The sequence below is a fragment of the Tsukamurella sp. 8F genome, assembly GCF_029167375.1.
Taxonomy (GTDB): domain Bacteria; phylum Actinomycetota; class Actinomycetes; order Mycobacteriales; family Mycobacteriaceae; genus Tsukamurella.
Genome location: NZ_JARFTP010000010.1, coordinates 1 through 57671 on the forward strand (window position 1 = coordinate 1; position 57671 = coordinate 57671).

A 57671-nucleotide genomic window follows, 5' to 3' on the forward strand; every position below is an offset into this window, starting at 1 on the left:
CCCCCCCCCCCCCACGACACGGCGCGATCACGGAACGATATTCACCATCCTGCCGGGCACGACGATGACCTTCTTCGGGGCCCCGTCCAGTAGGACGGCGATCTTCGGGTCCGCGAGGGCGGCGGCCTCGATCGCGGCGCTGGATGCATCCGCCCCAACCGTGATCCGACTACGCACCTTGCCTTTCACCTGCACGGGGATCTCGACCGTGTCTTCGACCAGCCAGGTCTCATCGGCGGTCGGGAAGGGTCCGTGTGCCAGGGAGTCTTTGTGCCCCAAACGTTCCCACAGTTCCTCCGCGATATGCGGCGCCACAGGCGCGAGCATCAGCACCAGCGGCTGAGCCACGGAACGAGGTGCGCCCGAAGGATACTCCTTGGTCAGATGGTTGGTCAGCTCGATCAGCTTCGCGATCGCAGTATTGTCACGCAGGTTCGAATAGTCCTCGCGCACACCGGCGATCGTCTTGTTGAGTAGCCGCAGGGTGTCGTCGGTCGGTGCGGCGTCGGTCACGCGCACGGCGCCCGTCTCCTCGTCGATCACCACGCGCCAAGCACGTTGCAGGAAGCGTTGGGCGCCGACGACATCCTTCGTCGCCCACGCGCGGTCCTGGTCCAACGGGCCCATCGCCATCTCGTAGACGCGCAGGGTATCCGCGCCGTAGTCGCGGCAGATGTCGTCCGGCGCAACGGAGTTCTTCAGCGACTTACCCATCTTGCCGTACTCGCGCTGCACCTCCTCGTCACCCAGGAAGTACTTGCCATCGCGCTCGACGACCTCCTCGGCCGGCACGTACACGCCCCGGGAGTCGGTGAACGCGTAGGCCTGGATCATGCCCTGGTTGTACAGCCGGCGGTACGGCTCGCGGGACGTCACGTAGCCGAGGTCGAACAGCACCTTGTGCCAGAAGCGCGAGTACAGCAGGTGCAGCACCGCGTGCTCCACGCCGCCGACGTACAGGTCCAGGCCACCCGGGTCCTGCGGCCCGTGCAGATCCGGGCGTGGCCCCATCCAGTAGGCCTCGTTCCGCTTGTCGCAGAACGCCTCCGAGTTCTTCGGATCGATGTACCGCAGCTGGTACCACGAGCTTCCCGCCCACTGCGGCATGACATTCGCGTCGCGCGTATAGTCCTTGAGCCCGTCGCCCAGATCGAGGTCGACGTGCATCCAGTCGCTCGCCTTCGCCAGGGGAGGGGAGGGCTCGCTCCCGGCGTCGTCGGGGTCGAATGCGACGGGCGCGTAGTCGTCGACCTCCGGAAGCAGCACGGGCAGCATCGATTCCGGCAGAGCCTTCGGGGCGCCGTCGGCGTCGTACGCGATGGGGAACGGCTCGCCCCAATAACGCTGACGCGCGAACAACCAGTCGCGCAGCTTGAACTGAACCGTACCGTGTCCGGCGCCTTTCTCTTCGAGATAGGCGATAACGGCCTTCTTGGCATCGTCGACGCTCAGCCCGGCGAGGTCGATCTCGTCGTTCTTGGAGCCCACCAGCGGTCCGTCGCCGGTATACGCCGCCTCGGCGACACCGGCCTCGCTGCCGATCACCTCGACGATCGGCAGGCCGAACGCGGTCGCGAACTCGTAGTCGCGTGCGTCGTGCGCAGGCACAGCCATGATCGCGCCTGTGCCATAGCCCATCAGGACGTAGTCGCCGATGAAGACCGGGACGGCCTTCCCGTTCACCGGGTTGATCGCGGTGGTGCCCAAGAAGACTCCGGTCTTCTCCCGGCTCTCCTGGCGCTCGAGGTCACTCTTGGCGGCGATGGAGGCTCGATAGGACGCGACGGCCTCGGCGGGCGTCGCAGCCCCGCCGGTCCAACGCTCGTCGACCCCGGCAGGCCACCCATCCGCGACCAGGTCGTCGACCAGGGGATGCTCGGGCGACAGCACCATATAGGTGGCACCGAACAGGGTGTCGGGGCGCGTCGTGAACACCTCGATGCCGCGCCCGGTGCCGGCCGCCGGCGAGTCGAAGCGCACCCGGGCACCGCTCGAGCGCCCGATCCAGTTGCGCTGCATGGCCTTGACCTTCTCCGGCCAGTCCAGATGATCGAGGTCGTCGATCAGACGGTCCGAATACGCGGTGATACGCATCATCCACTGCCGCAGGTTCTTCCGGAAGACAGGGAAGTTGCCGCGTTCGCTGCGTCCGTCGGCGGTGACCTCCTCGTTGGCCAGCACCGTCCCGAGGCCGGGGCACCAGTTCACCAGCGAGTCGCTTTGGTACACAAGGCGGTACGAATCCAGAACAGCACCACGCTCGGCTTCGGAGAGCTCGTGCCAGACGCGCCCGTCTTCGAGTTCTCTTGTACCCGAGGCGAACTCGTCCACCAAGTCGGAGATCCGGCGCGCGCGATCCTGCGCGGTATCGTACCAGGCGTTGTAGATCTGCAGGAAGATCCACTGGGTCCAGTGGTAGAACTCGGGGTCGGTGGTCGACACGCGACGCCGCTCGTCATGGGCCAGTCCCAGCGAACTGATCTGGTCCAGATAGCGCTGAATATTGGCCTCGGTGGTGACGCGCGGATGCGTACCGGTCTGCACCGCATACTGCTCGGCCGGCAGCCCGAAGGCGTCGAAACCCATCGTGTGCAGCACCCCCACGCCGATCATGCGGTGGTACCGGCCGTAGACATCGGTCGCGATGAAACCCAGCGGATGCCCGACGTGCAGGCCCGCCCCCGAGGGGTACGGGAACATGTCCTGGATGAACAGCTTGTCGGCGGGCGTCTCGCCGGCCAGCTCACCCACCGGGTTGTTGGCGTTGAACACACCGCGCGCGAGCCACTCGTCGCGCCAACGCCGTTCGAGGGCGCCCGCGAGCTCCGCCGTGTAGCGGTGCTTCGGCGTCGTGGAGGTGGTGTTCTGCGCCTGCTCAGTCACGCCTACCAGGTTAAGGCGTGCCCCGCGGCGGCACGAAACCGGCCGAATCTATAGTGGACTGGTGTTTGTGCTGGTAGTGATCCTCGCCGTGGTCGCGGTCTCAGCCGTCGTTCTCGGCATCGTCGGCCTTGCGGGCCGGCTTCCGCGCAACCGCTGGGTGGGCGTCCGCAGTGAACAGACACTCAGCGACGACCTCTTGTGGCGTACGGCCAATCGCGTGGCCGGGCCGGGCCTCCTCGCGTCGGGTGTCATCTTCGGCGTCGGCGCCGCGGCCACCGCTGTCTTCGACGCGCCGTGGGCCTTCGTCTACGCCGGGATCTCGCTGGTAGGCGGTGTGTTCCTGGCCGGATTCGGCGCGCTGCAGGGCGCGCGGGCCGCGTCGATCCAGGCACGTATCCAGACCGGCCAGGTCACCGTCGCACCCGCCCGGGACGGTGGCGTCGAGGGCGACCCCGCCGGGTCGTGCGGGGTGACCGGCGGGTGCGGCTCATGCGCGCTCAACGGACTCTGCGACAGCTCCGCGCACCCCGCCTGACCCGCGTGCGGGGCATTCTCGACAAGCTCAGGATCGACGGGTTCATCCTGGCGATCCTGGCTGCCGTGCTCGTCGCCGCGGTGCTTCCTGCCACCGGGCGGGCCGTGCCGTGGGCCGACGGTCTGGTCACCGTCGCCATCGGCATCCTGTTCTTCCTGTACGGCGCGCGCATCCACCCGCGCGAGGCGCTCGCCGGGCTCGCGCACTGGCGCCTGCACGTGACGATCCTCGCATTCACCTTCGTGCTGTTCCCGATCCTGGGGGAGGCGCTGCGGTTCCTGCCCGACTCACTCCTGGACACGAGCCTGTACGCCGGCGTGCTGTACCTGTGCCTGGTTCCGTCGACGGTGCAGTCGTCGATCGGCTTCACCTCCATCGCGGGCGGCAACGTGCCAGGAGCGATCGTGAGCGCGTCCGCCTCCAACCTGCTCGGCGTATTCGTCACCCCGCTGCTGGTATTCGCGCTCATGGGCACGACCGGCGAGATCGCGTTCCACGGCTCGGCCGTCGTCGACCTGTGCCTGCAGCTGCTGCTGCCCTTCGTCCTAGGGCAGCTGCTTCGACCGCTGGTCGGCGGGTTCGTCGAGAAGTACGCGTCGTCGCTCAAGTACGTGGATCGGACCTCGATCGTGCTGGTCGTGTACTCGGCGTTCTCGGAGGGCATGCGCGAGGGCATCTGGCACATGGTGTCGTGGGTCGCGGTGATCGAGCTGGTGGTGCTCTCGGTGCTGATGGTCGCGGTGATGCTCTGGCTGACCCGGGTCGTCGCCCGCCGCATGGGCTTCGGCCGCGGCGATTCCATCGCGATCCAGTTCTGCGGCACCAAGAAGTCCCTTGCCACCGGTCTGCCGATGGCTGCAGTCCTGTTCGCCGGCCAGCCCGTCGGGCTGATCGTGCTGCCGCTCATGGTGTTCCACCAGGTGCAGCTGATGATGTGCGCCTGGCTCGCAGCCAGATACGCCAAGGAGCTACCGCCCCACATCGAGCCCCAGCCCGGTTAGGTCAGACGCGCGCGTCCGAGCCGATGCCGGCGGCGCGAAGCAGTTCCTGCACGTCGGCGAGCTTCACGCGTGGGCGCTTGGCCGCGCGGCCCGCGGCCTTCTCCGCGCTGTCGATCGACCGCCACCCGGCGTCGTCGACGCGAGCGACGCCGCGCTCGGCGAGCAGGCCAGGCACCTCGTCGCGGGAGCGCACAGGCGGGGGGAGGAGGCCGGCCGCGAAATCCGTGAGCAGTGAATGCGCGGTCTCGTGGCCACACCAGCGGTTCATCCCGATGCCACCGGTCGCGCCGCGCTTCAACCAGCCCGCGACGTACACGCCGGGCACCGCGGCGCCTTCGTCGGTCACCCGCCCGGCGACGTTCGGGACGACCGATCGCACCTCGTCGAACGGGAGCCCGGGGACAGGGGTGCCGCGGTACCCGATGGCCCGGACGACCGCACCCGCCTCCAGGTCGAAGGTCTCGTCGGTGGCGCGCACGTGCCCGTCACCGGTGAACGCGTTGCGTACGCACCGCACGCCGTACACGCGGTCGTCCCCGAGGATCCGCACGGGTGCCGTGAGATAGCGGAAGACGATGCGCCGTGGTGCGGAACCCGCAGGCCGCGCCGCGAGCTCGCGTGCAAGCCGGATCTTCGTTGCGACGGTACTGTCCAGCGTGCCGTCGGTTTCGGCGGCAGCGGTGGCCGGGTCGAGCACCAGATCGGCCTCGTCGATCACGACGTCGACGCCGTCGATCGAGCCCATGGCGAGGAACTCGGCGTTCGTGTACGCGCCCTCGGCGATACCGCGCCGCCCGAGGACCACGACCTCCTCGACGCCGGACTCGCGCAGGGCTCCCAGCGCGTGGTCGGCGATGTCCGACCCCGCCAGCTGGTCCGGATGGGTCAGCAGAATGCGCGCCACGTCGAGCGCCACGTTGCCGTTTCCGACCACGACGGCACGTCTCGCGGAGAGGTCGTAGCGGTCGGACACGTGCTCGGGATGGCAGTTGTACCAGGCGACGAAGTCTGTCGCCGAGACCGAGCCGGGCAGCTCCTCGCCTTCGATGCCCAGGCGCCTGTCCGTCGGGGCGCCACTCGCGTAGAGCACCGCGTGGTACCGCTCGCGCAGCTCTTCGAGAGTGACATCGCGGCCGACCTCGACGTCCAGGAAGTACTCGAAGTTCTTCCGCCCGGCAGTAGCGACGAAGGTCCGCTCGACCCCTTTGGTCGACGGGTGGTCGGGCGCGACGCCAGCCCGCACCAGCCCGTACGGCGTCGGCAGCCGGTCGAAGGCGTCGACCTTCACGGCCGGATACCGCACCAACTCCTCCGCGGCATACAGGGCCGCGGGTCCGGCCCCGACGATCGCGACATGCAGGTCAGCGGCAGGAGGAGGTGCATCCGACCCCATGTCCTCGAGCCCCGCGGCTACATCGTGGTCGAGATAGAAGTCCGCGTTGATCTGCAGGTAAGGCTCCTGGCGTGTGCTCGCGTCGTAGTCGGGCACGATGGCCTCGACGGGACACTCCTCTATGCACGCGCCGCAGTCGATGCACGTCTCCGGGTCGATGTAGAGCATCTCCGCGGTGGCGAACCCGGGCTCGTCGGGCGTCGGATGAATACAGTTCACCGGGCACACGACGACGCAGCTGGCGTCGTTGCAACACGGCTGCGTGATGATGTGAGTCATGTCACTACCTCCGCTGCCATTGTGGCGCGCGGATCGACATGACGGGGTTCACGACGCGAAGCCGATGGGTGCGCCGGGACCGGGCCTACCGCGGCCCGGGCCCGGCGCAAACGGCGACTACGGGACCGCCGGCTGCTCCGCAGCCGTCTCGAGCTGCGGCTCGATCTTCTCGAGGACCCACGCCCGGCTCAGCGAGCTCGGCTGGTTCATGGCCACGATGGTCGCGCGGTCGGCGACCAGCGTCGCGCCGGACTTCACCTGCGGCAGGGTCGCATACCCGGGCAGCTTGTCGAGATCGGCCGCGGTCGCTCCGCTGGGGAAGATGGCCATGAAGTTGGCCGAGATCGTGGGGATCAGCTCGAGCGACACGAACCCACGCCCGCCACCCTCGGTACCGGTCTTGAACGACGGGTTGTCTCGCACCGCCTTCGGAACGGTCATGCCGAGAGATGCGAAGAGCGCGTTCGCGGAGTCCTTGGGGTCGGAGACGAGGTTGAACTGCGAGGTGTTCGCCACGTACTGAGTCACGAGGGCGGTCTTGCCCTTCAGGCCCGGGTACTTCTTGGCGAGGCGCTCGACGTTCGCGGTGTCCGCCGCCTCGATCTCCTTGACCTTCGACTCGAGGCCCAGGATCTTGCCGAGGGCTTCGAGCTGCGCCTTCCACCCGGCGGCCTCACCGTCGGCCGCGATACCGCCGAGCACCTTGGTGACACCGCTCAGCGCGTCGAAGTTCGACTTGTTCATGATGTAGTAATCGCCGGCGAACAGATCCGGCTTGTACTTGGCGATCTCCTCGACCGGCAAGGACTTACCGTCCGCCGACTTGATGATGGGGATGCCGTCGAGCTTGCCCTTCTGCCACGGCGTCGGGATCTCCTGGCCGTACTGCACGAGGGCCACCGGCTTGATGCCCAGCGCCAGCAGGTTGTCGATCGAGTAGCCGGTGGCGACGATGCGCTTCTCCGTGCCCACGGGGAACTCGGTCGTGCCGTTGGCCTGGCTGATCGTCACCGATGCCGAGCTGGTGGATCCCGCCTGCTCGCCGCTCGACCCGCAGGCCGATGAGACGAGCGCTACCGCCAAGGCGGTGGCGGCGAACGTGGTCGGTCTGAATCTCACTTCACGTGCTCCTTGTAAAGCCCGAGCGGGTCCGCCCGGCGAACCTCGCAAAGCGGCCGTGCCGCTTTAGGAGAGGCTAACCTAGAAGTGGTGGATTGACCCAGGGGCGTCGGGTCGAGAGATGCGTCCCGCGCACCGCCGACGTCCGCGCGGCCCCTATTCGGTTCGGTGTGACTACTAATTCAGCGTGACATCGATCGGATGCGTCGCGAGCAGCGCTAGCGGGAGCGCCTGCCGCCGCAACACGCGGGCCCACAGATCGACCCGTTGGGGCACCAGGATGTCGGTGTGGTGCGACTCGCAGACGATCCAGTCGTCACGCGCGAGCTCGTCGTCGAGCTGACCCATGCCCCAGCCGCTGTAACCAGCGAAGACCCGCACCCCGTCGAGCAGCTCGTCCATCATGTCGACGTCGGCGTCCAGGTCGACGAGCACTACCCGGCCCGACACCTGCTGCAGTCCGCGGATGCCCTGCACGTCCTGACCGGCCTTGACGACGCCCAGGCAGAGCGCCGACGTCTGGTTGACGGGCCCACCCACGAACACGGCCTTCGGCTTCGCGGCGAGGTCGTGCCACTGGGGGAGGACGCCGTGCACCGCGGATTCACTGGGCCGGTTGAGGACGACACCGAGGCTGCCCGAATCGTTGTGCTCGATCATGTAGACGACCGTGCGCCGGAAGGTGGAATCCCGGAGGACGGGCGCAGAGACCAGGACCGACCCGATCTTCACATCGGTGCCGGCCGAGGAGCGGAACTCGTCAGACTGATCGCGACCCACCCGTCCATTCTGACACGCCGCGTAGGCTCTGGAGACGTGACCGAGCAGCCTGTACACCCCGCGCCGCGGGCCGTGCTCAGGCATTTCCGGGACGTACCCAACCTTCTGCGCCTGCTCGGCGTCCGATTGCTGAGCCAGTTCACCGACGGTCTCTTCCAGGCGGCACTGGGCAGCGCGATCATCTTCAATCCCGAACGTGCGGCGACCCCCGCGGCGATCGCGGCGGGGCTCGCGGTGCTGCTACTGCCGTACTCACTGATCGGTCCGTTCGCGGGCGCGCTGCTCGACCGGTGGGACCGACGCCTGGTGTTCATCGGCGCCAATCTGGTGCGCGCCGTGCTGATCGCGGTGACCGCGGTCGTAGTCGCGACCGGGGCGTCGGAGACCGGGATCCTGGTGGCCGCACTCGCCGTCGGAGGCGCGTCGCGGTTCGTCGCATCAGGCCTCAGTGCGGCCCTGCCGCACGTTGTCGACCGCCCGCAGATCGTCGCCATGAACTCGGTGACCACGACGGCCGGGTCCGCGGCCACCGCATGCGGCGCGGGCGCCGCGGTACTGCTCCGGCTGTTGTTCGGCGCGGGCGACGCCGGCAGCGGGGCTACGTTACTCGCCGCGGTCGTGTCGGCCGTCGCGGGCGCGCTGCTAGCCGCACGTTTCAAACCGCGCGTACTCGGGCCCGATCACTTCGAGCGCGACGGCACCGTCGAGCTCCCGCTCGAGGACCCGAACCATCCCGGGCCCGCGCAGGCGATCGCCACCGGGCTCGCGCATGGCGCCGTCGCCGTGTGGCGAGCGCCGCCGGCGGCCGCAGCACTGAGCGGCGTGGGCGCACACCGTCTGGTGTTCGGCCTCAACACCCTGATGCTTCTGCTGCTCACGCGCTACCACTTCGCGGACGGTTCGGTGGGGCTCGCGGGTTTCAGCGCGGTCGCCGGGGCGACCGGTGTCGGCATGGTGCTCGCCGCCGTGGTGACACCGCTCTCGGTCGCGGCGATCGGGCGGCGATCGACTCTGGTGGTGTGGCTGACCGTCGACATCGTCGCGCAGCTGGCACTGCTCACGGTGTCGTTCCCGGTCATCGTCGTAGCCGCCGGGGTCCTCGGGCTGGGCGGTCAGGTGATCAAGCTCAGCGGCGACGCCGCGATGCAGATGGACGTGCCCGACGAGCGCCGCGGCCAGGTCTTCTCGTTCCAGGACGCCCTGTTCAACGCCAGTTTCGTCGCTGCGGTGTGGGTCGCGGCGGCGACCGTCCCGTTCGACGGCGCCTCGAAGCCGCTGGTCTGGCTCGGTGCCGCACTGTACGCGGCCGCGATCGCCGCAGTGGTACTGATGTACCGAAGGGGAACCGGACCGGACGCCGATGCGTCCAATGGGTATGGGGAGTGAACTACTCGAGTACTGGTTCGGATCGGGGGACGGCGCCGTCCACACCTGGCGTTCCGCCGCGGACGGTGGCCACGTGCGGCTCGACTTCGATGGGGACGGGCGCGTCGACGACGCCATGATCGACGTCGACGGGGACGGCCGCGCGGACCTCTCGGCGCTCGACCTCGACGACGACGGCGTGCTGGACGCATTCTTCGCCGACGACGGCACGGGCGTCTGGGGCCTGAGCCGCGAGGGGCCCCATCCCGGTCGGGCGCCGACCGCACCGGGTTCGACGCCCCCCGGCCCGGTCGCGTCGCCGGGCGGCTCCGGCGAAGCCGCGCGCACGAGGGCCACCGTCGACGCGGACGGTGACGGCTACGCGAACGACGTGGAAGCCGGGCCGATCGTGTGGTCGGGCGTCAGCACCAACCCCGACGAGTCCGGCGCCCGGCAGGTCTACGCCGACATCGACGGCGACGGGCAGCCCGATGTGGTGGTCTTCGACGCGGACGGGGACGGCGTCGCCGACGGCGCGGTCGCCCTCCACCGCACAGTCGAGCGGTGACGGGAGCGCCGGAGGTACGGGACCCCCGACCATCGGCACCTCGCGCGCCGCCGTCGAACCGGATCAGGCGCCGGTGAACGGCACGACGGGATAGCAGGGGATGGGGCGGTCGCCGTCGTCGAGGGCGTTGAGCACCATGTACGCCACGCGACGGGAGCCGCATATCGCGAGATGGTCGGACAGGTCCACCGAGCACGTGTCCTGTACGACGATGTTGTGCACGGTGATTCCGGGCGGCCCCGGGACCTGGCCACTGCGGTAGGGGAGCACCAGCTCGTCGTAGCGGGTGGAGATGTTCCAGTACTCGATGCCCTCGAGATAGGGGGTTCCGCCGTCCCAGATCCGCTGCAACAGACTCGAACCCGGGAGCATTTCGCCGAGCGCGGCGAAGCCCGGTATCGATCGCTCGCCGAGGCCGAGCCTGCCGGCGACGGTCAGGGCCATACGCGCCAGGTCGCCTCCGGTGCCACGCCAGAGCGGTGCGAGCGAGACATACCGGCGGATGCGTGCCCCTCCGCCGAGTGCCTTCGCGTAGAAGGCGGGCACGAGCGTGCCCTGCGAGTGCCCGACGATGTCCACCTGTGGCGCACCTGTCGCATCCAGAACCCGCTCGATGAACTCGCCGAGCTCTGCGGCACTGGCCTCGATCGACCGCATCCCGCCGATCTGGTTCAGCGGCCACCGCGCGCCCCGCACAGCGCCGTAGGTCAGCGCGAACACGCTGAAGCCCTCGTTCGCCAGAAGCGGCACATACGCTCCCCAGTTGGTCTGGCGCCCGCCGCCCGTCCCGTGCACGAGCACCACGGGCACGGGATGCTCCGGCGTCGGCTTCCGGTCGAAATCGTTCGAGCCGGGCAGAGATCCGCCCCGGCCCCGCAGCTCGTACGGGATACCCGCGAAGAAGTCGAAGTCCTCGCGCAAGCGGCCGGCGCCGGCGGGGTCGGCACCCACGCCGGCCGCAGGGCTCACACCTGCTGCTCCGCCCACCATCTGATGAGCTCGGCCTCGGCATCGTCGCGCTCCATCGGGCCGCGGTCCAGCCGCACCTCCTTCAGGTGGGACCACGCACGGCCGACGTCGGGACCGGGCTCCAGGCCGAGCAGCTCCATGATCGCGTTGCCATCGAGGTCGGGCCGCACGCGGTCGAGATCCTCCTGCTGCCGCAGACGCTCGATCCGGGCCTCGAGCTCGTCGTAGGTGGCCTGCAGTCTCGCCGCGCGGCGCTTGTTCCGGGTGGTGCAGTCGGCGCGCACCAGCTTGTGCAGGCGGGGCAGAAGGGGGCCGGCGTCGGCGACGTAGCGGCGGACCGCGGAGTCGGTCCACTGCCCGTCTCCGTAGCCGTGGAAGCGCAGGTGCAGGAACACCAGCCGCGACACGTCCTCTGTGACGGCCTTCGAGTAGGTGAGGGCGCGCATGCGCTTACGTGCCATCTTCGCGCCCACCACCTCGTGGTGGTGGAAGGAGACGCCGCCGTTCGGTTCGTGCCGACGGGTGGCGGGTTTGCCTATGTCGTGCAGCAGAGCGGCCCAGCGCAGGATCAGGTCCGGGTCGGAGTCCTCGAGGTCGATCGCCTGGCGCAGCACCGTCATGGAGTGCCAGAACACGTCTTTGTGTTGGTGGTGCTCGTCGATCGCGAGCTTCATCCCCGGAACCTCGGGCAGCACCCGGTCGGCGAGCCCGGAGTCGACGAGGAGGACGAGACCGTCGACGGGGTGATCGCCCAGAAGCAGCTTGTCGAGTTCGACTCGCACACGCTCGGGGGTGATGCGATCGATCTCGGCGCACATGTCGGTCATGGCCTGCCGGACTCGCGGCGCGACCGAGAAGCCCAGCTGCGAGACGAATCGCGCCGCGCGCAGCATGCGCAGGGGGTCGTCCGAGAAGGACTCCTCGGGGGTCGCGGGCGTGTCGATCAGCCCACCGAGCAGCGCGTCCATCCCGCCGAGCGGATCGTGGAACTCCTCGGCGCCGCCGCGCCCGACCCGGACGGCCATCGCGTTCACGGTGAAGTCACGACGGACCAGGTCGCCCACGAGCGTGTCGCCGTACCGGACCACCGGATTGCGCGACACGCGGTCGTACTGGTCCGCCCGGAACGTCGTGATCTCGAGCGTCTGCCCGCCGAACTCGGCAGACACGGTGCCGAACGCGATGCCGGTGTCCCACAGCGCGGCGGCCCAGCCGCGCAGTAGGTCCTGGACCTGCTCGGGCCGCGCGTCGGTCGTGAAGTCCAGATCGCTGGTCAGACGGCCCAGGACGGCGTCCCGGACCGACCCGCCCACCAGGTACAACTCGTGACCCGCGTCGGCGAACCGCGTGCCCAGCGGCACCAGCACATCGTCGAGTCCGCGCAGCGAGATCTGCGCCGCAGCGAGCAGCCGCGTACGCCGCTCGGCACGCGCCTGGTCGCGCTCAGCGCGCGCCTGGTCCCCGGTCTCGGTCACGACCGGCGAGTCTACCGGCGGCGTCGAATCGTCTCGGGTGGCGTTCTCGGCACCCGACCACCAGTAGCATCGGCAAGGTGTCATCAGCAGAATCCGCCGATCCCGCCCGGCGTCAGCCGCGCCGGGAGTCGGGACAGGGTCCTGCCGCCGGGCAGCCTGCCGACGCGTCCGCATCCGACGCGCCCCGGCCGCGCCGACGCCGCAGACGCGGCGGCAGGCGACGCTCCCGGGCCCAGCTCACCGCCGTGGTCGAGGACGGCCGCAGCACCCCCGCCGACGGTGCGGTCGACCGGGCCGCACCCGCCCGGCCGCAGCCCGACGATGCGCCGGCCGCCGAGCGCGCCGCGGGGGCGGACCGGACCCAGGGCCCGAAGCCGGGCGGCCAGCCCGACCGCCGGGCCCCGAAGCCCAAGGCCCGAGCACGGCAGCAGACCCCCCAGCCCGAGTCCGGCCGCTCACGCCGGTCGTCCACCCAACGCACCGCCCGGAGACAGCGTCCGGACAACCGCGTCCGCACCGTCCGCGAGACGTCGGCCGGCGGCCTCGTCGTCTCCGGCCTCGAGTCGGGCGGCGCACTGGAGGCGGCCCTCATCGGCCGCACCGACCGCCGCGGACGCACCCTGTGGTCCCTGCCGAAGGGCCATATCGAGGTGGGTGAGACCGCCGAGCAGACCGCGATCCGAGAGATCGAGGAGGAGACCGGCCTCACCGGCTCGGTGCTCGCGCCGATCGGGAAGATCGACTACTGGTTCGCCGCCGAGGGTCGCCGCGTGCACAAGACGGTCCACCACTTCCTCCTGTCATGGACGTCGGGCGAGCTGTCGGCCGACGACTACGAGGTCTCCGAGGTCGCCTGGGTGCCGCTCGCCGAACTCCCGACGCGGCTGACGTACTCGGACGAGCGCAAGCTCATCGCCGCTGCGCAGACCGTCATCGAAGACATCGCAGGCGATCCGGACGCGCTCGAAGCACGTGCTGCGGCCGCCGCGCGCACCGAGCCGTCCGACTACGAGAAGGCCGCCGCCGAACGCAACCGCCTGCGTAACGATCCGCAGGCGCCGCGGCCCCGCAGGCGCCGCGGCGGGCGGCGCGGCCGCGGGCGGCGCCGTCCCGACGCAGGGGAGGGCGGATCGTCGTGAGGCGCGGGGCCAGCCTGCTGTGCGTGCTGTCCTGCCTCGTCGCGCTGATCGCGTGGGCCGCCCCGGCGGCGCTCGCGGGTATGCCCACGGCCCAGTTCGTGCGCATCGCCATCGATGAGATGACGCCCCGGACGGTCACGTCGACCTCGTCCAACACCGTCATCGTGACAGGCACCCTCACCAACTTCGGTGACCGCGACGTATCCGACCTCCAGGTGCGGATGCAGCGCGCACCGGTGGTGACGCAGTCTTCGCAGATCCGGTCCACCCTGGTGGCGGACAACAACACATACGACACCGTCGGCCGGTTCCAGCGGATCTCGAAGGTTCTGCACCCCGGTCAGTCGACGTCGTTCGCGGTGTCGATGCCGCTGCGATCGGACGCGACCACCACGGGGCCGACGCTGGGAATCGACCGGCCCGGCGTCTTCCCGCTGCTCGTGAACGTCAACGGCAAGCCCGCCTACGGCGGCGTCGCACGGCTCGACGACGCACGGACCATGCTCTCGGTGCTGTCCCTGCCACCGCAGGCCGGCGAGGACGACGAACCCGTACCGTCTGCACCCGACTCGATGGATCACGCGGTCACCACGTCGCCGGCCCGCCTGACGATGCTGTGGCCGCTCGCCGACAACCCCAAGCTCGCCGCCGGCGTGCCCGGCGGCGGTGACACGCCGGTGCGGCTCGTCGACGACGCACTCGCCGGATCCTTGGGGAAGGGCGGCCGGCTCTACGGCCTGCTCGATGAATACGACCAGGCGACGCGCGGTAACGACCCCGGTGCGCAGGCCCTGCGCACCGGCTCGTGTCTGGCAATCGACCCCGACCTGCTCGTGACGGTGCAGACCATGACGGGGGACTACCTCGTCTCCCGCGATCCGGCCGACGCGCGAGGCCCGACGCGCCCCGGTAGCGGCTCGGCCGCGGCCTCCGCCTGGCTGGCCCGGCTGCGCACCGTCGCGGCGCGGTCGTGCACCGTCGCGCTCCCGTTCGGCCAGGCCGACCTCGAGGCCCTTAAGCAGGTCGGTGACACCGACCTGTATCGCTCCGCGCTGGACACTCCGGCGGACGTCGTCGACTCCCTCCTTGGCGTGAAGTCCCAGCGCGGAATCGCGGTGCCGTCGTCGGGCGCCCTGGCAGCCGGGGGCGCCGACGTGCTGAGGGCCGCCCAGACGTCGTCGGCGGTGCTCGCCGCCACATCCGTCCAACCGCACCGCTCCGCCGATGGGTCCGTGGGCACGGGGATCGTCGGGATCGGACAGGGCCTGGCCGCAGCGACCTTCGATCCGAACATCACCACCGCCCTGGCGGCCATGGGCAGCGGCACCGACGAGGCGGGTGTGCGCCCGGCCTCGACGGGGACCACGCCCGCCTCTTATCGCTTCCCACTCACCGAGGAGTCGCAGGCGTCGCGGCGCTTCGCCGCCGTGGGCGCGGTGCTGCAGCCCGGTCTCGATCCCACGCAACGGACCGCCCCCCGTGGCGGCGCGCCCGTCACGACCGAGCCCGACCCGATCGGCACGACGATCGACGGACGTACCGAGCTGATCGTGCCCCCGCAGATCTGGGCGGCGTCGGCGAGTGACGCGCGTGCCGTGCTCTCGGCAGCCACCACCCTGCTGACCAGCGGCCTCGCAATGCCCCGGTCGTTCCAGGATCTGGCTCAGAACGTGCAGAACGCAGCGAAGTCGCCCCCCATGGGCACCACGCTGCGTCGGCCGCCCGGCATCGCGAACGGGACCGTGCCGGCCGCCGTCGTGAACTCGGCTCGCACATACCTCGCCCGGCTGGACCAACTGAGCGGATCGCTCGTCGACGTACCGAAGTCCCCGCTCACGGTCGTCCGGTACACGTCGCCTCTGCGGGAGGACGCGATCCGCGCCCTACGGTTCTCCCCGAATCGCGCGGCCGCCGACGGCGACGCGTACATCCGTCTGAGCGCCGCGCAGGCGTCCCTGGACGCGCAGATCGGTTCGGTCAACATCCTCGCGCCCGGCGGCACGTACACGCTGGCGTCCAACAAGGCGCCCCTGTTGCTCGTCGCCCGCAACGATCTGCCGCTACCGATCCGCACACGAGTGCGCTGGGCCGCGCCGGACGGCGTCGAGATCGACAGCCGCCAGACCCAGGAGCTACCGCCGCGCGGCACCCGGCAGCTCGAGCTGCCGACGACGGTGAACTTCTCCCGGCAGATCGCCGTCGACCTGTCGCTGCACACGACCACCGGCATCGACCTCGGAAAGCCGATCCGCGTCTCGGTGCACTCCAACGCGTACGGGAAGGTGCTCTTCCTCATCACCTGCGGGGCGGGAGCGCTGCTGGTGCTGCTTGCCGGGCGCCGCCTGTGGCACCGCTTCCGCGGCCGCCCGGACCGCGCCGACGAGGACCGGCCGCCCGCCGACGAACACGCCCGGCGGATGGCCAACAGTTACAGTGCGCATACCCGGCCGGACCGGCCCCCGAACGACCGTCACGAGGAGTCATGAGCCGAGCAACACCAAGGCGCATCGAACCTTCCGGCCCCACGGAACCGCAGGGCGATTCGTCACAATCCAACGCCTCGCTGGTCTCGTCATCCGGCTCGCTCGCGGTAGCCACGCTCGTGTCGCGCGTGACCGGCTTCGCTCGCATGCTGCTCGTGGTCGCGATCCTGGGACCCGCGATCACATCGGCGTTCTCGGTCGCGAACGCGATGCCGCAGCAGATCTCCGAGCTCGTGGTCGGTCAGGTGCTCACGGCGCTGGTGGTGCCGGTGCTGGTGCGAGCGGAGCTGGAGGACTCCGACCGGGGACAGGCGTTCTTCGAGCGCTTGTTCACCATGGCACTGACGGTGCTCGGCATCGCCCTGGCGCTGTCGCTGGCGCTGTCTCCGGTGCTGGTCTGGATACTCGTCGGGGACAGCAAGGTCAGCTCGTCGCTGACTCAGGCGCTGGTCGTCATGTTCCTGCCGCAGCTGCTCTTCTACGGCCTGTCGGCACTGTTCAGCGCGGTGCTCAACGTGCACGGCTCGTTCCGCCCCGGCGCGTGGGCGCCGGTCGCGTGCAACGCCGTCCAGATCACGACGCTCGTCGCATACGCCCTGGCACCCGGCGAGCTGACCATCGATCCGGTGCGTATGGGCGAGCCGAAGCTGCTCATCCTGGGCATCGGTAGCACCCTCGGCGTCGTCGCCCAGGCAGCCGCGCTGCTGCCCGCCCTGCGGCGTTCCGGAATCAAGCTGCGGCTGCGCTGGGGCATCGACGAACGTCTCAAGCACTTCGGCGCGATGGGCCTCGCGATCGTCATCTACGTGGCGATCTCGATCGCGGGCGCCTACGTCGCGACGCCTGTCGCGGCACATGCCTCGGCCTCCGGTCCCGCGATCTACCAGTACGCGTTCACGGTGCTGCAGCTGCCGAACGGCGTGATCGCCGTAGCGCTGCTGACGGCCATCATGCCGCGCCTGTCCCGTAACGCGGCCCGCGGCAATCGCGAGGCGGTCATCGACGACCTCTCGGTGGCCACCCGGCTGACGATGGTCGCCCTCATCCCCATCGTCGTGTTCACCACGTTCTTCGGCGAAGCGATCGGGCGCGCACTGTTCCACTACGGCCGGATGGACGCCGCCGTCGCCACCCACCTCGGTACGGCACTCTCGTTCCAGGCATTCATGCTCATCCCGTACGCGATGGTGATGATCCACCTGCGCGTGTTCTACGCGCAGGAACGGCCGTGGACGCCGACCCTGATCATCCTCGCGATCACGGGCGTCAAGGCCGTGTTGTCCCTCGCCGTGCCGCACTTCGTCGACGACGGCTTCCGCGTGGTCGAGCTGCTCGGCACCGTCACGGGTATCGCGTTCATCGCGGGCTCGGTGATGGGCTGGATCCTGCTGCGCCGCGAGTTCGGACGGCTGCAGCTGACCAACGTCCGGCGCACGATGATCCTGACGGCACTCGCCTCAGTCCTCGTGACCGGTGTGCTGTGGGCGGTCTTCCGACTCCGCCCTGCACAGTGGCTCGCGCTCGACGCCGGGCCGATCGGCGCGCTCGTCTACCTGGCCTTCGCAGGCGTGCTGACGCTCGTCCTCACGTACGCGGTCCTCGCCTACATCGGCGTGCCGGACGTGCTCGCGATCATCGCGCCCCTACGCCGCATCGCCGGTAGGTTCGTGCCGGCGCTACGGCCGTCCGAGGAGTCCCGCCGGGAGGACGACGCCGAACGCCGCGAGGAGATCACAGCCCAGTTGCCGCGGATCGCCGACGATATCCACCTCCCGTATGCTGGCCGCAGCTATGTCCCGCGCCCAACGGAGGCGCAGGTCGGAGGGTATTCGACCGGATATCGCTACCGAAGAAGAGGAGCCTTCGCAGTGACCGACGAGAGCTCGGGGAGCGGGGACACGCCCCGCACATCGGCACCGTCGACGGCCGACGGCCCGGCCCCGCAGTCCGGCCGCCCCGGCCCGTCGGGCGGCCAGCCACCCTCGGGCGACAAGGCCGCCGGGCCGACGCCCCCGGGAGGCACCCCCGTGCCCGACAGCGGGGCGCAGCGTATCCCGGGCAACCCGGTCCCCAAGACTCCGCTGCCGTCCGAGCGCGCAGGCGGAATGCGGCCCTCGTCGGATCCACGTGACCCACAGTTCCGTGCGGGCGGCGCGGGCGGTCCGGCTGCCGGCGCACCGCGTGATGGCGGCAGCCCCCCGGCGCGGCCCGGCTCACCGGCCGTCCGGCGCGGCCCGAAACTGATCCCGGGCGCCGTCGTCGCAGGCGGCAGGTACCGACTGATCGAGCACCACGGCGGGATTCGCGGCCTGCAGTTCTGGCAGGCCCGGGACATCAACCTGGACCGGGACGTCGCGCTCACCTTCGTCGACTCGGAGCAACGCGCACCCGTGCCCGAGCGGGGCGAGCAGATCAGCCTGCGCGGCGACGGCCCGCAGTCCATCCTGTCCCGCACACTGCGGCTCGGCCGCGTGCACTCCAACGGGCTCGCGCGGGTGCTCGACGTGGTACGCGGCAGCTCGGGGGGCATCGTCGTCGCCGAGTGGGTGCCGTCCAGTTCGCTCGTGGAGGTCGCCGGGACACACCCGTCGGCGATCGGCGCGGCGAAGGCCGTGCGCTCGCTGGCCGCGGCCGCGGAGAGCGCGCACCGCGCGGGCGCAGCACTCTCGATCGACCACCCCGACCGGATCCGGATCAGCCAGGACGGCCACGCCTTCCTCGCGTTCCCGGGCACACTAGCGGACGCGACCGACGAGTCCGACGTCCGCGGCCTGGGCGCCGTACTCTACGCGCTGCTGCTCGAGCGGTGGCCGCTCGACGGTGAGAAGGGTATGTCGATCGCGACGGGCGGGCCGGCCGTGGGCGGGCTCGCAGGCGCCGACGCGGCCGCCGACGGCAATCCGATCGAGCCGCGGGAGGCCAAGCGCGACGTGCCTTTCGAGATCTCGGCCGTTGCCAGCCGCAGCCTGCAGGGCGGACAGGGCATCCGCACCGCCGCTGCGGTGCAGCAGCTGCTCGATCAGGCTTCGGTCGTGGACGTCAAGACGGACATGATCAATCGCGTGGGCAGCGAGCCCGCACCTGCGAAGGCAGGAGCGGGCGCCGGCCAGGTCCGCCGCAATCGGTTCGAGTCCGCGCGTGACAGCGTCATCGGCACGGGCGAGACCAAGAAGCGCAACGTGCCGCTCCTGGTGATCGGCGTGTGCGCCGTGGTGCTGGTGATCCTGCTACTACTCGGCTGGCTGCTCAGTTGGTTCGCGCCCAGCGGGGGAGATCCCCAGCAGTCCATCCAGGACCTGTACCCGAGCTCTTCTGTGTCTGCGCCCACGCCCGGGCGTTCCGATGCGTCCGCCGCCCCGGCGGCCTCGCCCCTGCGCGCGACGGACATCTCGATCGTGGACTTCTCCGGTAACCCGGACTCACCCGTGAACCTGCGGAACGTCCTGACCGGGACGGGTAAGCCCTGGTCCACCGAGGACTACCGCAGCGGGCCGATGTTCGGGAACCTCAAGAAGGGTCTCGGGTTGATGCTGACCCTCGACCGAGCGGCATCGGTCTCCGGCGGCACCATCGTGTCGTCGAGCCCCGGTTCGACGGTGGAGGTCCGTACGTCCCCGACCGCGACCGTATCGTCGCTCGAGCAGACTTCCGCCGTCTGGTCCGGGACATTGCGCGACGGCACAACACCTTTCAGCGCGCGCCCCGGCGCCGCCAAGACGCGATACGTACTCGTGTGGATCACCGGCCTCACTCGCAACGACTCCGGCTCCTGGTCGACCTCGATCGCAGGCGTCACACTCCAGGGTTCGTGACCGCCCGGCAGCACGCGGCCGTAGCGCTCATCGCCGCAGCCGCGCTGGGCCTGGCCGGGTGCGGCGGGGACGCACCCACGACGGAGCCCGTGCCCGCCGCCGAGCATGCGACCGTCCTCTCCGAGCAGGATGGATCCCTGTCCGCCGCCGCGGCCACTCGCTTCTTCCGTTCCTCACCCGCGGCTGTCGTCGCCGACGGGGCCGACCCTTCGGCAGTCCGCGCAGGTGGCGACGTGGCCGCCCGGCGCGGGATCCCGCTCCTGACGGTCGGCCCGCGCACGCAGCGGGCGGTGTACACCGCCCTCGCGCGCCTCGGTGTCGCCGTCGTGTACACCGCCGGCGCCGTCGCCCTGCCGGAACTGCAGGCCACCGGAGTGACCGTATCTGCGCTCCCGCCGGGTACGGCGGTGCCGGAGGACGGGCTCTCACACCCCCGGATCGCCGATGGGGCGAAGGATTCCGTAGTCCTTGCCACCTCCACCACGGATGCCGGCGCGGTCGCCACGGCGCGCGCCGCGGGCGCCCAGATCCTCACACTGCCGGGACCCGATCCGCGCAGTTCCGCCGCGACCACGACGACGCTGCACGGCGGCGATCGGCCGGTGGTCGCCCTCGGTGCCGTATTCGGCACGGGAGGCCAACTCGCACAACGTATCCGGCAGGCCGCGGAGCCTTCGCAGCTGTTCGGGGGCGGGCACATCGTCTTCCCAGGGCGACGTTACGTGGCACTCTACGGTGTACCTGGCACGCCGGCACTCGGCGTACTCGGCCAGCAGGATCTCGCAGCATCGATCGCACGCGTGAAGAAGCTCGCGGCACAGTACGCGCCGCTGAGCAACGAGCCCGTGGTCCCGGCGTTCGAGATCATCGCGTCGGTCGCGTCGTCGGCGCCCGGGCCGGACGGGCAGTACTCGTCCATGACGCCCGTGGCACAACTCGAACCGTGGGTCCGTGCGGCCCAGGACGCCGGCGTGTACGTGACCCTCGATCTGCAACCGGGGCGCACCGACTTCCTCACGCAGGCGAAGGCTTACGCGCCGCTGCTGGCCCTGCCGAACGTGGGTCTTGCGCTCGATCCCGAATGGCGGCTGAAGCCGAACCAGGTGCACCTGCAGCAGATCGGCACCGTCGACCCCGCCGAGGTGAACCGGGTGCAGGACTGGCTCGCCGGGCTGGTCCGCGACCGGGGTATCCCCCAGAAGGTCCTTGTGCTGCACCAGTTCACGCCGTTCATGCTGGGCGACCGCGCCGCGATAGCCACGGACCACCCCGAACTGGCGCTCGTGGTGCACACCGACGGTCACGGTACACCGGGGATCAAGATGGGTACCTGGGATCGGGTGCGTGCCGGCCTTTCGCCGCATATGTTCCTGGGCTGGAAGAACTTCTACACCGAGGACTCGCCGACCTTCAGCCCGGCGCAGACCATGGCGTTGCGCCCGCAGCCGGTATTCGTCTCGTACCAGTGAGCACCGCGCCGGTTCCTCCGCCTGCGGCTCCGGTGCGCCCCACCCAGCCGTTGTCGGCGACCAGGATCGCGACCGTCCTTCCGCTCCCGGTGTCCCGGTAGTCGGAGAACGTTATCTCCCAACCGGATTCGCGCCTGAATGCCGAGTCGACCCGCACATCATCGGGGATGGCGATACGCCTTTGCTCCGCATACTGGGCCGCGAGGACCACCGCCTGATCCGCGGTGCGGCCGTCCACGTCCTCCGTGATCGGTCCGGAACCCGTTGCGGTGGTCAGGCCCTGGTCCTCGAGCAGACGCCAGCCGGCCTCGATGTCGCGCCCCGAGCCGCCGAACGCCGTCTCCCACGCCGTCCGGTCCAACCACTCGTACTCGGCCATTCGCGTGACGTGGAACATGGTGTCGCGCACCGTACTCAACAGATGGGATCCGGTCCCCGACGCCGAGTCCGCCGGGTACGGCACAGGCACGTCCGTCGTCCACGCACCCCCGGACGTCGACCCTACCTGCGCAGCCGAGAGTGCCTCCGCGACAGCGGAAGTCGTGTGTGTCGGTGGCAGCGGCACACCGTCGGGCACGGGTGCGGCCCGCCACCCGTCGACGTTCCAGTAGGCGATCCAGCCGAAGTGTCCGCTACGCAGGTGATGATCGACCATCGACACGTGATCCGCCCAGTCGGGCCCGTCTGCCAGGAGTTCGGTCGCGGTCCTGGACCCGGAGACCCGCCACGACACGTCCCCACATGACAGGACCGCGCGATCCGCGCCGAATCGAGCGAGCATCGCCCCCGCCGTCGACGACGCCCGGTACCTACCCACCGGCCCGTCGACGACGATGCCGAACGGCATCGGCGCCGGGGTCATCGCACGGCTCCCCGCCGCGAGGACACACCACCTCGCCCACAGCACGCGCAGGCTGGGCAGGCGCGGCAGCTGGCCATCCATCCGGCGCTCCTTCCTGCCTCCCGGCGCCCCGCCGGCATCGCCGATCATGAGCTGCGGCGGTAAAGGGCCACTTGGCGCGCGCTTGCATCGGTCTCAGGACGAGTCAGCACATGGGCCGGCCCGATCGATCGGCTCCCGGAACCTGTCGGTGGATGGGGCTACCGTCGGCCGTGCAGGGGTGACGGAGCAAGGGAAGACGACTATGGAGGATCAGGTGGACCCGGACCTGGTGCTGGGTGAGGACGGGCTCGCGCGCCCGCGGTGGGCAGCCGTGGACCCGCTGCTGCAGGAGTACTACGACATCGAGTGGGGAATGCCCATCCGGGAGGAGGCGGGGCTGTACGAGCGCATGTGCCTCGAAGGCTTCCAGGCCGGTCTCTCGTGGGCGACGGTGCTCCGCAAACGACCGCGGTTCCGCGAGGCCTTCGCCGGCTTCGACCCCGATGCAGTCGCGGCGTTCGGGAGCGAGGACGTCGAGCGCCTGATGGGCGACCCCGGGATCATCCGTAATCGGCGCAAGATCGAGGCCACGATCACCAATGCGCGCGCGACGATCGCCCTGCGTGACGACATCGGACTGGTGGACTTGCTCTGGTCGTTCCAGCCGGCAGAGACACCGGCGCCGCGGACGATGGCCGAGGTGGCGTCCACCTCGCCGGAGTCGATCGCGATGTCGAAGGAACTGCGCCGTCGTGGGTTCGCGTTCGTGGGACCCACCACGATGTACGCCCTGATGGAGGCCGTCGGCATCGTCGACGACCACCTGGTCGGCAGCCACCGGCGTGGGAGCTCCGGAGTCTGGCCTACCGCGTGATCCGCACGCAGGCGCACGTTATGCGGAACGTTCCGCTCCGAGAGACGATGGGTTGGTCGACTCTTTACCATCGGTTGGGTCTATGTCTAGGGTCACTTCATGACTCAGTGGGGGAGGGTGCCGGAAGGCACCGGGGCGCAACAGGAGTGGGCGCATCTCACCGACGAGCAGCTGGTGGCCGGCACCGTGGCAGGCCACCGCGAGGCGTTCGGCGAGCTGTACCGGCGGCACCAGCGGCACCTCTGGGCCACCGCGGTCAGCACCGTGCGGTCGATAGACGACGCACAGGACTGCCTGCAGGACGCGATGCTCCGTGCATTCGTACTGTGCGGCGAGTTCCGCGGGGACTGCCACGTCGCGAGTTGGCTACACCGCATAGTCGTCAACGCGTGCGTGGATCGTGCGCGGCGCAACCGCATCCGCGTGACGTTTCCGATGCCGGACGACGTGTCGGGGCTCGGGTCCGACGACGGCCGGGCGATCGAGATGGTGGACGCGCGTGTGACCACATGGGGCGTGCTCAGTCGCCTCCCGGAGGAGCAGTTGCAGGCCGTGCTCGCCGTGGACATGTACGACCTGTCCATCGAGGCGGCGGCCGACGCACTCGGCGTGGCTCCGGGAACCATCAAGAGTCGGCGCGCCCGAGCCCGAGCCAAGCTCGCGAGATCGCTGGGGAGTCGTCGTGCACATCATGTTGTGCAATTGATGGGAACCGGGCGCGACCCTCGTGCGTCCAATTGATAGGAGCACCACGGACTACGGGGGATCGTTGAGCAACGACACGAACGACGGCGCCAGCTCGGGCGGACCGGACGATGAGCGGCGCGACGAGCACGTCTCCCCGGGCGACCCACCCGCATCGCAGCACCGTCGGCCCGGCGATGCGACCCACGAGCCCGACGCCCGTTTCCCAGACGATGAACAGGTGGACGATGCGTTGCGGGATTACCGCGACGCTCATGCGGAGGCGCTGAGCCAGAAGGAGCTGTCGGCCCCTCCCATGCCCGAGGGGCTGGAGGACTCCATCCTCGACGCGATCGCCCGCGCCCCCGATCCCGCGGCTCGCGGAGCTGAACGCCGCCGCCACACCGCCGCGCCCGATCACGACACCGGCGCCTCCCGGTCCGGGAGGCGCAGCGGCCCCATCGTCCTCACCGCTGCTGCGTGTTTCGCCCTGCTGACCGCCGTGGCAGTGGCGCTGATGGCCGGGCGTGACCAACTCGCGCGACCCCAGACGGTTCCCGACGATGCGGTGCTGCTCGCCGCACTCGGGAAGCGGCCCACCGGCACGTACGCCGATCCGCGGGGCATCGAGCGCTGCCTCGACGCCGCCGGGGTGCCCGCCGAGCCCCGCGCCGTATTGGGCACATCAGAGGTGGACACGGAGGCGGGCGATGCCGGCGTCCTCCTCGTCGCCACAGAACGCCCCGGCACGCTGCTCGCCCTCGTGGTGCGGCCGGGTTGCCTGCACGGGGACACCGCGGGCATCGTCGGGCGCCGGACCCTGCGCTCGGGCGCCTAAGTACCCTGGCGTGCGGGGAACATCCGGCATAGCGCCGCTGTTCCATCCATAGTCGGCCGGCGCGCGCCGGAACGCGATCGAGGAGCGAGCACCACTTATGACTTCAGCAGGCACGGACATCGCGGACGTCATCATCGTCGGTTCCGGTCCCGCCGGATACACCGCCGGCGTGTATGCGGGACGCGCAGAGCTGAAGACGATCCTCTTCGAGGGCACCACCTTCGGCGGCGCACTCATGACCACCACCGAGGTCGAGAACTTCCCCGGCTTCCGCGAAGGCATCATGGGGCCGCAGCTCATGGACGAGATGCGCGAGCAGGCCATCCGCTTCGGCGCCGACCTGCGCATGGAGGACGTCGAGTCCGTATCGCTCGAGGGCGACATCAAGGAGGTCACCACCTCCGAGGGCACATACCGTGCCCGAGCGGTGGTCCTGGCGATGGGTGCGGCTGCCCGGTACCTGAACGTCCCCGGCGAGCAGGAACTGCTCGGCCGCGGGGTCAGCGCATGCGCCACGTGCGACGGCTTCTTCTTCAAGGAGCAGGATATCGCCGTGATCGGCGGCGGCGACTCCGCGATGGAGGAGGCGACGTTCCTCACCAAGTTCGCGCGGTCCGTGACGATCATCCACCGGCGCAGCGAGTTCCGTGCGTCCAAGATCATGCTCGAGCGCGCTCGTGCCAACGACAAGATCCGCTTCCTGACGGATTCCGTCGTGACCGAGGTACACGGAGAGAACTCCGTGAGCTCCCTGACCGTCGAGAACACCGTGACGGGGGAGCAGTCGACACTCGACGTCACAGGACTTTTCGTGGCCGTGGGTCACGACCCGCGCTCCCAGCTGGTCGCCGGGCAGGTGCAGCTCGACGCCGATGGGTATGTGCAGGTCGAGGGCCGGACCACGGCGACCAACATCCCGGGGGTGTTCGCCTCAGGCGACCTGGTCGATCACACCTACCGGCAGGCCATCACCGCGGCCGGCAGTGGTTGCGCGGCCGCGATCGACGCCGAGCGCTGGCTGGCACACGCCGAGGACGCCGTCGGCGCCGCGAGCTGACCCATCGCATTTCCAACCCCATAGAAGGAGCCTTCCATGGCCGACACCGATACCAAGACCATCACCGTCACCGATGCGGATTTCAAGGAGCTCGTCCTGAAGTCCACGACTCCGGTACTCGTCGACTTCTGGGCCACCTGGTGCGGGCCGTGCAAGATGGTCGCACCCGTCCTCGAGGAGATCGCCCGTGACAACGGCGAGAAGCTGGTCGTAGCCAAGCTCGATGTCGATGCGAACCCTGGCGTCGCGTCGGAGTTCCAGGTCCTCTCGATCCCCACCATGATCCTGTTCGAGGCCGGTCAGCCGACCAAGAAGATCGTCGGAGCCAAGGGGAAGGCCGCCCTGCTGCGCGAGCTCGACGGCGTCCTGTAAGGCCATCGAGCAGCGCCTTTACGTGTCGGTGACCGGTGCGCCGTATCGTGGTGCCCGACCCGAGCCACAAGGCCGGGCTTGGACCTAGCAGAGAGTCGTCATGCCCCGTATCAGCCTCGGTGACCTGGGCGCCGCGGTCGCGGAGATCCGCGGCATCCTGGCCGATCAGGGATTCCTGGAGGACTACGCTGCTCCGGGCCCGCTGGTCAGCAACGGGTGGACGGTACCGGAGGCCGTGTTCGACCGTCGGCTCGACCGAGCGACCCGCGCCTTCCAACAGCAGCGCGGGCTGCTCGTCGACGGCGTCGTCGGGCCGGCCACATACCGCGCGCTGCGCGAGTCCACGTATCAGCTCGGCGCACGCACCCTGAGCTTCCATGCCTCGGCGCCGCCGACCGGCGACGACGTCGCGACGTTACAGGCCCGCCTGCAGAATCTCGGCTTCTACGCCGGGATGATCGACGGCCACTTCGGGCCGCAGACCCACCTCGGCCTCACCGCGTATCAGCGGGAGTTCGGGCTGGTTGCAGACGGCATCTGCGGACCCGCCACGCTACGCTCGCTGACATTCCTCGGCTCCCGGGTGACCGGCGGGTCGCCCCACGCCATCCGCGAGGAGGAGCTGGTGCGGCGCTCAGGTCCGAAGCTGTCCGGGAAGCGGATCGTCATCGACCCGGGACTGGGCGGCGAGGAGACGGGCCTCGTACTCACCGCGCCCGACGGTGCGCGTATCACCGAGGAGGAGATCCTCTGGGACCTGGGCTCACGCCTGGAGGGCCGAATGGCGGCCGCTGGCATGGAGACGTACCTGTCGCGCCCGCGCGGTATGGCACCGTCGGACGCGACCCGCGCGTACACCGCGAACACGTTCGACGCGGATCTGATGATCTCGCTGCGCACGGCGCACTACCGGAACGCGAAGGGGAACGGGGTCGCCTCGTTCCACTTCGGCAACTCGCACGGCTCGATCTCGACGATCGGCCGCAACCTGGCCGGCTTCATCCAGAGGGAGATCGTCGCGCGCACGCCGCTCGCCGACTGTCACTATCACGGCCGCACATGGGATCTCGTACGCCTGACGCGGATGCCGACCATCCAGATCGACATCGGCTACGCCACCAACCCGCATGACGTCTCGGTACTCGCCTCGGGTGCCTACCGCGACACGATCGCCGAGGCGATCCTCGTGGCGGTGAAGCGCCTGTATCTGCTGGGTGAGAACGACCGTCCCACCGGCACATACACTTTCGCCGAGCTCCTGGCGTTGGAGGAGTCGACCTCCTAGCGCTATGGCGGTGCCGCAGCATGATTCGCCCCCGGCGGGCGAGACGCGCTGCGGCACGTGTCGTTAGAACGACCTGATCAGCAGCCCGCGGGTACCGCGCCCGACGATGTCAGTGTCGCGTCCGCGAGGCTCGCCGCCAACAGTTGCTCGAGCGCATGCTCGACCCCGGCCTTCCAGCCCAGACCCTCGGTGAGCTCGTACCTCAGCCGGGGATACCGGTGGTGGGGCGCGACCACCTGAAAGCCGACCTGCTCGAGCAGTGAGGCCTGCACCAGCGGCGACGTATCACATTGGCACAGCTCGCATTCCGACGGTGGAACCGCACCGTCTGCGAGGCCGAACGCCTCCACAGCGCGCACACCGCGCCGCATCAGATCCTCACAGACCGCGACGACGAGGTCCTCCGCCACTGCGCGATCGAGTCCGGGCTCCACGCTGACACACGACAGCAGCACCGCGTCTGCGCTGACGGGGGAGGTGGGGAAGAGGGCGCTACGAGGCACGCTGCGGGGTGGAGCGTAGAAGGCCCAGCCGACCATCCGGTCCATGCCGTCGACGCGGGAGAACGCCACCTGGGCGCAGGAACCCCACTCCAGCATGACCATGGAGAGCCAGGCCTCCTTCTCGAACTCGGCGTCCGTCAGGCCGTCGGGCCCGACGGTGCCGGGGTCCACCTCCCAGAAGACGCAGCGACGGGCGTCCTTGGGAAGGCTGTCGAAGCCGGAGAGCCTGAGCGGTGCGATGGTCACCGACAAGTCGTCCACCGCCCTCTCTGGTCTGCCGCATGCCGTCCCGTACGACGGTCGACCGCCGGGACCCCGGACGATTCTAGTCGCGCCCGGACCGGCGCGCGCGACGACCTGTCACAGTGACGTTTCCCTCGGGAGCGGCTGCGTGAGGCCCGTGAACCGGTGGATTCGGTCACGAGGCTACTCGGTGGCGAGCAGCCCGAGAATCCGCTCGAGATCATCCGCCGAACCGAACTCGACGACGATCTTGCCTTTGCGGCGGCCCATATTCACCGTGACCCGGGTGTCGAGCCGATCGGCGAGGCGATCCGCGATGTCCCGGAGTTCCGGCGCCGGCTCCGGGCGCGGCTTGGGCGGAGCCACCGGGGCCGCGGGACCTTCTCGATTGGCGAGGGTGACCGCCTCCTCGGTCGCCCGCACCGACATACCCTCGGCGATGATGCGCGCTGCGAGCGCCTCCTGCGCATCCACGCCTGCTGTGAGGGCGAGCAGGGCGCGGGCGTGGCCGGCAGACAGGATCCCCGCTGCGACCCGCCGCTGTACAGCCACGGGCAGCTTCAGGAGGCGGATCGTGTTGGTGACGACGGGGCGCGACCGTCCGAGCCGGGCGGCCAGCTGGTCGTGCGTCACGCCGAACTCCTCGAGCAGCTGCTGATAGGCGGCCGCCTCCTCGAGCGGGTTCAGCTGCACGCGGTGGATGTTCTCCAGGAGCGCGTCCCGCAACATGTCACCGTCCGGGGTCTCGCGCACGATCGCCGGGATGGTCTCCAGGCCCGCGAGTTGACTTGCTCGCCACCGACGCTCACCCATGACGAGCTGATACCGCACGTCACCGTCGGGCTTGGGCAGACTGCGCACGACGATGGGTTGCATCAGCCCGAACTCGCGGATCGAATGCACGAGCTCCGCGAGCGCCTCCTCATCGAAGACGGAGCGCGGCTGGTGCGGGTTCGGCTGAATCTGAAGAGGCGGGATCTCGCGGTAGACCGCACCGATCTCCGTGCCCTCGACCGCGTCGGCCGTCTTGGTCGCCGCCCTCTTCTTGGCCGGCGCCTTCGCCGCCTTGGCCGGGGCGCCCGGGTCCGGTCGAGTGGGCGCCGGCCCGTCGGCGGGGCGCGCCCCGATGATCACGTCGGCCGCGGCGTTGCCCAGCCGCGGGCCCTCGTCCGGCCCCGTGGGAATGAGAGCGGCGAGGCCGCGTCCCAAGCCGCCCTTGCGCTGTGTTGCCATCAGTGCGACTCCCGGTGTGCGCCTCGCAGGGCGAGCTCGCGCCCAGCGTCTAGGTAACTCATCGCGCCGCGCGAGCCCGGGTCGTAGTCGAGCACCGTCGTGCCGTAACCCGGGGCTTCGGACACCTTGACGCTACGGGGGATCGCGGCCGCCAGCACCCGATCACCGAAGTGACCCCGCACCTCGGCCGCCACCTGATCTGCCAGCTTGGTACGCGCGTCGTACATCGTGAGGAGGATCGTGGACACGTGCAACTGCGGGTTGAGGTGCGACTGCACCAGCTCGATGTTGCGCAGCAACTGGCCCACGCCCTCGAGGGCGTAGTACTCGCACTGGATCGGGATCAGCACCTCGCGCGCGGCCACAAGCGCATTGACGGTCAGCAGGCCCAGCGATGGCGGGCAGTCGATGAAGACGTAGTCCAACTCGTCCGCCGCGGCGTCGGCGAGGGCGTTCTTCAAGCGGGTCTCGCGAGCCACCATGCTGACGAGCTCGATCTCGGCACCGGCGAGGTCGATGGTCGCCGGAACACAGAACAGGTTGGGGGAGTGCGGGCTCTGTGCCATCGCCTCCGACAAGGTGCTGTCGCCCAGAAGGAGCTCGTAGCTCGATGCGACGCCCGAGCGGTGATCGACGCCCAGCGCAGTACTCGCGTTCCCCTGCGGGTCGAGGTCGATGACCAGGACGCGGAGTCCCTGCAGGGCGAGTGCCGCAGCGAGGTTGACCGCGGTCGTGGTCTTACCGACGCCGCCCTTCTGGTTGGCGATCGTCAGCACGCGACGTTCGACGGGGCGAGGGAGGGTCCCGGCCGCCCCCGGGGTCAGGACCTGAGCTGCGCGGCTCGCCGCGGCTCCGATTGGGGTGTCCTCTTCACGCGTTCCACGTGAAACCTGGTAACCGGCGTCGGGATCTGTCACGTGCTCTCCTCACTAGACGATTCCATAGTAGTGGTCGGATCGGCCCCTCACACCAGCGCTCTCGACCCCGAGTTCCACGTGAAACGCGTGCGCCCAGAGAGCTACTCCGCGATCACCGATGCGTGTCGACAAGCGATGGAGCGTACGAACAGAAGAGCAGCCTGACCCGGCCGACGATGTGTCAGAGTCTACGGTGCTTCGCCGCCGACGGCGCGCGGAGGTCGCTCTCGTGCGCCGACGGAAGTACGCGCCGCCACGGAGATCGCCGGTCGGCTTCCGGCGTGGACGCATACGGATCCGGAAGGTTGCGCCGACTTGCCCGGCGGGCATCAGCCGGGCGCTCGCGGGTGACTCCGTGCCGGCGCTGACAACGACGTGAGCGACGAGTCGCTGAGCGGATGCACACGTCGCGACGACGACCCTTCGCGATCGCCGCGGAGGCGCCCACACCGCCCGGCGGTGGCGAACAGTTCGACACGGTCGATGCTTTCGACGAGGACGCCGTCGGTCGACCGACCCAACCCGACCACGGCAACAGCGACGTCGGGCCACGTGTCGCGTGCAGTTCCCCGATCGGACCGTTCGCGCGCACCTACGGGCGGCCGCCCGCAGCGTATTCAGGGCGGCGCGCGCAGCCCCACCGCGAGCAGCGCCACGCGATCGGCCGCTGCACCGGGCCCAGCGGCGACGTTCGACGGCGGCCATTCCGCCGCGACAAGAGCAAGCTCCGTTCGCCGACGGCCAGACCATACGCCAGGCCGCGGGCCCGACCGCTCTCGTCCTACAGCCACTGCCTCTCTCGATCACCGAATAGCACCCGTGTAATTCAATGATCGGTCACGTCGCCGCAGTTCCACGTGAAACTGGTGCCACGCGGCGCATCGGCGATCGAGCTCCGGTCCGGAGGATAGGAAGCAGTGACACGCCCATGGTGCGCGGAGGGCGCTACGGCGACTCTCGTACGGAGGGGCTCAACAACGCCACCTGGCACAGCTGCGCCAGTCCGCCCAATGCTCTCGACGAGCCGATCCGGCCGCGCATCGCCGCGACGGTGCCACTGTTCCAGCGACGGGCCTTCGTGCCGATTCCGGATCCAACCGGTCGTTCCACGTGGAACCTACAAGTGCGCGGAGGCCGCCTCGCTCGGCATGTGCGAAGTCCACCGACAGGTAGCCGGACTTACCCGGTGCCGCATCACCGTGTCTACGCCGTGAGGGCTTGCGGGCACGCCATACGCCCGAGCCGGCAGGCCGTCGCGCGGCGTGCTCGGCGAGCGACCGAAAATGCCGACACCGACGCCATTCACGACCAGGCATCTCCGCACACCCGGCCTCGGGCATCGGCGGCGCTACTTACTTCTTGCTAGCTTGCGTCTGCCGACGCCCCATGCGGCAAGGTGCAGCGCCTCCAACGGTCGCGTCGTCCCGGTCCGCAAGGCATCGACGACACGCAAATTCGCCGTCCGTCCGACCGCTTCCCCTCGTCCGACAGAAGCCACCTGCCGCGTCCGTTCCACGTGGAACAGCGCACGCACTCACAGCCCACCGTCCGACCGAAGTCCCACACGAGTCCCGCGATTCACTGCCTTCCTATCCCCGCCGGCGCGGTCTACCACCGCACCCCCGGCAGAGCCGCCTACACGGACCGGCGGCCGAGCCGCCCGCACGAGTTCGCATCGTTGGGTGGGCGGGCGCGGGGGAGGAGCGCCCCGACTCCAGGCGATATGCACCCGGCCCCGATGTCGGTACGGGTGCAGTCGACAGCGGAGGAACTAGACCGGTGCTCCGCCGTCCACCGCGGTCGGCCGCTAGGCAACCGGCGATCTGTGGCCGGGTCCATGGACACCCGTTGGTGCGGCGGCGTCGTTCCACGTGGAACAGCGACGCCCGCCGGCTCGGCTCGCAGCCTCGATCGGACCTCTGCCGACGTCCCTGCGGACATCTCGATCTACCTCCCGGCCAAGAGGCCCACATCCTGCACCGGGCGGCCGGTTCGATCACGTCGAGCTCCGTTCCACGTGGAACATCGCGTGTGCCCATGAACCGCATCGAGTCACCTCACCGCGATCGTCTCCGACACCGCTGCACCGCTCGCGCGAGCGGCTACAGGCGTCCGGTCGAATGCGCGGTACCCGCGGCTACGCCCGAGTCGCCCGGAGCAACATATCCCGGCCGCCGACCGCACCACAGCCGTCACCGGGGTCTGATCGCGCGCCGCGCGGGCGCGCTCATCGTCGGTTTCCGAGTGCGGCGAGATGGCGGCGTCCCAACCGGCGCCCATCGTGTCGGCACGATCGGAGGGGAGGGGATTCCCTGCCGTTCCACGTGGAACACGGCCACCCGGCATTTGCGCGGCACGTCCCCACGACGCCGCACCGTCCCGCGCGGCCAGGCGTACCCGCCACCGAGACCACCGCCGCCGCCTGTATGCAGAACATCCACGCTGGCGGCCTCAGTCGCCTAGCGCCACGCGGCTGCCACACTACGTGGAACTCGATACGTGGCAGCGAGGCACGTCCGCTCGGCACACCGTGACGTGGATCAGCGCGGTCGCAACGGCACACCTGGCATCGCGCACCCGCCAGAGACACCCGGGTTCACGGTGGAAGTCGGTGGGCATTCCGACGACGCAAGCCCACGTTGGCTCAACACCCGCGAGCCGACCAGAGACACGGAGCCTGGGCGGACGAACGTGTCGAACTCCCTCACGAGCCCGCCGCGTGTCGGCGACCAACAGCCTGCCCGCCCGGACTGCGACCCGAGATCCTCGCGCAACCGATGCTGCCTTATCGAACGCGACCGTCGACCGACCGACTCCGCCCGGACAAAAGCGAGGAGCATCGCCGTGCGACAACTGACGCCTATAGGCGAGGACCCTTGAGGATCACGCCGCTCCGATGACCCGGCGCAACCCTTCTCCGATCCGCATTCGAGTGTCGCGCCGTGCAGACTCTCGAGCCAGCGGTTGCTGGTGAGGCGATAGCGCCGGCCGACGGCACCGTTGATATCTTCCCAGCCACCTTAGAAATGGGACGTTCGTACAGTAATAGTCAGGTTGCAAGGCCTTCGGCACGGCCTGCCGATCCCCTCTTGTCACGTGACGAAAACGACCGCGGGTGATCGGTCCAGGAAAAGACGTGTCCGATATACACCTATTCGGCCCTGTGCCGACCCGCACACCACCATCCGCGGCTCGCGGCGAACCGACGCGATGTCAAGGCCGATCGGCCTATCGCGTCAGCGCCGGTGGCCGCCACCACGCGGGCCGCCACCACGCCGGCCGCCGCTACGTGAGGTGCGCGTCGACTGACCCGAGCGCGCGACGCCGCCCGGCTTCACGGCGCCGCCGGTGCGGAAAGCGCGTACGACCGTGGTCGGCGGGTCGACCACGCCGGCACCACACTGCACGACCTCCGGATCCCGAAGCCCAGAGCGTGCGAGCAGCGGACCGTGCTCCTCGATCTCTTCGAACGCCTTCGAGCCTTTGATGGCGAGTAGCCGCCCCCCTTCGCGGAGCAGGGGAGCGGACCACGGAGCAAGCTTCGGAAACCCGGACACCGCTCGGGATGTCACGGCGTCGACCCCGGCCAACTCACGGATGATCGCCTTCTCTTCCGCGCGCCCTCGCACCACGCGGACATTCGGCAGCCGAGTATCGCAGAACTCTTCCAGGAACTGGACCCGTCGCTGCAGCGGTTCGACGAGCACCACCTCGACGCCGGGGCGCGCCATCGCCACCGGGATGCCGGGAAGACCCGCGCCGCTGCCGATATCGACGAGCCGCTCACCGTCGTCGAGCAGTTCGCCCAGCGTTGCACAGTTGAGGATGTGACGCTCCCACAATCGCGGTACCTCACGCGGACCGAGAAGGCCGCGCACCACACCGTCAGTCGCGAGAGCCTCGCAATACTCGACGGCAACGGGAAGCAGGTCGCCGAAGACCTGGGCGGCGACGTCGGGCACCGACGGCAGCTCGGCGGACGCGTCGCCGGGCCGATCGCGATCCTGTTCCACGTGAAACCTCCGAATAACAGTCTTGTGATTCCGGGCTGGAAACGACGATGGGCCCCGGGCTTCGTGCCCGAGACCCATCCTTCCGCATACGCGACGAACGCAGAACCTCCGCCGCGACGCTGTCAGTCCGTCTTGATGACAACGACGCGGCGGTTCGGCTCCGCGCCCTCACTCTCGGAACGGACACCTTCGATCTTGGCGATCGCGTCGTGCACGATCTTCCGCTCGAACGGCGTCATCGGCTTCAGCGCCTCCTTGTCGCCTGACTCGAGCACGCGGTTGGCCACCTCCGAGCCGAGGTCCGACAGACGCTCCCGGCGCCCCGCACGCCACCCCGCGACATCCAGCATCAGTCTGCTGCGATCCCCGGTGCTCTGCTGAACCGCGAGCCGTGTCAGTTCCTGCAACGCGTCGAGAACCTCTCCGCGTCGACCGACAAGCTTCGAGAGATCCTCGCCGCCGTCGATGGCGACAATCGCGCGGTCGCCCTCTACGTCGAGGTCGATATCCCCGTCGAAATCAAGGATGTCGAGAAGCTGTTCGAGGTAGTCGGCAGCGATCTCGCCCTCCTCGACCAGCTCGTCGTCCTCGTCGGCGTCATCCGCCGTGGGCTCAGCGGTAGCGACGGTTCCCGGCTCCTCGGCGGGCGCCTCGGTCGGATCCACAGTCATGGGTAACTCCTACTGCTCGATACTGCGTGTGGTACGTGGAGCGTTCAGCGCTTGCGCTTCTTGCGCTGCTGATTGCTGGGCCTGGCACCGGGCTTGGGGGTGCCTGGTTTGGACGCCCCGCCGGCCGACTTCGTCCCGCCCTTGGTGCTGCCATCGGCAACGACCGGAGCGTCGGACTTCTCGAGGTCGACGGCGGCGTCCTCCGGGGTGGCCTTCTTGCCTGAGCCTCCGGCCTTAGCACCGCCGGACGCCTTACCGCCGCCCTTGTTCCGGCTCGGTTTCGCCCCGGGCTTCGGCGCATTCTCTGCCCGTTTAGCCTCGGCCAGCGCCTTCTTCTCGGCGTCCTCCTTGTCGAGGCGGCCGAACACGAGGTGCTGCTGGAAGTACGTCCAGATGTTCTGCGTGACCCAGTAGAGCAGGATCGCGATCGGCAGGAAGATGCCGCCGACCAGCACACCGAGCGGGAACACCCAGAGCATCAGTTTGTTCATGATCGCGGTCTGCGGGTTGTCGAGAGCCGCCGCGGTCTGGCGGGCGATCGACGCACGGGCGTTCATGTGCGTCGCGACGCCCGCGATGATCATCAACGGAATCGCCAGCGCAATGATCTCCCAGCGCTGAAAGTCGAAGGGACCGTGCAGCGTCCGCATGAACGCGTCCCACTGTGTCTGCGGTTGCTGCACATACGCAGACAGCGGCACGCCGAACAGGCGGGCGTCCAGGAAGCTCTGCACGTCCTGCACGGAGAAGAAGTAGTTGGGCGTGTTGCGCGTCTGTTCGGCGGTCATGTTGACACCGCCGAAGAAGCCGCCGGTGGTACTCGCCATCCGGTTGAACGAGCGCAGGACGTGGTACAGCCCGATGAACACGGGTACCTGGAGCAGCGCGGGCAGGCAGCCGAGGAGCGGGTTGAAGCCGTGTTCCTTCTGCAGCTTCTGCATCTCGAGCGCGAGCTTCTGGCGATCCTTGCCATACTTCTTGCGGAGCGCCTGCATCTGCGGCTGGAACTCCTGCATCTGGCGGGTGGTGCGGATCTGCTTGACGAACGGCTTGAAGAGGATCGCACGCAGCGTGCACACCAGCAGCACGACGGCGAGGCCCCACGCGATGCCGCTGTCTGCGCCCAGCACGAAGCCGAACACCTTGTGCCAGAACCACAGAATGGCAGACACCGGATAGTAGACGTAGTCCAGTGATACGGGATTGAACACGGGGAGAGGGACTCCTGTCGGGTCAGGTCGGGAAGTCGACGGTGGCGGCCTCGGGCGTCAACCCTGGGATTCCGGCACCGCCGGGTCGCCTGTCGGCGGCCCCGGCGGCCGGTGGCCGCAGGAACGCTCGGGGACGGGGTCCCAGCCCCCGCGATGCCAGGGGCCACACTTGAGCAGCCGGATCATGGCCAGCACCAACCCCCGCAGTACACCGTGGGTCTGCAACGCCTCGACTGCGTATTCGCTACACGTCGGAACGAACCGACACGTCGGTGGCCGGACAGGAGATATCCAGGTTCGGTAGAGCTCGATCAAGCCGATCAGCGCGCGCCGAGGCAGCTCGCTCACGCCGTGCCGCTCCGGAGCGGATGCGGACACCTTGACGGACGCGATGTCGTTCACAGCGCACCGAGCTTACGCAGACTCGAACGCAGCTGTGCCGCAAGCTCATTCGAATCGGTATCAGCGGCGGGCCGCAATGCGCGGATCACGACCCGCGCACCCGGATCGACCTCGCTCACGACGGTGCGCGCAGCGGCTCGCAGGCGCCTCGCCACCGCGTGCCGCGTCACGGCATCGCCGACCGCCTTAGAGACGATCAGACCGACCCGCGGCCCGCCCCAGGTGGCCGGCGCTCCGAGCGCGGCGCGCGACGCCGACGGCACTACGGAACGCGATCCAGACACACGAGAACCCGGCCTCGGTGCGGAAGAGCACTCGGAGGTCGGGTCGTCGATGTGGACGACGAGGGCACTACGCCCGGCACGTCGGCCGCTCTTGACGGCGGCGGTGAAATCGCGTGCCGAACTCATGCGGTAGCGGGCCGGTAGCACTTGCTGTCTCGTCTGCCTTCGTATCGCGTCTGTGCGCGGGATCCGCCAACCGGTCGGTCGACACCGCCGCGACAGCACCGCGGATGGACTCAGGCCGTCAGGTTCGAGCGGCCCTTGCGGCGCCGCGACGACACGATCGCGCGGCCGGCGCGCGTCCGCATACGAAGGCGGAAGCCGTGAACCCGCGCGCGGCGCCGGTTGTTCGGCTGGAAGGTCCGCTTGCCCTTGGCCACGGTGACTCTCCTTGCTCAGTGGGCGGCCCTCGCCGCCTGGTGTGGACTACTACGTACTCGCTACACATCTAGCTCAACTATAGGGTCGAGTAGGGCCGACGAATCGGCCGTGCGCACAGACCGGACAAGCCTACGTACGCGCGGTGGGGAGGTCAAACCGGCGCCTCTGACCTGCTCTCCTGCGCGTGACCGTGGTCCGGTAACCCGGGCCGGCGACACGCCGATCGTGGCGCGCTTCCCAGAGAACCGGTGGCATATGTGCATTGCCTTGAGAGCCCGGGCTTCCTCTGTTAACTTTGCTGAATGCGATTCCGGAGCCACGTCCCCGCACCGCGAGGCCGCCGCCGCGATCATGCTGTGACCGATCCGGTCCGGCGGCGACGGCTCTGTCGGGCGACCGGCTGACCGGAGCACACGCCCCCGCAATACGGGGGAGAAGATCATCGGGAACGATGATCGCGCATGACGACTGTGGGCCGCCCACGTCTCCATCAACGTTGTCCACAGCTGTGGATGAATCTGTGGAGTACAGTGCTGTCCGCAGGTGGGTAGGGGTTGCCCACGACGGTGTATTTGACGGTTGACGAGCAGGTCGGAGGCCGGACGGGGTGGAAACCGCCCGGTTCGGCGTGGCCGACGAAGGACGGATCGATGACAGTGGACCCCCTCGCCGACATCTGGGCGGCGGTCGTCGATGAACTCTGCACCACCGGGGCCGACAGCGATCGGCAGCTGACGATGCAGCAGAAGGCCTGGCTGCGTCTCGTGCAACCGCTCACCCTGACCGAGGGTTTCGTGTTGGTCGCCGTTCCGTCGAAGATGATGAAGGACGCGATCGAGCGCAATCTGCGCGAGCCCCTCATCGCGGCCCTGTCCACGCGGCTCGGCCAGCCGATAGAGCTGGGCGTCAAGATCGCGCGGGACGCCACCCCGCCGACGGACGGGCAGGTACCCACGGCCGAACCCGCAATCACGTTGCCGCAGACCCCCGATACCGCCACGCGCGCCGACGGGGCGTCCGCCCCGAGGCCCGACGGGACAGGGGAGGCAGCGAGCTCGGCACCGTCGTTCGTGGAACTCGCGGCGGCCGCGAGCAGCGATCCGGCGGGCGCCGGACTGCACGATCCGGCACCGTCCACGACGGACCTGCCCGTCGTAGGCGGGACCGCCTCGACGAGCCACTGGGACGGCAGCGTGCCGGCGAGCCCCCCGATGGCGACGCGGAATCACACCGTCCCCGCGGTCACCCCGGTCACGGCGTCGGGCCGGCATACGGGACCGTCCGAGCCGGTGCACGGCTCGAGTCTCAACGAGAAGTACACGTTCGACACCTTCGTCATCGGCGCATCCAACAGGTTCGCCCACGCCGCCGCTTTCGCGGTGGCCGAGGCACCCGCTCGCGCCTACAACCCCCTGTTCATCTGGGGTGAGTCGGGCCTCGGCAAGACGCACCTGCTGCACGCCGCCGGCCACTACGCGCGCCGACTGTTCCCTGGTATGCGCGTGAAGTACGTGTCCACGGAGGAGTTCACGAACGACTTCATCAACTCGCTCAAGGACGATCGCCAGGTCCAGTTCAAGCAGCGCTATCGCGACGTGGACGTGCTGCTGGTCGACGACATCCAGTTCCTGGAGGGCAAGCTCGGCATCCAGGAGGAGTTCTTCCACACCTTCAACACACTGCACAACGCGAACAAGCAGATCGTGGTCTCGTCGGACCGGCCCCCCAAGCAGCTCGCCACTCTCGAGGACAGGCTCCGTACGCGATTCGAGTGGGGCCTGATCACGGATGTGCAACCGCCCGAGCTGGAGATCCGCATGGCGATCCTGCTCAAGAAGGCCCAGATGGAGCGCATCGACGTCCCGAACGACGTGCTCGAGCTGATCGCCACGCGTATCGAGCGCAACATCCGCGAGCTCGAGGGCGCGTTGATCCGCGTGACCGCATTCGCATCTCTGACGGGCTCGCCCGTGACCTACGACCTCGCCGAGATGGTGCTACGAGACCTCGTGCCCGACGCGTCCACCATCGAGATCAGCTCGACGACGATCCTCGCCGTAGTAGCCGAGTACTTCGAGACGACCGTCGCGGAGCTGCGCGGCACAGGCAAGACCCGCGCGGTCACCAACGCACGACAGATCGCCATGTACCTCTGCCGTGAGTTGACGGATCTGTCACTGCCGAAGATCGGCCAGATATTCGATCGCGACCACACCACCGTCATGTATGCGGAGCGCAAGATCCGCAAGGAGATGCCGGAACGTCGCCGCGTGTACGACCAGGTTCAGGAGCTGACGACGCGGATCAAACGCCGCAGCCAATAGTGCGCCGGCCTGACGCGTCAACCGGCGTTGCACATCACCATGCCGCCCGTCGACGAGTTGTGGACGATCTGGGAGCCGTTCTTGGTGATGCTGCACTCGGCGGCGCCCTGGAACCCTACCGCCGTCACGGAGATGATGAACGAGTCGGACTTGAACGTCGCACGCCACGGAAGTGTCTGCGGCCCAAGGGTGTTCTGGTTCGGTATGCCGACGGCGATGATCTGTGCCGAGCCGCTGCCCGTCACCTCGACGGTGTACTCCGCGGCCGCCGAGTTGGTTCCCGATCCCCCTCCCAGGCCCGGTATCGGGGGCAGGGTGAACGACGGCAGCTCCGACGGCATGGTCACACTCGGTAGCGCGGGCTCGGTGGTGGTCGACGGTGCCTCCGTCGACGACGGCGTCGCATCCGCCGCGGTAGACGTCGAGCTCCCGCTGTTGCCCAGCAACGCGATCACGCCCACGATCGCAGCCACCAACACGACGGCCACGATCGCCGCTGCGATCAACAACGGCTTGCGATTGCCACCGCCGGGGCCCTGTGGCCCGCCGGGCGGCTGGTAGTCACCGGGCGGAAACTGCCCGCCCTGGTACTGCTGCCCGCCCTGATTCGGGTACTGCCCTTGATACTCGCCGGGCTGCCCCGCGTACTGACCGCTCGGGTACTGCCCCTGGTACTGCTGTCCCGGCACCGTATATCCCAGCGCGTATCCCGACGCGTCGGGCGCGGCCGAGGCTCCCTGTGCGCTCGCATAGCCCTGTTCGGCATCGTCGCGCTCGAACGGTCGCGTCGGGCGGTACCCGCCCTGGCCGCCGTCGCCCACAGGCGCGCCCGGACCACCACCCGCCGGAGGCCGACCGTCACCGTCGGGCGCGTACGGCCCCTCTCCCGGATGTCCCATGGTGTTCTCCCCACTCGCGAACGACACGCGGTTTCGACGCCGAATCTACCCGCGCAAGGCCTGTGGACGGAGAGCACTCGACCAGTGCAGAACCTGTGGAGGACTCGAGGACCGGCCCTCACAATCGGAGCCGGTCAACAATGACATCCATGTGGTTCCACAATCCGCTCTCGAGAACTACACAACCGGACACGCCTGCTGCCCTGCGGCTACCCGCTCCATCCACAGGACTCACAGGCGTTACTACTACATCTTTTTCTTCTCTAGAACTCTCTTCTGAAAAGAGCAGATGTGTAGTTCGGTCGCTTGTGCGTCGAGCCGACCACGTAGCCTGTATCCCACGACAACCGTGCTCCGCATGGTCGACCTGTGCTGTCTCCAACCGAAAGGCGTCGCCGGCATGAAGTTTCGCGTCCCGCACGAGGAGTTTGCGGATTCGGTCGCGTGGGTGGCCCGCAGCCTGCCGTCGCGCCCTCCCGTCCCCGTCCTCGGCGGCGTGCTGCTGACCGCGGACGACGCGGGCCTCACCGTCTCGGGTTTCGACTACGAGGTGTCCGCGCAGGTGCGCGTAGGCGCGGAGGTCGCCGACGAGGGCCAGGTCCTCGTGTCGGGCCGCCTGCTAGCCGACATCACCAAGTCGCTGCCGAACAAGCCCGTCGACGTCGAGCTCGACACGACGCGTGTCGCGATCACATGCGGTAGCGCGCGGTTCTCCCTTCCGACCATGCCGGTCGAGGACTACCCGCAGTTGCCCGACCTGCCTACGCAGACCGGCACGATCGAGCGCACGTTGTTCGCCGAGGCCATCACGCAGGTCGCCGTTGCAGCGGGGCGCGACGACACGCTGCCGATGCTGACGGGTATCCGTGTCGAGATCGAGGGCGAGAAGGTCGTTCTCGCGGCGACCGACCGGTTCCGGCTCGCGGTGCGTGAGTTCAGCTGGACGCCCGCGAGCCCCGACACCAGCGCCGCGGTCCTGGTTCCGGCGAAGACGCTGTCGGATGCGGCGAAGACGTTCGCCGTCGACGCAGAGGTGGGCATAGCGCTGGGCGCGGGCTCCGCGATCGGCGCCGACGGCCTGCTGGGTGTCTCGGGAGCCGACCGCCGGACGACCACCCGCCTGCTCGACGCCGACTTCCCCAAGTTCCGCCAGTTGCTGCCCGCCTCGCACACGGCGATCGCGACCATGGAGATCGCGCCGCTGCTCGAAGCCATCAAGCGCGTCGCGTTGGTCGCGGATCGCGGTGCCCAGGTGCGGATGGAGTTCAGCGAGGGCTCGCTGCGGCTGTCGGCAGGCGGCGACGACGCGGGCAAGGCCGAGGAGGAGCTCGAAGCCGAGTTCCGCGGTGAGCCGCTGACCATTGCGTTCAATCCCGGATACCTGCAGGACGGCCTGGCGGCCATCCACGCGGACTCGGTGATGTTCGGTTTCACGACGCCCAGTCGGCCAGCGGTTCTGCGCCCGGCGATGGACAATGGCATCGAGCCGGACGACTCGGGGGCATTCCCTGCGCCACAGAGCGCCTACACCTACCTGCTGATGCCCGTGCGCCTGCCCGGCTGACCGTGACCCGTGCCGCGGGGCGGTTATTCGATGCACTGACGGAAGGCTGGACACAATGCAGTTGGGTCTGATCGGGCTCGGCAAGATGGGCAACAACATGCGCGACCGCATCCGTGCGGCCGGGCACGAGGTGGTCGGATACGACCCCCGCCCCGAGGTCACCGACGTGCCGACGCTGGAGGCGCTCGCCGAGAAACTCGAGGCGCCGCGGGTCGTATGGATCATGGTGCCCGCGGGCGAGCCGACTCGCGACACCGTGGAGAAGCTGGCCGGGATCCTGTCCGAGGGCGACCTGGTCATCGACGGCGGCAACTCCAAGTACACCGATGACCGGCCCAATGCCGACCGTCTCGCGGAGAGGGGCATCGGTTACCTCGACTGCGGCGTATCGGGCGGCGTCTGGGGAAAGACGAACGGCTATGGACTGATGGTCGGCGGCTCCACCGAGAACGTCGAGAAGGCCATGCCGATATTCGACGCCCTGCGTCCCGAGGGTCCCCGCGAGGACGGCTTCGCGCACTCCGGCCCCGTCGGCGCCGGCCACTACGCGAAGATGATCCACAACGGCATCGAATACGGCCTGATGCACGCGTACGCGGAGGGTTACGAGATCCTCGAGGCCGAACCTCTCATCGAGAACGTCACCGGCACCATACGTGCCTGGACCAAAGGCACCGTTGTCCGTTCGTGGCTGTTGGACCTGCTGGTCAAGGCCCTCGAGGAGGATCCGGGTCTGGCGGCCATCACGGGCTACACCGACGATTCAGGGGAGGGACGCTGGACCGTCGAGGAGGCGATCAGGCACTCGGTCCCCGCGCACGTCATCGCGGCCGCTCTGTTCGCACGGTTCGCGAGTCGGCAGGAGGACTCACCTGCGATGAAGGCCGTCTCGGCACTGCGCAACCAGTTCGGTGGTCACGCCGTCCAGAAGGCCGACTAGCACTGTACGTAGAGCGACTGAAATGCCGTGACTTCCGGTCGTGGGAGGACGTGGACGTCCTGCTGGGGCCGGGAGTCAGCGTATTCGTCGGCCGTAACGGGTTCGGTAAGACCAATCTGCTCGAGGCGCTGAACTACGTTGCGACGCTCGGCTCGCACCGCGTGTCTAGCGACCAACCGCTCATCCGTGTGGGGTGCGAGAGCGCGTCGGTGTCGGCGACGGTGCACAACGCCGGTCGCGAACTCACCGCGGAGATCGACATCGTCGCCGGCCGGGCCAACCGGGCTCGTATCAACACCGCGCCGTGCCGGCGTCCGCGGGAGCTGCTGGGGATCCTGCAGTCGGTGCTGTTCGCGCCGGAGGACCTCGCGCTCGTGCGGGGCGATCCGGGCGGCCGGCGCCGGTTCCTCGACGATCTCGCGATACTGCGCACCCCGCGTATCGCGGCTGAGAAGGCGGATTACGACCGCGTGCTCAAACAGCGGACCGCCCTCCTCAAGACCGCCGGCGCGGCGGCGCGCCGGGGTGGAGCGGATGCCGCGTCCATGCTGTCGACACTCGATGTGTGGGATCAGCAGTTGGCACGCTTCGGCGCCGAGATCCTTTATGCACGAATGGAACTCGTGGCCGAGTTGCGCCCGCACCTGACGACGTCGTACGCGGCGCTCGCGCCGGGGTCGCGAGTGGCGGACCTGCGGTACCGGGACACGCTGAGCGCCGAGGCGGGCGATGCCGCCACGGTCTCGGCGCTCGAGGAGCAGTTGCTGACGGATCTCACGGCGTCCCGGCAGAAGGAGATCGACCGGGGCGTGTGCCTGGTCGGTCCGCACCGCGACGATCTCGAGCTGATGCTCGGCAGCGAGCCTGCGAAGGGATTCGCGTCGCATGGTGAGTCGTGGTCGTTCGCGCTCGCCCTGCGGCTCGCGTCGCTCGAGCTGTTGCGCGCCGACGGTGCCGAACCCGTGTTGCTGCTCGACGACGTCTTCGCCGAGCTGGACACCAAGCGGCGCACGGCCCTCGCCTCGGTCGCCGAGGGCACGGAGCAGGTGCTCGTCACGGCAGCCGTTCCCGAGGACCTACCGGAGTCGTTGCGCGCCAAACGCTTCGACGTGCTCGTCGACGGCCCTGCCGAGGCCCGTGTGTCACGCCTTGCCGGTACCGCGGAACAGCGCGACGGTTCCGATCAGCCCGCAGACCCAGCCGACGATGAGCCCGGCGAGGAGGCTTAGCGGCACGACGGACGAGCCGTATTCCGTGATCAGCACTGGTGCGAAGACCGGAAGTAGTGCGAGGACCAGCAGTGTGACGCTCAGCGCGCGGCCGCTGCCCGCCTGCGCGCGCCGTAGGGCCCAGGCGAAGCACACGATGCCGAGCACCCCCACCACGTACAGGTACGCATAGAGCGGCCCGGCCTGGCCGTACTTGCCGACCGGGTCGTACATCGCGTGCAGGTGCCGGTCCAGACCATGTAGCGCCGCCTGGTCGGCGACGGTGTACGCCAGGCCCGCGAGCGTTGCCAGGGCCCCGGCCGCATAGGCACCGACGGCCGCTCCGGTGCGGCGGGTCTGCGGTGTCCGGATCTCTGTGGTCGTCATTACCTCTCCCTTGGTACTCGGTGTACCAACTTGGTACATCAAGTACCATAGAGGCCATGCCCCGGACTTTGGAACCCCGAGTACCGAAATCGGGGGAAACCCCTAGGCGCCCGCGCCTGTCGCTCGATGAGACGAGACGCCGGGTTCTCGATGCAGCCGCCGAGCGCGTCAAGGGTGGCGGTCTGGCGCCGGGACTCGAGCACGTACGACTCGAGGATGCGGTGCGCGACGCAGACGTATCGCGGACCGCGGCGTACCGGTGCTGGCCGCGGCGCGACGATTTCGTCGCCGACCTGCTCGCGGACCTGGCGGCGGTGGCCGTGCCTGTCGGGGGTGAGCGTGGACCGCAGGCGACGGCGGCGCTGCGCCGCGTCGTGACCGCGCGTCCTGGGCGGTTGCGCACCGTGGGCGGCCGGCGTGAGGTGTTGCTGGAGGCGGTGACCGCCGCGGCTGTGGACGACCTCGAAGCCGAGACCGCGGCGGGGTGGCGGATGTACCTGTCGCTGGCGCTCGCGCTGCCGGCGCTTCCGGCAGGCGATGGCCGGGATCGGGTGGTCGCGGCTGTGGCCGAGGCCGAGGACGCACTGCTCACGCGCCTCGAGCGCGGATATCGCGCCGTGCTCGAGCTCCTGGGATTCGCGCCCCGCGCCGGCTACGGCGCGTTGGCGGGCGTGGCGAACGCACTGTTCCGCGGCCTCGTCGTGGGAGGGCAGGCCGGCAGCGATGCCGGGCGCGCCGTGGCGGCCGCGATGGCGGTGCTCGTCGACGGCGGCACCGAACCGGTGGACGACGCGGACTGGAACGAGGAGCGGATCGCCGTCGTCGTCGACGCCGTCGCCGCCGAGGACGTGTTCGCCGTAGGCTCGTCGGAGACCGACCGAAGGAGGGCGTGATGGCCGACGAGGATCTGCACGGCTCCGACATCGCCCGGCGCGCCCTCGAAGAGGCACGCGCCGCCGCCAAGGCCGCGGGAAAGCAGGTCGGGCGGGGCATGGCATCACCCATGACGGGTGGCGTGCGGCGACTGCGCTCGGGCTCGCGGAAATGGTCCGGGCCGGGCGCAGACGCGCGCGATCCGCAGCGGTTCGGAACCCTGATCACCGGAATCTCCAAGGCGCGCGGCTGGGACCGCAAGGTCGGTGAGGGCACCGTGCTGGGGTGCTGGGAGACCGTCGTCGGCCCCGAGGTGGCCGAGCACGCGACGGCGACCGGGCTGCGTGACAGGACGCTGTACGTTTCCGCCGAGAGCACCGCCTGGGCCACTCAGTTGCGGCTGATGCAGAGCCAGCTGCTCGCGAAGATCAACGCGGCCGTCGGTCAGGGCGTCGTGACCAGGTTGAACATCACCGGACCGGCTGCTCCGAGCTGGCGGCACGGCGACCGCAGCGTGCCCGGGCGCGGCCCGCGTGACACCTACGGATAGGGCGCCGGCTCCACCGAACCGTCTCAGTGGCGCTCTGCGGATTCGCGGAAGCGGCCCGGCCTGCCGCAGACCCCGCCCGGAAAAAAGTCGTCCTGCGGAGCGTTCAGGGGCGTGCCTGGCCCGCTTCGCACCTACTTACGGGTAAGATGAACGGGTAACTGGGCGGCGCCGCTGGAGCGGCTGCCGCGAGAGACGGTCACCCGCCCCCGGTTGGGCTCGCGGGTGCGGTCATGAGACGAAGGAGTGCCGAGGACACGTGGCTGCTCAGAAGAAGCCCGAGACCAAGGGCGAATACGGCGCCAGTTCCATCAAGCAGCTCGAGGGTCTGGAGGCCGTTCGCAAGCGGCCCGGCATGTACATCGGCACCACGGGTCCCCGCGGTCTGCACCACATGATCTGGGAGGTCGTCGACAACTCGGTCGACGAGGCGATGGCGGGCTACGCCTCGCGCGTGGATGTGAAGCTGCTGGCCGACGGCGGGGTCGAGGTGATCGACGACGGCCGCGGAATCCCCGTCGAGATGCACCCCAAGGGGATGCCGACGGTGCAGCTGGTTCTGACGTCGCTGCACGCCGGAGGCAAATTCGACTCGGATGCGTACGCGGTCTCGGGCGGGCTGCACGGCGTCGGCATCTCCGTCGTGAACGCCCTGTCGCGGCGCGTCGAGGTAGAGATCGACGTCGACGGCTACCACTGGCAGCAGGATTTCCACTGGGACGAGAAGAAGAACGATGTCGTCGCCTCCGAGCTACGGAAGGGCGAGCCGACCGAGCGGACCGGCACGACCGTCCGGTTCTGGGCCGACGACCGCGTCTTCAAGGAGGGGACGCGATACGACTTCGACATCGTGTCGCGCCGCCTGCAGGAGATGGCCTTCCTCAACAAGGGCCTCACGATCTCGCTCACCGACGAGCGTGCCGAGGAGGCGGCGGTCGAGGACGACTCGACCGAGGAGGCCAAGTCCGCGCACGACGAGGCGGTGGAAGAGGCCGAGGACAAGAAGCCGAAGATCCGGGAGCGGGTCTTCCACTACCCCGACGGCCTCGTGGACTACGTCAAGCACATCAACGCGCGTACCGCCAAGCAGCCGATCCACCCCTCGATCATCGGTTTCGAGGGCAAGGAGGCCGGGCACGAGGTCGAGATCGCGATGCAGTGGAACTCCGGATTCGCGGAGTCCGTACACACCTTCGCGAACACCATCAACACGCACGAGGGCGGAACCCACGAGGAGGGCTTCCGCGCGGCGCTGACGGGCATCGTCAAGGCGTACGCCAAGGACAAGAAACTGATCAAGGAGAAGGACGGCGACCTCACGGGTGACGACATCCGCGAGGGCCTGGCGGCCGTCATCTCGGTCAAGGTCGGCGAGCCGCAGTTCGAGGGTCAGACCAAGACGAAGCTCGGCAACACCGAGGTGAAGAGTTTCGTGCAGCGCGTCTGCCGTGATCAGCTGGGCCACTGGTTCGAGTCGAACCCCGCCGAGGCGAAGCTGGTCGTGCAGAAGGCCGTCGCCTCCGCGCACGCCCGCCTCGCCGCGCGCAAGGCCCGTGACCTCGTCCGCCGCAAATCCGCTACCGACATCGGGGGCCTGCCGGGCAAGCTCGCCGACTGCCGTAGCAACGACCCGGCCCTGTGCGAGGTGTACATCGTCGAGGGCGACTCGGCCGGCGGCTCCGCCAAATCGGGCCGTGATTCGATGTACCAGGCGATCCTGCCGATTCGGGGCAAGATCATCAACGTCGAGAAGGCGCGCATCGACAAGGTCCTCAAGAACACCGAGGTCCAGTCGATCATCACCGCGTTCGGCACAGGTATCCATGACGAGTTCGACATCGCCAAGCTGCGCTACCACAAGATCGTGTTGATGGCGGACGCCGACGTCGACGGCCAGCACATCGCCACGCTGCTGCTCACACTCCTGTTCCGGTTCATGCGCCCGCTCGTCGAGCAGGGCCACGTCTACCTGGCCCAGCCGCCGCTGTACAAGCTCAAGTGGCAGAAGGGCGCGGAGCCGGAGTTCGCGTACAGCGACCGCGAGCGGGACGGCCTCCTCGAGGCCGGCCGCGCGGCGGGCAAGAAGATCAACCCCGACGACGGCATCCAGCGCTACAAGGGACTCGGCGAGATGAACGCCAAAGAGCTGTGGGAGACCACCATGGATCCCGCCGTGCGCGTGCTCAAGCAGGTCACCCTCGACGACGCCGCAGCCGCCGACGAGCTGTTCTCCATCCTGATGGGCGAGGACGTGGTCGCACGTCGCTCGTTCATCGCCCGCAACGCCAAGGACGTCCGCTTCCTCGACGTCTAGTTTCGATTCTTGTTGATCGCCAAAGGATTTGAGATCAGATGACTGACACCACCCTGCCGCCCGACACCGGCGACGGCGACCGTATCGAACCGGTCGACCTGCAGCAGGAGATGCAGCGCAGCTACATCGACTACGCCATGAGCGTGATCGTCGGCCGCGCCCTCCCCGAGGTACGCGACGGCCTCAAGCCCGTGCAGCGCCGCATCCTGTACGCGATGGCGGACGCCGGTTTCCGGCCGGATCGCAGCTACGTCAAGTCGGCCAAGCCGGTCGCCGAGACGATGGGCAACTACCACCCGCATGGCGACTCGGCGATCTACGACGCGCTCGTGCGTCTCGCTCAGCCGTGGTCGATGCGGTACCCGCTCGTCGACGGGCAGGGCAACTTCGGCTCGCGCGGTAACGACGGCCCGGCCGCCATGCGGTACACCGAGGCCCGTCTCACGCCGCTCGCGATGGAGATGCTGCGCGAGATCGACGAGGACACGGTCGAGTTCATCCCGAACTACGACGGCAAGACGCAGGAGCCGACCGTGCTGCCGGCCCGTGTCCCGAACCTGCTGATCAACGGTTCGGGCGGCATCGCGGTCGGCATGGCCACCAACATCCCGCCGCACAACCTCACCGAGGTCGCGAACGCCGTGTTCTGGTGCCTCGACAACCACGAGGCCGACCAGGAGGAGACGCTCGCGGCTTGCATGGCACGGGTCTCCGGGCCGGACTTCCCTACGTATGGGCACATCGTCGGCACCCAGGGGATCCACGACGCGTACACCACCGGTCGCGGATCGATTCGCATGCGCGGCGTCGTGTCGATCGAGGAGGAGGCCAAGGGCGCCACCACCATCGTCATCACCGAGCTGCCCTACCAGGTCAATCCGGACAACCTGATCCAGTCCATCGCCGAACAGGTCCGCGACGGCAAGATCGCCGGCATCAGCAAGATCGAGGATCAGAGCTCCGACCGCGCGGGCATGCGCATCGTCGTCACCCTCAAACGGGACGCCGTCGCGAAGGTCGTGCTGAACAACCTCTACAAGCACAGCCAGCTGCAGACCAGCTTCGGCGCCAACATGCTGTCCATCGTTGACGGCGTGCCGCGCACGCTGCGGCTGGATCAGATGATCCGCCTGTACGTGGCGCATCAGTTGGACGTCATCGTGCGGCGCACCCGGTACCGCCTGCGCAAGGCCGAGGAGCGGGCCCACATCCTGCGCGGCCTGGTCAAGGCGCTCGACGCCCTCGATGAGGTCATCGCCCTGATCCGGCGGTCGCAGACCACCGAGATCGCGCGCACGGGCCTCATGGAGCTGCTCGACGTCGACGAGATCCAGGCGACCGCGATCCTCGACATGCAGCTACGGCGTCTGGCCGCCCTCGAGCGGCAGAAGATCGTCGACCAATTGGCCGAGATCGAGCGCGAGATCGCCGACCTCAAGGACATCCTCGAGAAGCCCGAGCGCCAGCGCGCGATCGTCCGGGACGAACTCGAGGGCATCGTCGAGAAGTTCGGCGACGAGCGGCGCACGCAGATCGTGCCCGCCGACGGCGACGTGGCCGACGAGGACCTCATCGCACGCGAGGAGGTGGTCGTCACCATCACGGAGACCGGCTACGCCAAGCGCACCAAGACCGATCTGTACCGCAGCCAGAAGCGCGGCGGCAAGGGCGTCAAGGGCGCGGATCTCAAGCAGGACGACATCGTGGCGCACTTCTTCGTGTGCTCGACCCACGACTGGATCCTGTTCTTCACCACGAAGGGTCGCGTGTATCGCGCGAAGGCGTACGAGCTGCCCGAGGCCAGCCGCACCGCCCGCGGCCAGCATGTGGCGAACCTCCTGGCCTTCCAGCCGGAGGAGAAGATCGCCCAGGTCATCCAGATCAAGACCTACCAGGACGCGCCGTATCTGATACTCGCCACCAAGGCCGGGCTGGTGAAGAAGTCCCGCCTCGAGGACTTCGACTCGAATCGCAGCGGCGGCATCGTCGCCATCAACCTGCGTGGCGAGGACGAGCTGGTCGGTGCGGTGCTCGCGTCGAAGGCGGACGATCTGCTGCTGGTCAGTAAGAACGCGCAGTCGATCCGGTTCGCCGCCACCGACGAGGCACTGCGCCCCATGGGTCGTGCCACGTCGGGCGTGCAGGGCATGCGGTTCAACGGCGATGACGAGCTGCTTGCCCTCAACGTGGTGCAGGACGATACGTATCTGCTGGTCGCAACGTCCGGCGGATACGCCAAGCGCACCGCTATGGACGACTATCCCGTGCAGGGACGCGGCGGCAAGGGCGTGCTGACGATCCAGTTCGACGCCAAGCGTGGCACCCTGGTGGGAGCGCTGATCGTCGACGACGAGACCGAGCTGTACGCCATCACCTCCGGCGGTGGGGTCATTCGCACCGCAGCGCGCCAGGTTCGAAAGGCGGGGCGACAGACCAAGGGTGTCCGCCTGATGAACCTCGGCGAAGGCACTACGCTTTTGGCGATCGCGCGCAATGCCGACGAGGGTGATCCCGACTCGGCGCAGGACGACGACGCCGGCCGGTAGGGCGGCGCGGTAAGGAGCTTTGGACGTGAGCACTCCGGGAGGCCCCACCGGTCGAGGTCCTGACGATGGCCCGCGGGTGCCGCGCCGCGACACGGCCGCCGGGCGAGCGGTGGACGCGAAGACGTCGAACGTAGACCGCGCCGACGTACCGAAGGATCTGCCGGACCTCGACAAGATCCACCACACCGGGAACTACAGTTACGTCCCGCCGCGATCCGCTGCCGCGTCGGCTCCACAGGCGTCTGCTCCGGCGCCGGCGGGAGCGTCGACCACCGCAGCGGCACCGGCCGCGGCTCCCCAGCGAGCACCGGCGACGCGGGCGTCGAACGGGCCCCTGCGGGCAGCGATGCAGCTGCGGCACATCGACCCGTGGACCACGTTCAAGCTCTCGCTCGTGGTGTCCGTCGTGCTGTTCTTCGTGTGGATGATCGCCGTGGGCGCGCTGTACATCATCTTGGACGGCATGGGCGTGTGGGCGCGGCTGAACAACAGCTTCTCGACACTCGTCAACGACCAGACGGGCGCGAGCCTGGTCTCGTCGGGTGACGTGTTCGGGTGGGCGGCTCTGGTCGGCATCGCGTATGTCGTGCTCTTCACCGGGCTCCTCACCGTCGGTGCCTTCGTGTACAACCTGTGCGCAGAGCTCGTCGGCGGCGTCGAGGTGACGCTCGCGGACCGCGACTGAAATAGCTGCCTGCCTGCCGTTTTGTCGATCCGACAGACGTTGGGGTAATGTCTCACTTCGGTTCGAGGGCCTATAGCTCAGGCGGTTAGAGCGCTTCGCTGATAACGAAGAGGTCGGAGGTTCAAGTCCTCCTAGGCCCACCCTCCCGTTCTCGGGGCCTTAGCTCAGTTGGTAGAGCGCCGCCTTTGCAAGGCGGATGTCAGGAGTTCGAATCTCCTAGGCTCCACCAGTTTTATCGCGAATCAGAAGCGGTTTCCGGATCGATCTGGAAGCCGCCTCTCGCGTCCTCGGCCCGTGGTTCGACCGGACTGGTCGCGGGTACCCGCCAGCAGGTCAGCGCGCCGGCCTCAGACCGTCCGTCAGGATGTCCAACAGGCGGGCGGCCATGCCGTCGTCGCCGGATGGGACGGCGACGGTGAAGACGCCGATGAGGGCGGCGGCAACGTCCTCGGCGGTGACGTCGGCACGGAGATCGCCCGCGGCGGCGCCCGCGTCGAGGATCTCGGAGATCGCCGTCAGCAGTTCGGTCCGGGTCTGGCCGTGCGGGATGTCGCCGGACTTGATCATGGCGACGAGTGTGTCCACCATGCCGTTCTTGGTGGCGACCCACTCGCCGAACAGGTCCATCCACGCGCGTAGAGCCGCGGCGGGCGGCTTATGGGACAGCAGTTCGCGGGAGCCGGCGACCAGCCGGGCGACCTGATCCCTGTAGACGGCCTCGACGAGTGCCTCGCGGGTCGGGAAGTGCCGATAGAGGGTCGCGATGCCGACCCCTGCCTCGGTGGCGATCGCGCGCATCGACGGCGTGCGGTCTGCCGACGCGATCACCCGCGTCGCGACGGTGAGTAGTTGCTCGCGGTTGCGGATCGCATCGGATCTCCGCGACGTGTTCCCCGGATCATTCAAAACGGATCACGCTCCGTTTGTGCTAGCGTACTTCACGAAGCGGAGCGTAATCCGTTTCGCCGCGTGCGCCCACCTCGGGGGCATGTGCACCCCGACTCGAGGAGATCGCCGTGCAGAACCACCACAGCAGCACATCGACAGGCGCGAGCAGGGCCGTACTGCTCGAGTCGTTCGACGGGCCGGACGCACTGGGCCTTCGTGATGTGCCCGTACCGCATGCCAACTCAGGCCAGGTCCGGGTGCGGGTCGCCGCTGCCGGGCTCAACCCGATGGACTGGTTCATGACCTCGGACGAGGAGACCGCCGCACGTTTCGGCCTGAGCCTGCCGTGCGGTTTCGGGACCGACTACGCCGGCGTCGTGGATGAGGTCGGTGATGGGGTGCACGAATTCGCAGTCGGAGACCGGGTCTTCGGCGGCGCGATGTCCCGAGCCATCGCCGACCACGTGATCGTCGAGCCGATGGGTACCGTCGCTGCGGGCGGATACGTGCACCGTACGCCCGACGGTGTCGACGATCGCACGGCAGCGACCCTCGCGATAGCCGGATGCACCGCGGCTGCCGCACTCGCCGTCGTTCGGGTCGGGCGAGGAGACACGGTGCTGATCGGTGGCGCGGCGGGTGGTGTCGGCGTGTTCGCCGTGCAGCTCGCCCGGCTCGCGGGGGCGCGGGTGCTAGGGACGGGATCGGCGTCGTCGTCCGACTACCTGCAGGGCCTGGGGGCCGAACCCCTGACCTACGGCGACGGCCTGGCGGACCGGGTGCGCGAACTCGTGCCCGGCGGCGTTACCGCGGTCATCGACCTGCATGGGACCGACACGGTGCAGACGGGGCGGGACCTCGGCGTCCCGGACGAGCGGATCACGACCATCGCCGCGCGGATCGAGGGGATCACCTCTGCGAACGGTGCCGACGCCGCGCACGCGCTCAGCGACATCGCGAATCTCGTTGCGGCAGGCCGGATCCGGGTGCCCATTGCTGCGACCTTCCCGGTCGATCGGATCCGCGACGCTGTCACCCTCCAGGCGGGTCGGCACGTGAAGGGGAAGGTCGTCGTCGACCTGTAGGGACGGTTCCTGGTCGGGGCGTCAGGCCCGCTTACGCCATTCGATGGCGGGGCAGGTGTCCATCACCATCGGCACGCCGGCCTCCTGGGCACGGTCGAAGGCGGCCTCGTCGACCACGCCGAGCTGCAGCCACACGCCGCGCGCGCCCACGGCTATCGCCTCGTCGACGAATCGCCCTGCAGCTTCGGACCGGCGGAACACGTCCACCACGTCGACCTCGAACGGCACGTCCGCGAGCGAAGCGTAGCCCTGCTCACCAAGCACCGTCGGGGCACTGGGGTGGATGGGGACGATCTTCTTTCCCCGCGACTGCAGCAGCTCGGCGATCTCGTAGGCGGTCTTGGACGGGTCCCCGGACAGCCCGACCACCGCCCACGTCTCGCACTCGTCGAGCATCAGGTTCACGGCCGCAGCGTCCTGCCAGGAGATCGTCATGATCCGAACCTACCGCGCAAGCCCGTAGACACGGTCGACGCGGAGGCGCAGCAACTGCCGTCGCTGATCGATCATCGCCTGCGCGTATTCGGCCCAGTCGGGGTGCTCCCCGCGCAGTGCGCGGTAGTAGTCGATGAGCGCGGCGACGGCCTCGTCGTCGGGCGACTGCGCCACGGCGGTGAGCGCGCCGATCCCCTCACCCACCGCGTACCCGCGGTAGAACTCGGCTGCGTTGACGTGCAGCGACACCCGCGGATCGCGGACGATGTTGCGGGTCTTGGCCCGGTCGGCCGTCACGGACACGAGCGCAGTGCGCCGCTCGGCGTCCCAGTAGTGCGTGACGTTCGACGACTGCGGTCGTCCATCGCGTTTGATGGTGATCAGGATCGATTCGGATGTTGCGCCGAAGAGGTCGAGCAGGTTGTCGGACATGTGTCGTGCAACACCGGACTCCGCCTGTCGATTCCGGGTCAGCGGGTGCCCAGCAGAGTCAGATGATTCACGGTGATGTCGTTCGCGATGAGCGAGCCGGTGCCCCGGCCGGTGCCCATGCCGTCCCTGCGCGTGGCGACGCCGTTGACGACGCCCACCGCCGTATACGAGCCGTCGTCCCACTTCGCGTACACCGGACCGCCGGAGTCTCCCTCGACCGCCGGGATGCCCGCCCAGTCGACGCGCACCGCTGACACGTACGTCAGCACGCCGCAGTGCAGTCCCGTGCGCGATCCGACGATGCAGATCTGCGGGTTCCCGGTCGTGAGGTCGGCGGCCGTGCTGTACCCGCGAACGGGCCCGACGGCACGCGCAACGGGCTGGACCCGCGCGTTCACGGTCTGGATCATCGCGAGATCCTGCCCCGTCGGCCGGCTCACCGCTTTGATGTACTCGCCGAACGGCACGCTGTAGCCGTCGCCGGACAGGTATCGGGCGACCGGCGGGCTGTCGGGTTGGGCCTCGCGCGCCAGGTTCGCACAGTGCCCCGCTGTGAAGACGACGACGTGTCCGTCCGGGTACCGAGCGAAGAACCCGAGCGTACAGACCGCCGCCACCACGCCGTAGCGGCCCGCGAACGTGGCGAAGCCCGAACCCGCGGTCGGGCGGGACGCCGTGGATGCGGGACGGCCCGAGTCCACGCGGTACGGGGCTATCGACGGGGTCGTCTGCGCCGTCTCCACCGCGACGCCCGTCGATGGTGCGGTGACCACCTCCAGCGAGTTCGGCATGAGATCGCAGCCCGTCAGCGCAACGGCCGTCGCGAGCGCACACGCAGCCGCCACGAGGCGGCTGCGCGGCGTCATCACCCCGCTGACGCTAGCCGACGTGCAGGTCGCGTGACCATTACGCTGGGGCCATGAACCGCCGTTGCTGGGCCGCGTGGATCGGCGCTTTCCTGGCCATCGTGCTCGCCGTCGTCGCTTTCTTCCGTAACGCCGACGGGATCGACGGACTGATGGTCATCATCGCGCTGGCCTGCGTGCTCCTCGCGATCCAGTCGCACCAGGCCGTCTTCCGCCGCTGAGCGGAGTTCACTCGCCGCGCTTGCGGTCCTCCTCGCCCTCGGCCGCCGCCTGACCGAGGTCGAGGTCGGCGGTGTCCGGGGAGCTGTCGCCGGTCGCCCCCGACGGTGCCTCCGGCTCGGCGACGGCCTGAGCGTCCGCGGGTGCGGGAGCAGACGGTGTAGGCGCGGGCGCGGAGCGCACCCGCGGAGGCTCGGGAGCGACGGGGGGGACCGACGGCGTGCGAAGCAGTTTGAACGCGACGCCGCCGACGCCGAGCACTGCCGCGATGCCGAGCGCGATGAGCGCAGGTGTGCGCCACGAACGGCCGCCGTCGGCCGACACGTCGGAGACCGATGCGGAGGCGTCGTCATCCGAAGAACGCGCCTTGTAGCGCGAGCGGACGGTCGCCAGGGCGAGGCGGGCGGCGGTGAAACCGCCGCCAGCGCTCTTCACGCCGAGGCCGAAGCCCCCGCGAGCGATATCGATCGGTCCGGTGAAGGTGTGCTTGACCCCGGTGGAGATGCGCTGGACATCCGTGGGTCGCTCGAGTGTGGTGGTCATCGTCGTCTGCGAGTCCTTTCGTTTCCCGTACGGGCCGGCGGATCGAGCCGCCCAAGTCATGCCTGTGAATGGCAGAATGACCGGCGTGACTAACACCAACGCTACCGCCCACGCGACACTGCACACCTCCGAAGGCGACATCAAGATCGCACTGTTCGGGAACCACGCTCCCGTCACGGTGGAGAACTTCGTGGGCCTGGCGCAGGGCACCAAGGAATACTCGACGGCCAACGCCGCCGGCGAGAAGACGGGCCCGTTCTACGACGGGTCGATCTTCCACCGCGTGATCGACGGTTTCATGATCCAGGGCGGGGACCCGACCGGCACCGGTACCGGCGGACCGGGTTACAACTTCGTCGACGAGTTCCACCCCGAGCTCAAGTTCGACCGCCCGTACCTGCTGGCCATGGCCAACATCGGCCGGCCCGCGACCAACGGCTCGCAGTTCTTCATCACCGTCGGAAAAACGCCGCACCTCAACAACCGCCACACCATCTTCGGTGAGGTCGAGGATGCCGACTCCAAGGCCGTGGTCGACAAGATCGCCTCGGCCCAGACGGACCGTGCCGACCGCCCGGCGACGCAGGTCACGATCAACTCGATCACGATCGACTAGAGCCCGGGCGCCGGAGATCTCGGGTTCGCAGCGTCGTAGGAGGCGCTACGGTCGGTGCGAGCCCGAGATCTCGGTGAGTTCGTCGGCGACCGCGGAAGGCGATTCGCCCAGTTCCCAGCGACCGAGCACCACGAGACGCTCGCCCTCGTCGAGCTCGAGCTCGAGCGTGATCGAGTCGCGGCCCCAGCGGCGCACTGATTTCGCGCGTATGCCGAGACCCTTCCACGGCAGTAGCCGCTCGCCTCGCAGCCCGCGCACATACACACCGTCGGCGCTCGCGCGCAGGCGAGGCCGCAGCAGCAGCGACGTCAGCCCCAGATAGGCGGCGACGAGTGCGGCCACGCCGAGCAGAAGAATGCCCGGGCCGGCCGTTCCCGTGGACCCGGCGAACACGGGCCAGAGCGCTCCGACGCTCAGCAGGAGCGCGCCCGCGAGCAGGCAGACGCCCGTGCCCAGCGGAGCCGACCAGGATCTATCCACAGGGTTCATCCACAATGGGGATAACTCTTACACCGATGTGATTCAGCTGGTGAGAGCGCTTTCTACTTCCACCACATCGTCATCAGCAGGCCCACGATCATGAGCCCGAAGCCGATCACGAAGTTCCAGGCACCGAGATTCACCATGAACTCGAGCGGCTTGCCGGGCGCACCGAGGCCGTTCTCGTCGGCACCGAGGTAGTACACGATCAGCCAGGCCAAGCCGGCAAGCATGAACCCCAGGAACAGGGCGACGAACCACCGACCCGACGGAGCGCTCACCTTGACGGGCGTGCGCGACGCAGACGACGAATTGATGGTGTAGTCGGTCTTCTTCCGGACCTTGGACTTCGGCATGACTTCCTTCGCGCGTGGACACAGTTCGTACGCCAGGGTAGCCCAGGTCCCGCGCGAGGAGAAACGACCGGCGACGTACCCTGATGCGATGCGGATCCTCGTCGTCGACAACTATGACAGCTTCGTGTTCAACCTGGTCCAGTACCTCGGTCAGCTGGGCGTGGAGGCGGATGTCTGGCGCAACGACGACGAGCGTCTGGCCGACCCCGCGGCTGCCGCGGCCCCCTACGACGGTGTACTGCTCAGCCCCGGCCCGGGCACCCCGCAGCGCGCCGGAGCCACGATCCCGATGGTCGAGGCGGCCCGTGAGAGCGGGAGACCGCTGCTCGGCGTGTGCCTGGGC

At 68.9% G+C, this 57671-nt stretch carries 53 protein-coding genes and 2 tRNA genes (1 of these 55 running past the window's edge); 29 read left to right on the forward strand and 26 right to left on the reverse strand.

Features of this window, described 5'->3' with window-relative positions:
• Nucleotides 1-27 precede the first annotated feature (27 nt).
• Nucleotides 28-2883 (reverse strand): leucine--tRNA ligase, encoded by a 2856-nt coding sequence (leuS, locus tag P0W64_RS09780; RefSeq protein ID WP_275479907.1) that lies wholly within the window; start codon nt 2881-2883, stop codon nt 28-30.
• Nucleotides 2884-2944: 61 nt separating this feature from the next.
• On the opposite strand from leuS, the gene P0W64_RS09785 reads away from it, so the two are divergent.
• Both P0W64_RS09785 and P0W64_RS09790 read left to right on the forward strand, forming a co-directional pair.
• Complete coding sequence (locus tag P0W64_RS09785) at nt 2945-3418, forward strand: SdpI family protein (RefSeq protein WP_275479908.1); 474 nt, start codon at nt 2945-2947, stop codon at nt 3416-3418.
• Between the two features lie 5 nt (nt 3419-3423).
• Nucleotides 3424-4419, forward strand: coding sequence for a bile acid:sodium symporter family protein (locus tag P0W64_RS09790; RefSeq protein ID WP_275479909.1), 996 nt, complete (start codon nt 3424-3426; stop codon nt 4417-4419).
• A 1-nt stretch (nt 4420) separates the two neighbouring features.
• Here the strand turns inward: P0W64_RS09790 and P0W64_RS09795 are convergent, their stop codons facing one another.
• From P0W64_RS09795 to P0W64_RS09805, 3 genes are all read right to left on the reverse strand, one after another.
• Nucleotides 4421-6091 carry an FAD-dependent oxidoreductase gene (locus tag P0W64_RS09795; protein ID WP_275479910.1) on the reverse strand — a complete coding sequence of 557 codons (1671 nt, stop codon included), beginning with the start codon at nt 6089-6091 and terminating at the stop codon, nt 4421-4423.
• A gap of 117 nt (nt 6092-6208) precedes the next feature.
• Entirely contained in the window at nt 6209-7210 is a 1002-nt protein-coding gene (locus P0W64_RS09800) for an ABC transporter substrate-binding protein (protein ID WP_275479911.1), read from the reverse strand.
• Nucleotides 7211-7387: 177 nt separating this feature from the next.
• On the reverse strand, nt 7388-7990 hold the full coding sequence (locus P0W64_RS09805) for a YqgE/AlgH family protein (protein ID WP_275479912.1): 603 nt from the start codon (nt 7988-7990) through the stop codon (nt 7388-7390).
• A 36-nt stretch (nt 7991-8026) separates the two neighbouring features.
• Between P0W64_RS09805 and P0W64_RS09810 the strand changes: the two genes are divergently transcribed.
• Together P0W64_RS09810 and P0W64_RS09815 are read left to right on the forward strand one after the other, a co-directional pair.
• Nucleotides 8027-9376, forward strand: a complete 1350-nt coding sequence (locus P0W64_RS09810) for an MFS transporter (RefSeq protein WP_275479913.1) — start codon at nt 8027-8029, stop codon at nt 9374-9376.
• Nucleotides 9366-9923, forward strand: a complete 558-nt coding sequence (locus P0W64_RS09815) for a hypothetical protein (RefSeq protein ID WP_275479914.1) — start codon at nt 9366-9368, stop codon at nt 9921-9923. Before P0W64_RS09810 ends, P0W64_RS09815 begins: the two co-directional genes overlap by 11 nt.
• 63 nt (nt 9924-9986) lie before the next feature.
• Here the strand turns inward: P0W64_RS09815 and P0W64_RS09820 are convergent, their stop codons facing one another.
• Both P0W64_RS09820 and P0W64_RS09825 read right to left on the reverse strand, forming a co-directional pair.
• The gene (locus tag P0W64_RS09820; protein WP_343232848.1) at nt 9987-10892 is read right to left on the reverse strand and encodes an alpha/beta fold hydrolase; all 906 of its coding nucleotides are present in this window, start codon (nt 10890-10892) and stop codon (nt 9987-9989) included.
• On the reverse strand, nt 10889-12367 hold the full coding sequence (locus P0W64_RS09825; RefSeq protein ID WP_275479916.1) for a CCA tRNA nucleotidyltransferase: 1479 nt from the start codon (nt 12365-12367) through the stop codon (nt 10889-10891). The genes P0W64_RS09820 and P0W64_RS09825 overlap by 4 nt, the downstream gene beginning before the upstream one ends.
• Nucleotides 12368-12444: 77 nt before the next feature.
• On the opposite strand from P0W64_RS09825, the gene P0W64_RS09830 reads away from it, so the two are divergent.
• Genes P0W64_RS09830 through P0W64_RS09845 form a run of 4 tightly spaced genes read left to right on the forward strand, consistent with a single transcriptional unit; the run spans nt 12445 to nt 21270 of the window.
• On the forward strand, nt 12445-13506 hold the full coding sequence (locus tag P0W64_RS09830) for an NUDIX domain-containing protein (protein WP_275479917.1): 1062 nt from the start codon (nt 12445-12447) through the stop codon (nt 13504-13506).
• The gene (locus P0W64_RS09835; RefSeq protein ID WP_275479918.1) at nt 13503-15992 is read left to right on the forward strand and encodes a glycoprotein; all 2490 of its coding nucleotides are present in this window, start codon (nt 13503-13505) and stop codon (nt 15990-15992) included. The genes P0W64_RS09830 and P0W64_RS09835 overlap by 4 nt, the downstream gene beginning before the upstream one ends.
• Complete coding sequence (locus P0W64_RS09840; protein WP_275479919.1) at nt 15989-19801, forward strand: lipid II flippase MurJ; 3813 nt, start codon at nt 15989-15991, stop codon at nt 19799-19801. The genes P0W64_RS09835 and P0W64_RS09840 overlap by 4 nt, the downstream gene beginning before the upstream one ends.
• Nucleotides 19798-21270, forward strand: a complete 1473-nt coding sequence (locus P0W64_RS09845) for a hypothetical protein (protein WP_275479920.1) — start codon at nt 19798-19800, stop codon at nt 21268-21270. Before P0W64_RS09840 ends, P0W64_RS09845 begins: the two co-directional genes overlap by 4 nt.
• Here P0W64_RS09845 and P0W64_RS09850 read toward each other — a convergent pair.
• On the reverse strand, nt 21212-22213 hold the full coding sequence (locus tag P0W64_RS09850) for a hypothetical protein (protein WP_275479921.1): 1002 nt from the start codon (nt 22211-22213) through the stop codon (nt 21212-21214). The genes P0W64_RS09845 and P0W64_RS09850 overlap by 59 nt on opposite strands.
• Nucleotides 22214-22415: 202 nt before the next feature.
• Between P0W64_RS09850 and P0W64_RS09855 the strand changes: the two genes are divergently transcribed.
• The 6 genes from P0W64_RS09855 (at nt 22416) to P0W64_RS09880 (ending at nt 27263) form a co-directional block, all read left to right on the forward strand.
• The gene (locus P0W64_RS09855; RefSeq protein WP_275479922.1) at nt 22416-23027 is read left to right on the forward strand and encodes a DNA-3-methyladenine glycosylase I; all 612 of its coding nucleotides are present in this window, start codon (nt 22416-22418) and stop codon (nt 23025-23027) included.
• A 99-nt stretch (nt 23028-23126) separates the two neighbouring features.
• A complete protein-coding gene (sigM, locus tag P0W64_RS09860; RefSeq protein WP_275479923.1) occupies nt 23127-23768 on the forward strand; it encodes an RNA polymerase sigma factor SigM in 642 nt (213 codons plus the stop codon).
• 28 nt (nt 23769-23796) lie between these two features.
• Nucleotides 23797-24549 (forward strand): hypothetical protein, encoded by a 753-nt coding sequence (locus P0W64_RS09865; protein WP_275479924.1) that lies wholly within the window; start codon nt 23797-23799, stop codon nt 24547-24549.
• 97 nt (nt 24550-24646) lie between these two features.
• Entirely contained in the window at nt 24647-25606 is a 960-nt protein-coding gene (gene trxB / locus P0W64_RS09870; protein WP_275479925.1) for a thioredoxin-disulfide reductase, read from the forward strand.
• 36 nt (nt 25607-25642) lie between these two features.
• Nucleotides 25643-25978 (forward strand): thioredoxin, encoded by a 336-nt coding sequence (trxA, locus tag P0W64_RS09875; RefSeq protein WP_275479926.1) that lies wholly within the window; start codon nt 25643-25645, stop codon nt 25976-25978.
• Nucleotides 25979-26078: 100 nt separating this feature from the next.
• On the forward strand, nt 26079-27263 hold the full coding sequence (locus tag P0W64_RS09880) for an N-acetylmuramoyl-L-alanine amidase (RefSeq protein WP_275479927.1): 1185 nt from the start codon (nt 26079-26081) through the stop codon (nt 27261-27263).
• 77 nt (nt 27264-27340) lie between these two features.
• Here P0W64_RS09880 and P0W64_RS09885 read toward each other — a convergent pair whose 3' ends face one another.
• The 10 genes from P0W64_RS09885 to rpmH all read right to left on the reverse strand — a co-directional run bounded on the left by P0W64_RS09885 (nt 27341) and on the right by rpmH (nt 37120).
• Nucleotides 27341-28018 (reverse strand): acetyltransferase, encoded by a 678-nt coding sequence (locus tag P0W64_RS09885; protein WP_275480030.1) that lies wholly within the window; start codon nt 28016-28018, stop codon nt 27341-27343.
• A gap of 174 nt (nt 28019-28192) precedes the next feature.
• Entirely contained in the window at nt 28193-29242 is a 1050-nt protein-coding gene (locus P0W64_RS09890) for a ParB/RepB/Spo0J family partition protein (RefSeq protein WP_275479928.1), read from the reverse strand.
• A complete protein-coding gene (locus P0W64_RS09895; RefSeq protein WP_275479929.1) occupies nt 29242-30159 on the reverse strand; it encodes a ParA family protein in 918 nt (305 codons plus the stop codon). Before P0W64_RS09895 ends, P0W64_RS09890 begins: the two co-directional genes overlap by 1 nt.
• Before the next feature lie 945 nt (nt 30160-31104).
• The gene (locus P0W64_RS09900; RefSeq protein WP_275479930.1) at nt 31105-31269 is read right to left on the reverse strand and encodes a hypothetical protein; all 165 of its coding nucleotides are present in this window, start codon (nt 31267-31269) and stop codon (nt 31105-31107) included.
• A 2126-nt stretch (nt 31270-33395) separates the two neighbouring features.
• Complete coding sequence (gene rsmG / locus P0W64_RS09905) at nt 33396-34172, reverse strand: 16S rRNA (guanine(527)-N(7))-methyltransferase RsmG (protein WP_275479931.1); 777 nt, start codon at nt 34170-34172, stop codon at nt 33396-33398.
• Nucleotides 34173-34294: 122 nt separating this feature from the next.
• Nucleotides 34295-34843 (reverse strand): R3H domain-containing nucleic acid-binding protein, encoded by a 549-nt coding sequence (locus tag P0W64_RS09910; RefSeq protein WP_275479932.1) that lies wholly within the window; start codon nt 34841-34843, stop codon nt 34295-34297.
• A gap of 44 nt (nt 34844-34887) precedes the next feature.
• Nucleotides 34888-36054: a membrane protein insertase YidC gene (yidC, locus tag P0W64_RS09915; RefSeq protein WP_275479933.1), complete on the reverse strand. Its 1167-nt coding sequence runs from the start codon at nt 36052-36054 to the stop codon at nt 34888-34890.
• A gap of 57 nt (nt 36055-36111) precedes the next feature.
• Nucleotides 36112-36447, reverse strand: coding sequence for a membrane protein insertion efficiency factor YidD (yidD, locus tag P0W64_RS09920; RefSeq protein WP_275480031.1), 336 nt, complete (start codon nt 36445-36447; stop codon nt 36112-36114).
• Nucleotides 36448-36452: 5 nt separating this feature from the next.
• The gene (rnpA, locus tag P0W64_RS09925; RefSeq protein ID WP_343232849.1) at nt 36453-36965 is read right to left on the reverse strand and encodes a ribonuclease P protein component; all 513 of its coding nucleotides are present in this window, start codon (nt 36963-36965) and stop codon (nt 36453-36455) included.
• Between the two features lie 11 nt (nt 36966-36976).
• Nucleotides 36977-37120, reverse strand: a complete 144-nt coding sequence (gene rpmH / locus P0W64_RS09930; RefSeq protein WP_275479935.1) for a 50S ribosomal protein L34 — start codon at nt 37118-37120, stop codon at nt 36977-36979.
• Nucleotides 37121-37771: 651 nt separating this feature from the next.
• On the opposite strand from rpmH, the gene dnaA reads away from it, so the two are divergent.
• Nucleotides 37772-39445, forward strand: a complete 1674-nt coding sequence (dnaA, locus tag P0W64_RS09935; protein ID WP_275479936.1) for a chromosomal replication initiator protein DnaA — start codon at nt 37772-37774, stop codon at nt 39443-39445.
• Between the two features lie 17 nt (nt 39446-39462).
• Here the strand turns inward: dnaA and P0W64_RS09940 are convergent, their stop codons facing one another.
• Nucleotides 39463-40344, reverse strand: coding sequence for a hypothetical protein (locus tag P0W64_RS09940; protein ID WP_275479937.1), 882 nt, complete (start codon nt 40342-40344; stop codon nt 39463-39465).
• A gap of 400 nt (nt 40345-40744) precedes the next feature.
• Here P0W64_RS09940 and dnaN point away from each other — a divergent pair, with 400 nt between their 5' ends.
• From dnaN to recF, 3 genes are read left to right on the forward strand one after another with little or no spacing between them, the layout of a single operon-like run.
• Entirely contained in the window at nt 40745-41908 is a 1164-nt protein-coding gene (dnaN, locus tag P0W64_RS09945) for a DNA polymerase III subunit beta (RefSeq protein ID WP_275479938.1), read from the forward strand.
• 55 nt (nt 41909-41963) lie between these two features.
• Entirely contained in the window at nt 41964-42848 is an 885-nt protein-coding gene (gene gnd, locus P0W64_RS09950) for a phosphogluconate dehydrogenase (NAD(+)-dependent, decarboxylating) (RefSeq protein WP_275479939.1), read from the forward strand.
• A gap of 2 nt (nt 42849-42850) precedes the next feature.
• Complete coding sequence (gene recF / locus P0W64_RS09955) at nt 42851-44077, forward strand: DNA replication/repair protein RecF (protein WP_275480032.1); 1227 nt, start codon at nt 42851-42853, stop codon at nt 44075-44077.
• Here recF and P0W64_RS09960 read toward each other — a convergent pair.
• Nucleotides 43991-44443: a hypothetical protein gene (locus P0W64_RS09960; protein WP_275479940.1), complete on the reverse strand. Its 453-nt coding sequence runs from the start codon at nt 44441-44443 to the stop codon at nt 43991-43993. The two genes, recF and P0W64_RS09960, sit on opposite strands and share 87 nt — an antisense overlap.
• Before the next feature lie 56 nt (nt 44444-44499).
• Here P0W64_RS09960 and P0W64_RS09965 point away from each other — a divergent pair, with 56 nt between their 5' ends.
• The 7 genes from P0W64_RS09965 to P0W64_RS09995 all read left to right on the forward strand — a co-directional run bounded on the left by P0W64_RS09965 (nt 44500) and on the right by P0W64_RS09995 (nt 51637).
• Nucleotides 44500-45336 (forward strand): hypothetical protein, encoded by an 837-nt coding sequence (locus P0W64_RS09965; protein WP_275479941.1) that lies wholly within the window; start codon nt 44500-44502, stop codon nt 45334-45336.
• Nucleotides 45336-45866, forward strand: a complete 531-nt coding sequence (locus tag P0W64_RS09970) for a DUF721 family protein (protein ID WP_275479942.1) — start codon at nt 45336-45338, stop codon at nt 45864-45866. The genes P0W64_RS09965 and P0W64_RS09970 overlap by 1 nt, the downstream gene beginning before the upstream one ends.
• Nucleotides 45867-46122: 256 nt before the next feature.
• Complete coding sequence (gene gyrB / locus P0W64_RS09975; RefSeq protein WP_275479943.1) at nt 46123-48177, forward strand: DNA topoisomerase (ATP-hydrolyzing) subunit B; 2055 nt, start codon at nt 46123-46125, stop codon at nt 48175-48177.
• Between the two features lie 38 nt (nt 48178-48215).
• On the forward strand, nt 48216-50723 hold the full coding sequence (gene gyrA, locus P0W64_RS09980) for a DNA gyrase subunit A (RefSeq protein WP_275479944.1): 2508 nt from the start codon (nt 48216-48218) through the stop codon (nt 50721-50723).
• Nucleotides 50724-50748: 25 nt separating this feature from the next.
• Nucleotides 50749-51408: a DUF3566 domain-containing protein gene (locus P0W64_RS09985; RefSeq protein WP_275479945.1), complete on the forward strand. Its 660-nt coding sequence runs from the start codon at nt 50749-50751 to the stop codon at nt 51406-51408.
• Nucleotides 51409-51474: 66 nt separating this feature from the next.
• Nucleotides 51475-51548 (forward strand) — tRNA-Ile (locus tag P0W64_RS09990).
• A gap of 13 nt (nt 51549-51561) precedes the next feature.
• Nucleotides 51562-51637 (forward strand) — tRNA-Ala (locus P0W64_RS09995).
• A gap of 104 nt (nt 51638-51741) precedes the next feature.
• Here P0W64_RS09995 and P0W64_RS10000 read toward each other — a convergent pair.
• Entirely contained in the window at nt 51742-52236 is a 495-nt protein-coding gene (locus P0W64_RS10000; protein ID WP_275480033.1) for a TetR/AcrR family transcriptional regulator, read from the reverse strand.
• Between the two features lie 188 nt (nt 52237-52424).
• Between P0W64_RS10000 and P0W64_RS10005 the strand changes: the two genes are divergently transcribed.
• Complete coding sequence (locus P0W64_RS10005) at nt 52425-53381, forward strand: NADP-dependent oxidoreductase (protein ID WP_275479946.1); 957 nt, start codon at nt 52425-52427, stop codon at nt 53379-53381.
• A gap of 21 nt (nt 53382-53402) precedes the next feature.
• On the opposite strand, the gene P0W64_RS10010 is transcribed toward P0W64_RS10005, so the two are convergent.
• From P0W64_RS10010 to P0W64_RS10020, 3 genes are read right to left on the reverse strand one after another with little or no spacing between them, the layout of a single operon-like run.
• A complete protein-coding gene (locus tag P0W64_RS10010; RefSeq protein WP_275479947.1) occupies nt 53403-53816 on the reverse strand; it encodes a CoA-binding protein in 414 nt (137 codons plus the stop codon).
• A gap of 9 nt (nt 53817-53825) precedes the next feature.
• Nucleotides 53826-54248 (reverse strand): PPOX class F420-dependent oxidoreductase, encoded by a 423-nt coding sequence (locus tag P0W64_RS10015; protein ID WP_275479948.1) that lies wholly within the window; start codon nt 54246-54248, stop codon nt 53826-53828.
• 38 nt (nt 54249-54286) lie between these two features.
• Complete coding sequence (locus tag P0W64_RS10020) at nt 54287-55117, reverse strand: hypothetical protein (protein ID WP_275479949.1); 831 nt, start codon at nt 55115-55117, stop codon at nt 54287-54289.
• 50 nt (nt 55118-55167) lie between these two features.
• Between P0W64_RS10020 and P0W64_RS10025 the strand changes: the two genes are divergently transcribed.
• Nucleotides 55168-55335 (forward strand): hypothetical protein, encoded by a 168-nt coding sequence (locus P0W64_RS10025; protein WP_275479950.1) that lies wholly within the window; start codon nt 55168-55170, stop codon nt 55333-55335.
• A gap of 7 nt (nt 55336-55342) precedes the next feature.
• Here the strand turns inward: P0W64_RS10025 and cwsA are convergent, their stop codons facing one another.
• Complete coding sequence (gene cwsA, locus P0W64_RS10030) at nt 55343-55876, reverse strand: cell wall synthesis protein CwsA (protein WP_275479951.1); 534 nt, start codon at nt 55874-55876, stop codon at nt 55343-55345.
• Nucleotides 55877-55952: 76 nt separating this feature from the next.
• Between cwsA and P0W64_RS10035 the strand changes: the two genes are divergently transcribed.
• Nucleotides 55953-56492: a peptidylprolyl isomerase gene (locus P0W64_RS10035; protein ID WP_275479952.1), complete on the forward strand. Its 540-nt coding sequence runs from the start codon at nt 55953-55955 to the stop codon at nt 56490-56492.
• Between the two features lie 45 nt (nt 56493-56537).
• Here P0W64_RS10035 and P0W64_RS10040 read toward each other — a convergent pair whose 3' ends face one another.
• Nucleotides 56538-56972, reverse strand: coding sequence for a PH domain-containing protein (locus P0W64_RS10040; RefSeq protein ID WP_275479953.1), 435 nt, complete (start codon nt 56970-56972; stop codon nt 56538-56540).
• A 62-nt stretch (nt 56973-57034) separates the two neighbouring features.
• Complete coding sequence (gene crgA / locus P0W64_RS10045) at nt 57035-57328, reverse strand: cell division protein CrgA (protein WP_275479954.1); 294 nt, start codon at nt 57326-57328, stop codon at nt 57035-57037.
• 88 nt (nt 57329-57416) lie between these two features.
• Here crgA and P0W64_RS10050 point away from each other — a divergent pair, with 88 nt between their 5' ends.
• A protein-coding gene (locus P0W64_RS10050; RefSeq protein ID WP_275479955.1) for an aminodeoxychorismate/anthranilate synthase component II crosses the window boundary here: on the forward strand, nt 57417-57671 show its beginning. 387 nt of this gene lie beyond the right edge of the window; the window shows 255 of its 642 coding nt (coding positions 1-255); it begins with the start codon at nt 57417-57419; its stop codon lies off the right edge, out of view.

Coding starts and splice junctions, on each gene's coding strand:
- P0W64_RS09795 (WP_275479910.1), bottom strand. CDS start 6,091: ATGACTCACATCATCACGCAGCCGTGTTGCAACGACGCCAGCTGCGTC.
- P0W64_RS09815 (WP_275479914.1), top strand. CDS start 9,366: ATGGGGAGTGAACTACTCGAGTACTGGTTCGGATCGGGGGACGGCGCC.
- P0W64_RS09840 (WP_275479919.1), top strand. CDS start 15,989: ATGAGCCGAGCAACACCAAGGCGCATCGAACCTTCCGGCCCCACGGAA.
- P0W64_RS09850 (WP_275479921.1), bottom strand. CDS start 22,213: ATGGATGGCCAGCTGCCGCGCCTGCCCAGCCTGCGCGTGCTGTGGGCG.
- P0W64_RS09855 (WP_275479922.1), top strand. CDS start 22,416: ATGGAGGATCAGGTGGACCCGGACCTGGTGCTGGGTGAGGACGGGCTC.
- sigM (WP_275479923.1), top strand. CDS start 23,127: ATGACTCAGTGGGGGAGGGTGCCGGAAGGCACCGGGGCGCAACAGGAG.
- trxB (WP_275479925.1), top strand. CDS start 24,647: ATGACTTCAGCAGGCACGGACATCGCGGACGTCATCATCGTCGGTTCC.
- trxA (WP_275479926.1), top strand. CDS start 25,643: ATGGCCGACACCGATACCAAGACCATCACCGTCACCGATGCGGATTTC.
- P0W64_RS09880 (WP_275479927.1), top strand. CDS start 26,079: ATGCCCCGTATCAGCCTCGGTGACCTGGGCGCCGCGGTCGCGGAGATC.
- P0W64_RS09890 (WP_275479928.1), bottom strand. CDS start 29,242: ATGGCAACACAGCGCAAGGGCGGCTTGGGACGCGGCCTCGCCGCTCTC.
- P0W64_RS09910 (WP_275479932.1), bottom strand. CDS start 34,843: ATGACTGTGGATCCGACCGAGGCGCCCGCCGAGGAGCCGGGAACCGTC.
- dnaA (WP_275479936.1), top strand. CDS start 37,772: ATGACAGTGGACCCCCTCGCCGACATCTGGGCGGCGGTCGTCGATGAA.
- P0W64_RS09940 (WP_275479937.1), bottom strand. CDS start 40,344: ATGGGACATCCGGGAGAGGGGCCGTACGCGCCCGACGGTGACGGTCGG.
- dnaN (WP_275479938.1), top strand. CDS start 40,745: ATGAAGTTTCGCGTCCCGCACGAGGAGTTTGCGGATTCGGTCGCGTGG.
- gnd (WP_275479939.1), top strand. CDS start 41,964: ATGCAGTTGGGTCTGATCGGGCTCGGCAAGATGGGCAACAACATGCGC.
- P0W64_RS09960 (WP_275479940.1), bottom strand. CDS start 44,443: ATGACGACCACAGAGATCCGGACACCGCAGACCCGCCGCACCGGAGCG.
- P0W64_RS09965 (WP_275479941.1), top strand. CDS start 44,500: ATGCCCCGGACTTTGGAACCCCGAGTACCGAAATCGGGGGAAACCCCT.
- P0W64_RS09970 (WP_275479942.1), top strand. CDS start 45,336: ATGGCCGACGAGGATCTGCACGGCTCCGACATCGCCCGGCGCGCCCTC.
- gyrA (WP_275479944.1), top strand. CDS start 48,216: ATGACTGACACCACCCTGCCGCCCGACACCGGCGACGGCGACCGTATC.
- P0W64_RS10010 (WP_275479947.1), bottom strand. CDS start 53,816: ATGACGATCTCCTGGCAGGACGCTGCGGCCGTGAACCTGATGCTCGAC.
- P0W64_RS10015 (WP_275479948.1), bottom strand. CDS start 54,248: ATGTCCGACAACCTGCTCGACCTCTTCGGCGCAACATCCGAATCGATC.
- P0W64_RS10025 (WP_275479950.1), top strand. CDS start 55,168: ATGAACCGCCGTTGCTGGGCCGCGTGGATCGGCGCTTTCCTGGCCATC.
- cwsA (WP_275479951.1), bottom strand. CDS start 55,876: ATGACCACCACACTCGAGCGACCCACGGATGTCCAGCGCATCTCCACC.
- P0W64_RS10035 (WP_275479952.1), top strand. CDS start 55,953: ATGACCGGCGTGACTAACACCAACGCTACCGCCCACGCGACACTGCAC.
- crgA (WP_275479954.1), bottom strand. CDS start 57,328: ATGCCGAAGTCCAAGGTCCGGAAGAAGACCGACTACACCATCAATTCG.